Below are 56,212 nucleotides of genomic sequence, written 5' to 3'. Positions count from 1 at the left end.
GTGGTGAATTTTCTTTCGATCTTCATGTCTTCTGCCCCATCGCAATCGTTTTTCAGGCCTTTGGCCCCGTGTGATTTTCAGGCGTCTCGCCTGATGTGAGTCGGTCGTTTCAACCTTGAACGGTGGCGGTTTGGCGCCCTGAAACGCCCTCTGGCCATGCCGTGCGGAGTGGTCGCTATCTCGTCGTCCTGAGTGTTGGTGTCATGTCCCTGCCGGGGCGAGCCACTATATGTTGTGGCCTTGCTGCCCGTCCACACAAACTGACGTATATTGCCATAGGCGGTCAACGAAAACTTTTCGGATTTTGGCAGAAAAATCGTTTGACTATGTCTCAGGTCACGCCCCCCCGGACGCGGACATGATTCATCCACAGGCGGCCCCGCAAAGAAGCCGTTATTTCCGGCACATTTGCCGGGCATAGCTGCAAAAGAGGTTGAAGTTTGGCGCGCCGGGCGTTTGTCGAAAAATGCGGCGCGCGCACACCCAAAGGCACAGACCCCAGAGGGTCTTAGTTGTGCACTTGTGGGTAAAATGGTCGGGGCGATAGGATTCGAACCTACGACCCCCTGTTCCCAAAACAGGTGCGCTACCAAACTGCGCTACGCCCCGGACCGTGCGCCTGCATACTGAGGATTACTGGGCTTGAAAAGCCAAAAACAGGCCTCGCGCTGCTTTATTGGCTTTCAGAGCAGGGCCAAGCGGCCTTGCTCTGATCAATCGCGGCGTGCCGCATGGTCCAGCCCTCGGAAATACCGATTTTTCGCGCCAGACCACCGTTGATTTCCAACACTGCCAGGATGTCTTGGCCCCCAAAAATCGGCGACTCGTCCAAGGGCTGTGCTTCGTGATGCACTTTTTTCACGGTGCCAGTCTCGTCCATGAAAATCATGTCGAGCGGAATCAAGGTGTTTTTCATCCAAAATCCGACCGCTTGCGGCTCGGGATAGACAAAGAGCATGCCCGCGCTCATCGCCATACTCTCGCGGTTCATCAGGCCTTGGGCACGCTCCGCCTTGTCATCGGCGACCTCCACACTGAAGCGGGCGCTGCCGGCATCACTGCGCAACATCACCACATCCTCACGGCAGGTTTCAGCCGCTGCTGTGCTCGCCAAACCGGCAAGCACAACCGCCGCTATCATTCGGACAATTTTACCGCCGTTTCCCATCCACATACCTCGGTTGCCATCCGCCCCCTTTTACCATCAATCACACGGATTGCCAGCGCCTCACCGGGCTGAACATCCGCAAGACCAGAGCGGCGCAAAACCTCGATATGCACGAAAACATCTTCGTCGCGACCAAAGGTATTGGCAAAGCCAAATCCTTTGCCTTTGTCGAACCATTTCACGCGCGCGGGCTGCAACGGAGCATTTCGAATGATCTCGGGATCAATCTCATCGAGATCAGCAAGCCCTGTGTGTTCAAGATCATCGGGCGGTGAAATCGTATGCACCGCCACTGCTTGCCGACCGCGCTCGGTCTGCTGAACATCCAATTCCACCCCGGCGCGATCCGCAACCGAACTTTGCCCAAAGTTCCTAAGAACATTGGCATGAAGCAAAATATCCGGGCCGCCTTCATCGGCAATTACAAACCCAAACCCTTTAACAGGGTCAAACCACTTAACACGCCCCTTTATTCTGCGAATATCATCATCCTGTGTCGTCACTTTTTCCTACCTAACAGCCTTCATCCCCAAGACTGCATTACACTTGCGTTATATTCACCCCCGCTTGCAAGTGGTTAATAATCAATAACTTCAATGCATTGCATTTCACGCAACGTGAAATTCATGGGTTCAGTCGTTGAATTTTCCAGCTTTCCCCTATGTCCGAGCGCCGCCAGACAAACCGATCATGCAGGCGAAACGCCCCATCCGCCCAGAATTCGATTTCGACCGGCGTGATCTTGAAACCGCCCCAAAACGGCGGTCGCGGCGGATTCGGTCCTTTCTGCGCGGTGATCTTCGCGACTTTCGCCATCAAGGTCGTCCGGCTGTCGAGCGGCTGCGATTGTTCCGACGCCCAAGCACCAAGCCGGCTCTTGAGCGAGCGCGACGCATAATACGCATCCGCACCCTCACCCTCCTCGCGACTCACCATACCACGAATGCGGACCTGACGGCGCAAGGATTTCCAATGCAGCACCATCGCCGCCTTGGGGTTGGCCGCGAGCTCCCGCCCCTTGGCGCTGTTGTAATTGGTGTAAAACACAAATCCGTCGTCGGAGATTTCCTTGAGCAACACCATCCGCACATTCGGCAACCCGTCGGCATCCACCGTGGACAGCGCCACAGCATTGGGGTCGTTCGGTTCTGATTTCTCTGCCTCGGCCAACCAGCCTCTGGCAATCTCAAAGGGGTCGTCGCCTGCAAAGTGTCCGTCGCGTTCCATGAGATCTCTTATTCCTGTCTGCGAATTCTCGCGCATATGTTTCCATATGTGTCAAACTAGTGTTCCCAACGGCATTTGACACCGCGCCAGCAAAAATGACCAGCCCTTGATGCAATCCCCCCAATCGCCTAAAGGTCAGAAAAATCTGATGGTCGGGGGCTGGGAATGTCGAACAATCTGATGGCGGGAAAACGCGGGCTCATCATGGGGCTCGCCAATGACAAATCAATCGCCTGGGGCATTGCCCGCGCCTGCGCCAATGCGGGGGCGGAACTGGCGTTCAGCTATCAGGGCGATGCTCTGAAAAAGCGGGTTGATCCGCTGGCGGCTGAGCTGGGTTCGACCATCGTATTGCCCTGCGATGTCGGCAATATGGCCTCTGTCGATCAGCTCTTTGTCGATCTGGGCACCCATTGGGACAGCCTCGACTTTGTTGTTCACGCCATCGGCTTTTCCGACAAGAACGAATTGCGCGGGCGCTATGTTGATACGAGCCGCGACAATTTCCTGATGACGATGGATATCTCGGTCTATTCCTTCACCGCCGTAATGCAACGCGCCGAAAAGATGATGGGCGAGGGCGGATCGGCCCTTACCCTCACCTATTATGGCGCCGAACAGGTCATGCCGCATTACAACGTGATGGGTGTCGCCAAAGCGGCGCTTGAGGCCTCTGTCAAATATATGGCCGAGGATTTGGGCAAAGACGGCATTCGCGTCAACGCCATCAGCGCGGGGCCGATCAAGACGCTGGCCGCCTCGGGCATCGGCGATTTCCGCTATATCCTGAAATGGAACGAATTGAACTCACCGCTGCGCCGCAACGTGACCATCGACGACGTCGGCCGCTCCGCGCTTTACCTGCTCAGCGATCTGGGCTCTGGCGTGACCGGCGAGACGCTGCATGTCGATGCGGGCTATCACATTGTTGGCATGAAGGCCGTAGACGCCCCCGACATCGACGCCACCTGAGAGGTTCGTACATGACCGCGCTCGATCTTTTGGCTTTCAACGCGGTTCTGGCCGCCGCCATTCTCAGCCCCGGTCCCGCCCTGCTCTTTGCCCTGCGCACCGCCCTTGCCGATGGGCGCGCGGCGGGTATTGCGGCGGGCCTGGGCCTGGGCCTTGTCGCGGCACTCTGGACACTGGCGGCGCTCTTGGGGCTAGAGGCGCTTTTTACTCTCTTCCCTTGGGCCTATATCATCCTCAAAATCGCGGGCGCGGCCTATCTGCTCTATATCGCGTGGACCACGTGGCGTGCCGCGCGCCAGCCCGTGAATGAGGGCCCACGCAAACCGCGCGGGCGGGCCTTTCTTGACGGGGTGCTGATCAATCTCGGCAATCCCAAATCGGTGCTGTTCGCGGCCTCTGTGCTTGTGGTGATCTTTCCCAAGGGCCTTACAGCCTCGGAAATTGCCCTCATCACTGTTAATCACATGCTGGTCGAATGGCTATTTTACGCAGGCTTTGCCACGCTTCTCAGCGGCGCTGCGGCGCGTCGCGCCTATCTGGGCGCGAAACCGATCATCGACCGCGCGGCGGCCCTATTGCTGGGCGCGCTCGGGCTGAAACTTCTCTTGAGCAGGTAACACCATGATGGACCGCCTCCCCCATGAAAAAGGCTTTCACGTAAGCTGGGACCAGTTGCACCGCGATGCCCGCGCGCTTGCATGGCGGCTCCAGAGCGAGGCCCCCGAAGGTGGGTGGCGCGCAGTGGTGGCCATCACGCGGGGCGGCATGGCCCCCGCGATGATCGTCGCACGCGAATTGGACATTCGCACCGTCGATACGATCAGCGTCAAATCCTACAACCATCAGGCCCAGACCGCCCCTGTCGTGATCAAATCGCCCGACATGTCGATCATCGGCGACGGCGCGGGCGTGCTCATCGTCGATGACCTTGTGGATACCGGCCGCACGCTTGAGGTGGTGCGCCAGCATATGCCGCGCGCCCATGTTGCCACCGTCTACGCCAAGCCGATGGGCCGCGCGCAGGTCAACACCTTCGTGACCGAGGTCAGCCAGGATACGTGGATTTTCTTTCCGTGGGATATGGCCCTGCAATATGTCGAACCCTACCGGGGCGCCTGACATGATCAATCCGCCCCGCACCGCCTGCACCTTTTCGCCCCCTGTCATGGAGGCGCGGCGCTGGCTGGACGGGGTGACATTCCCGCCCCATCGCCCGCTCATCAATGTAAGCCAAGCCGCCCCCGTGGCCCCGCCCCCCGAGGCACTGCGCCGCGCGGTGGCCGAAGCGGCACTGAATGAGCCGCAGGCGCATCTTTATGGCCCCGTGCTGGGCCTACCTGACCTGCGTGCCGAAGTGGCGGCGCAGTGGTCCGCCACCTATGGCGGCAGCATCGCACCCGCCGAGGTCGCCATCACCTCTGGCTGCAATCAGGCCTTTTGCGCGGCGATCACGACCCTTTGCGCAGAAGGGGATGAGGTTATCCTTCCAACCCCTTGGTATTTCAATCATAAAATGTGGCTCGATATGGCGGGCGTGCGCGCTGTCCCGCTGGCTGCGGGCGCGGAACTCTTGCCCGATCCGGATCACGCGGCGGCGCTCATCACGCCCCGCACCCGCGCCATCGTGCTCGTTACCCCCAACAATCCGGGCGGCGTGGAATATCCCGCCGACCTCACACATGCGTTCTACACTTTGGCCAAAGAGCGCGGTCTTGCCCTTATCGTCGATGAAACCTACCGCGATTTCGATGCCCGCCCCGGCGCGGGGCACGACCTCTTTCACGATCCCGACTGGGCCGATACGCTCATCCAACTCTATTCCTTTTCCAAGGCGTACCGCCTGACCGGCCACCGCGTGGGCGCAATGGTCGCCTCTCCGACCCGTCTGGCCGAAGTCGAGAAATTCCTCGACACCGTCACGATCTGCCCCAACCAACTGGGTCAGATCGCGGCGCTTTGGGGCATGCGCAATTTGGGGCAATGGCTGGCAGGCGAGCGCGCCGAAATCCTCGACCGGCGTGCAGCGATCCATGACAACATGCCGAAACTCACCGGCCAAGGCTGGCGGCTTTTGGGATGCGGTGCGTATTTCGCCTATATGGCGCATCCTTTCGCGATGGACTCGCATCACTTGGCGCAGGCGCTCGTGCCCGAGGCGGGCGTTCTCTTGCTGCCCGGCACCATGTTCCGCCCGTCTGATGACCCGCAGGGCACGCGTGAGTTGCGTGTGGCCTTCGCCAATCTTGATCGTGCCGGGATCGACACGCTCTTTGACCGGCTGGCTGCCCTCCGCTGGCCTCTTGTCCAGACCGGCCACAGCGCGTAGACAGTCGCCCAAGCAGGGCACAAGCCACAAACGGACAGGGGGCCACCATGGCAGGCAACAGCATATCCAAAGGCGCGATGTGGGTTCTGATGGGCCTTCTGATTGTGGGCCTTGCCGGATTTGGCGCAACCAACCTTTCTGGCAATGTCCGCAGCATCGGCCATGTTGGCACCGCCGAAATTGACGTGACCACCTACGCCCGCGCCCTGCAAAACGAAATCCGCGCGCTTGAGGCTGAGCGCGGCAGCGCCATGAGCTTTGCCGAGGCGCGCGCCGCCGGGGTTGATACCGACGTGCTGGGCCGTCTGGTGGCCCGCGCAGCCCTAGAGCATGAGGCAGACCGCCTTGGCCTGTCCATCGGCGATGAGAACCTGCGCGAGCAAATCCTCGACATTCCCTCCTTTCAGGGGCTCGATGGCAGCTTTGATCGCGAGGCGTATCGTTTTGCCCTCGATCAGGCCGGCCTGAATGAAAGCCAGTTCGAAGAGAACATCCGCGCCGAAACCGCGAGCACGCTGGTGCAGGCCGCAGCCCTCGCCGGTCTGCAAACGCCAAGCACCTATATGGACACGATGATGACCTATCTGGCCGAGCGGCGCAGCTTGGCCTTTGCCGTGCTTGACCGCGCCGCGCTGCAATCTGGCCTGCCCGTCCCGTCCGAGGACGACCTCAAGACCTATCATCAAGGCCATCTGCCCGATTTCACGACACCCGAAACCAAAACCATCACCTTTGCATGGGTCACGCCCGCGATGATCCTTGATAGTGTCGAGGTCGACGAAGCCGCCCTGCGCGAGGCCTATGCCGAACGCGAGACCGAATTCAACATGCCCGAGCGGCGGTTGGTCGAACGTCTGGTCTTTGCCGATTCCGCGGCTGCGACCCGCGCGCGTACCCGGATAGACGACGGGATCGCGCTTGAAATGCTGGTCTCTGAGCGCGGGCTGGATATGGCCGATATCGACATGGGCGATGTCAGCCGCGAGGATCTGGGCGCTGCCGCGGATCCCGTCTTCTCCGCTCAGGCGGGCGAGGTGGTCGGACCGATCGACACAAATCTTGGCCCGGCCCTCTTTCGCGTCAACGCCGTTCTCGCGGCGCAGATCACAACCTTTGAAGAGGCGGAACCGCGCCTGCGCGAGGAACTGGCCGCCGACCGCGCGCGCCGCGTCATCGAGGCCAAAATCGACACGGTCGATGATCTCCTTGCTGGAGGCGCCACGCTCGAAGATGTGGCCAAGGAAACCGATCTCGAACTTGGCAGCATCGACTGGCACCCCGGCCTGACCGAAGGCATGGCAGGCTATGACAGCTTTCGCGCCGCAGCGCAGGCCGTGGCAACGGGCGACTATCCCGAGGTTGAACAACTGGCGGATGGCGGCATCTTTGCCCTCCGTCTCGACGGGATCGTAGAGCCCCGCATCCAACCGCTTGAGGATGTGCGCGACGCCGTCCTGCGTGGCTGGCGCGCTGAGGCGACGGTGACAGCCCTGCGCGCGCAGCTCGAACCACAGCTCGCAGAACTGCGCGCCGGTGCCAGTTTTGCCGATCTGGGACTAACGGCAACGGAAGTGACCGACATGACCCGCCGCGATTACCGCCCCGAGGCCCCCGCAGAATTCATCGACACGGTGTTTGACATGGTCCAAGGCGAGGTGCGCGTGATCGAGGGCAATGGTCGCCTCTTTGTTCTGCGGCTTGACAGCATCGCGCCGCCCCTGCCCGCAGAAGAGGACGAGGATCTCGCCCGCCTGCGCGCCGCCCTGCAAGATCAGGCCGCCGCCGATCTGGGACAGGATCTGTTTCAAGTGCTGGCCAATGACATCCGCAGCCGCGCGGGCGTCGAACTTGATCAGGCGGCCCTCAATGCCGTGCACGCCAATTTCAACTGAGGACCGCCAAAATTGGAACTGACCCCGTCCTTTGAGGAATTTGCGCGCGCCTATGAAGCGGGCGAAAATCAGGTGGTGCATGCGCGGCTTGCGGCCGATCTCGACACGCCCGTCTCGCTCATGCTCAAGCTGACCGGGGCCGCGCGCGATGCCTTCCTGCTCGAATCGGTGACGGGCGGCGAATTGCGCGGGCGCTATTCCATCATCGGCATGAAACCCGATGTCATCTGGCACTGTCACGGCACCACCAGCCGCATCAACCGTCAGGCGCGGTTTGATCATGACGCCTTCGAGGATCAGCACGGCGATCCTCTGGCCAATCTGCGCGCCCTCATCGCCGAAAGCCGCATCGCCCTGCCCGAGGGCATGCCCGCTGCCAGTGCCGGTCTCTTTGGCTATCTGGGCTATGATATGATCCGGCTGGTTGAACACCTGCCCAATGTGAACCCCGATCCGCTTGGCCTGCCGGATGCGGTGATGCTGCGCCCTTCGGTGATTGCCGTTCTGGATGGCGTCAAGGGCGAGGTCATGGTTGTGGCCCCCGCATGGGTCAGCAGCGGCCAATCGGCGCGCGCCGCCTATGCGCAGGCCGCCGAGCGGGTGATGGATGCAGTCCGCGATCTGGAACGCGCCCTGCCCCAATCCATCCGCCGCTTGGGTGAGGCCCATGAGGATGCCGCCCCGGTCTCGAATTTCACCCGCGACGGCTATAAGCAAGCCGTTGAAAAGGCCAAGGATTACATCCGCGCAGGCGATATCTTTCAGGTGGTTCCCAGCCAGCGCTGGACCCAGACCTTTCGCCAACCGCCCTTTTCCCTTTACCGCAGCTTGCGGCGCACCAATCCGTCGCCTTTCATGTTCTATTTCAACTTTGGTGGCTTTCAGGTGATCGGGGCCAGCCCCGAAATCCTCGTGCGTGTGTTTGGCCAAGAGGTGACGATCCGCCCCATCGCAGGCACACGCCCCCGTGGCGCCACCCCCGAAGAGGATCGCGCCCTTGAGGCCGATCTTTTGGCCGACAAAAAGGAACTGGCCGAGCATCTCATGCTGCTGGATCTGGGGCGCAACGACGCCGGTCGCGTCTGCAAGATCGGCACCGTGCATCCGACCGAAAAATTCATCATCGAGCGCTATAGTCACGTGATGCACATCGTCTCGAATGTGGTGGGCGAGTTGGCCGAGGATCAGGATGCGCTCAGCGCCCTTCTCGCCGGTCTGCCCGCAGGCACCGTGTCGGGCGCGCCCAAGGTCCGCGCGATGGAGATCATCGACGAGTTGGAGCCCGAGAAACGCGGCGTCTATGGCGGCGGTGTCGGCTATTTCAGCTCGGGCGGCGATATGGATGTCTGCATCGCCCTGCGTACCGCCGTGGTCAAGGATCAGAACCTTTATATTCAGGCAGGCGGCGGCGTTGTCTATGACAGCGACCCAGAGGCGGAGTATATGGAAACCGTCCATAAATCGAACGCCATCCGTCGCGCTGCTGCCGATGCCGCGCGTTTTGGTGGCGATAGCAACGGCTAATCCCGTTTGACACAGGTCAAGGCGCACGGGTGCAGGCGGGCGTAGGTCTTTCCAATCATATTCCACTTTAGGAATGTAATGGAGGGAAGCCTAATGAACCGCATCACACGATTCGCCGCTCCGGCCCTCGTGGCCTTGGCCTTGGCACTCGCGCCGCTCGCAAGCGCGGCTGGCGGTGCCCTGACCCTACAAGAGCCCGTGGCTGTCGACACACTCAGCAAGAACAAACAGACCGCCCCCGGCCTCTATATGATTGCCGCCGACGCTGCCCGCGTGCTGGCCGATCATCCCAACGTCGCCCTCATCGATGTGCGCACCCCGTCCGAGGTGACCCTGATTGGCTATGCCACGGCCGCTGCTGCGAATATCCCGTCAAAACTGATGGACCCTGCCCTGACCTTCGACGCCAAGAAAGGCGCTTACAAGATGGTGGACAACCCCGCCTTTGTTGACGAGGTCAAGGCATGGCTTGCCAGTGATGCCGCTGCAGGTGTGGATACGCTTTTGGTGATGTGCCGCTCTGGCTCGCGCAGCGCCGAGGCCATAGGCAAACTCGTCGACGGCGGCATTGACGTGACGCTCTACAACGTCGTGGATGGGTTCGAGGGCGACACCAACGAGGCCGGCGCGCGCGCCGTCAACGGCTGGCGCAACGCCGGTCTGCCCTGGACCTACAAGATCCGCCAAGGCCTGCGCCCCGGCTATAACTGAGACTTGCGGCGGGCCTTGCCCTCGGGCAAGACAGGGGCATGGCCCGCCTCATCCTCTTCAACAAACCCTATGACGTGCTGTCGCAATTCACCGATCGCGGCAGCGAGGGCAGCCCGCGTGCCACGCTCTCGGATTTCATCGACATCCCCCGCGTCTATCCCGCCGGTCGGCTGGATCGCGACAGCGAAGGCCTCTTGTTGCTGACCGATGATGGCCAACTTCAAGCGCGCATCGCAAATCCCCGTTTTAAAACAGAAAAAACATATTACGCGCAGGTCGAAGGCCTGCCGGATGACACAGCCCTCGCAGCCCTGCGTGCCGGTGTCACGCTGAGCGACGGCCCGACGCGGCCCGCGCGGGTCGAGCGGACAGAGCCTCCGACCCTCTGGCCGCGCACCCCGCCCGTCCGCTTTCGCAAATCCGTGCCCGATTGCTGGCTGAAACTCACGATCTCCGAAGGGCGCAACCGGCAGGTGCGCCGCATGACCGCCCATATCGGTCACCCCACCCTGCGCCTCATCCGGTGGCGCATCGGGGACTGGACACTCGACGGCCTCGGCCCCGGAGAGTGGCGGGGCTAAGGCCGCGCGCTCAGATGAACTCTGCCTTCGCTTCCGGGGCGGCCCGCGCAATCGCCAGAGCCTCGCCCAGATCGACATCCTTGGACAAAAGCGCGCGCCCGATGATCGTGCCGTCGATATTGGGAATGTAGCGCAGCCGCGCCACGTCATCGACCGTCCGCACCGTGCCCCGCGCAATCACCGCATGCCGCGTCTTGGCTGCCAGCCCGGAAATCACCCCGAGACTGCCATCGCTATCCTCGATATCGGCATCAATATCTGTAATCAAAATCCCCGCCAGCGGCACACCGTCAAAGGCTGCGATCAACTCACCCGGACCAAAGGCAGAGGCCGTGCGCCAACCATCGGTCATCAACTGCCCCTGATAGATATCCACCGCCACGACGATCTGATCCGGGTGATACTTGGCCAGCGCCTTGACCGCTTCGGGGTTCTGAACCGCCATTGTGCCCAGAACAATCCGCCCCGCCCCCTTGTCGATCCAGCGCTCCACCGCTTCGCGTCCCCGAAACCCGCCGCCAAGCTGCACCGGAATACCCACGGCCCGGATGATCTGCTCGATAAGCGCATCATTGTCACCCGCGCCGCGCAGCCCGTTCATATCGGTGAGGTGCATCCAATCGGCCCCGGCGGCCACAAAACGGCGCGCGGTTTCGATCGGGTCCACATGCCAGAAGACCGGCTCATCCAGCCGCCCGCGCGTCAGAGTGACACATTTTCCGTCCAGTATTTCCAAGGTCGGATAGAGGATCATCGCCAGCACCTTTCGCTATGGTTGTGGTCCCAACCTGCGGTCACAGCGTACCCCCGGCTGTCCCCGGTGCGGCATGATGCGGGCCTTTCGCGGCCCAATGGGCCAGATCGGCGCAGCGCTCAGTATTTTCCGATGTCGACGTTCTTCAGTTCAGACAACACCTTGCCCGCGGCATCGACCGCCCGAATATCCACCGTATACCGATTGCCGCGACCGCCAGAGCATGGCGGCAGATATCCCGGGCTTGCGTAATCCCCGGTCGAGCGCGCAGGCTTGATGACCCGCACGCCACCGGGCAGCTTTGCGGTCATTCCGGGCACCGCAGGCAGATCGGCCGTGGCTCCTTTGACAGGATAGCCGATCGTGCCATGGCCCCCATTCTGCGACAGCGGGCCGTAAGACTTGTCGTTGTAATAGGCAATCAGCCAGACCGTGCCCGCAGGAATACCCGAGACCGTCATCGGGGGCGTGCTGCCTTTGCCACCGGACAAATGGCAATGCTGACCGGCGGGCACCTTGCGACCATCCCAGCCACCGCCCAATTGCACGGTCATATCCGCAAAGGCCGCCGATCCCATCAATGAAAGACCAAGTGCCAAAATCAATCTTTTGGACATCATAAAAACTCCATTTCGCATGACTATGGCCCAAGCGTAGCCGCGAACGGCAGCCTCGGTCAACGACCGCACAAGGCAGGCGCCGGGATCACTCCGCCCGAAGCACCGCCGACACCGGCGCCAAGGCCACGCTTGCGGCCCGGTCTGCCAAGCCCCAGAGGAGCAGGGCGCTGATCGTATCCGCCCGCAACCGACCCAGCATGATCACGCCATCCTCCTGCTGATCCGCCCGCATCGCGGCCTGATCCAGAAACCGCCGGATGGCGGCAGCATTCTGTCCCTGCCCGTCAAAATCCCGAAACAGGCTGGCCGAGGGCACGCCCTCGCGTGCGATCAGCTTTTGCGCCGTGTTCAGCCCGTTGGGATGCATCACCAGCCCATGCCCGCTCTCTTTCAGAATCGGGGCCAATTGCGCCGTGGCTTCGCGGCTCGATTGCAGGCCCGCGCCTGCCCCTTCCAAAACCGCCACCGCCTGCGGCACCTGCGTAAACCACGCCTGCATCGCCACTTCGGCATCCTCGGGCCGCGCCCCTTCGGGCAAATCGGCCATGGCCAAAACCTCGAATCCGGCGGCGCGGTAGCGTTCTGCCGCATCCGCCGCCCCGGACCAGGTGACATCCACCGCGAAATTCAGCGGATAGGGAAAACTCTGAAGCGCCTCGATCCCAATCGGGCTCTGCCCGTCATCCATCAGAATGATCGCCATCAGCGGCTTGCCCTCGGGATTGTCGAACGCCACCCGATTGCGCACCAAGGCACCCTCCGCCGCCTCGGGCTCTGCGATGGCCTCGGCAACCTCGGGCGCAGGATCGCCAAGGCTGGGCAGGCGATTGGTTGTCACCCCTTCGGCCCGGTTGCCGATCGTGCCCAGCGCAGGCAGGGTCTTGGCCACAGTCTCTGCGTCCGCTTCCGGCACAGGGGCCACTTCTGCCTGTGCCTCGGCTTCCGGCGACAGATCCGCCACGCCCTCGCCATCCGTGGCGTCAGGGATCAGCACCGGCGCAGGCTCCTCGGATGGAAAAATAGACTCGCTCTGCCCCGCCTCTGGCGTGCTCAACCTAGCACTCTCCTCGCTTGGAGGGGGTGCGGGCGGCTGCGCGGGATCGGTCGAAACCGCCACCGCGCCCTCGCTGTTCGGCACCACAGGCGCTGGCACTAGCGGGCTTGGCAGAACCGGCTCATCGCTCTCGACCGCCACACCGCCACTATCGGCCACCACTTCGGGAGCCTCAGCCAAGGCGGCCGCCTCCCCCGTTTCCGGCACCGCTGCCGGCGCGGTCTCGACTGCACCGATGCCAGCGCTGTCATCGGGCGCAGGCGGTGCGGCCTGCGACACTCCCGCCGTCTCGGGCGCGGCCTGCGTCTCGGGCAAGGCCGCCTCTGCATCCTCGCGCCGCAGATCGAACCCCGACCCCGCAGGCACCTCCAAACTCACCGCTTCAGGCGGCACCGTACCCGGTGCCCCGCTCAGCACAGACAGTGTGCCCAACGCCAGCCCCGACACCAGCGTTCCCGTCATCATGCCTGCCAATACTCCGCGTGCCACTGCCTTTGCCCCCACATCTGCCTGTTTTGCCTGTTATCCGGCCTAGCGCCCCTTGACGGTGCCGCGCAAGACTGAACAAGTATACCGCGACCGGCCCCTTGGCCTCCAGCCCCCTTTGCATGAGGACAGGCGCGAATGCTGCTCTTGATCGATAACTACGACAGTTTCACCTATAATCTCGTCCATTACGTAGGCGAATTGGGTGCAGAAACCCGCGTTGTGCGGAATGATGCGCTCAATGTGCAAGAAGCGATGGCGATGCGCCCCGATGGCATCCTGCTTTCGCCCGGCCCCTGCGATCCGGATCAGGCGGGCATTTGCCTGCCGCTCACCCTTGCAGCCGCCGAGGCGGGTATTCCGCTTTTGGGCGTCTGCCTTGGGCATCAGACCATCGGTCAGGCCTTTGGCGGCAAGGTTATCCGCCATTCCGAAATCGTACACGGCAAGATGGGCCAGATCCTTCATGAGGGCAAAGGCGTCTTTGCTGGCCTGCCCTCTCCCTTTGAGGCGACGCGCTATCACTCGCTCGTGGTCGAACGCTCCAGCCTGCCCGACTGCCTTGAAATCACCGCAGAACTGGCAGATGGCACCATCATGGGCCTGCAACACCGCGACTTGCCCATTCAGGGCGTGCAATTTCACCCCGAATCCATCGCATCGCAACACGGTCACGCGCTGCTCAAGAATTTCATCGACATGATGCAGGTTCCGGCATGAGCGAGCAGCTCAAACCGCTGATCGCTGCCGCTGTCGACCGCCCCCTCAGTCGCACAGAGGCCGAAACCGCCTTTGAGATCCTGTTCGAAGGCGAAGCGACACCCGCCCAGATCGGGGGCTTTCTCATGGCTTTGCGCACGCGCGGCGAGACGGTCAATGAATACGCCGCCGCCGCCGCCGTGATGCGCGCCAAATGCAACGCCGTGCGCGCGCCAGAGGGGGCGATGGACATCGTCGGCACCGGTGGTGATGGCAAGGGCACGCTCAATATCTCGACCGCGACGGCCTTTGTTGTGGCGGGCGCGGGCGTGCCCGTGGCCAAACATGGCAACCGCAACCTCTCCTCCAAATCCGGGGCGGCGGATGCGCTCACGGAAATGGGGATCAAGGTGATGGTCGGCGTGCCAGTGGTCGAACGCGCGCTGACGGAAGTGGGCATAGCGTTTATGATGGCCCCCATGCACCACCCGGCCATGGCCCATGTCGGCCCGGTGCGCACCGAATTGGGCACCCGGACCATTTTCAACATCCTTGGCCCCCTTACCAACCCCGCAGGCGTCAAGCGCCAACTCACCGGCGCGTTTTCCCGCGATCTTATCCGCCCCATGGCCGAAACCTTGGGCCAATTGGGTTCAACCCGCGCTTGGCTTGTGCATGGCTCGGACGGCACCGATGAGATGACAATCACCGGCGTGTCATGGGTCGCGGCCCTCGAAGACGACGGCAGCATCCACGAGACCGAATTGCATCCCGAGGATTTTGGCTTGCCCGTGCATCCATTCGAGGCCATTTTGGGGGGCACCCCTGCGGAAAACGCCGCCGCCCTGCGCGCGCTTCTTGATGGTGCGCCGGGCGCCTACCGCGATGCTGTGCTGCTCAACGCCGCCGCCGCCCTGACGGTTGCCGGACATGCCAGCGACCTGCGCGCCGGCGTGGCCCAAGCCGCAGAAAGCATCGACAGCGGCGCAGCCCGCGCAAAAATCGCTGCCCTTGCGAAACTGACATCGGAGACTGCATGACAACGCCGACCATTCTGGACAAGATCAAAGCCTATAAACTCGAAGAAATTGCCGCAGCCAAAGCCGCGCACCCCTTGGCCGAGATCGAGACGCTGGCCCATGAGGCTCCGCACGTCCGCCCCTTCGCGGATGCGTTGCTCAAGGCCACCAAAACCGGCTATGGCCTCATTGCCGAAATCAAAAAGGCCAGCCCCTCCAAGGGCTTGATCCGTGCCGATTTCGACCCCGCCGCGCTGGCGCAGGCCTATGCGACCGGCGGGGCCACCTGTCTTTCGGTGCTGACAGATACGCCCAGCTTTCAGGGCGCGCCGGACTACCTTGAACAGGCGCGCAATGCCTGCGACCTGCCGGTGCTGCGCAAGGATTTCATGTATGATCCCTATCAGGTGGCCGAAGCGCGCGCTTGGGGGGCCGATTGCATCCTGATCATCATGGCCAGTGTCTCGGACGCGCAAGCGCTCGAATTGGAAGAGGCCGCAACCCATTGGGGCATGGATGCGCTGATCGAGGTCCATAACCGCGCCGAACTCGACCGCGCCAACCATCTCAAATCCCGGATGATCGGCATCAACAACCGTGATCTCAACACTTTCGAGACCACGCTCGACACCACGCGGCAACTGTCCAAATTCGTGCCGCCCGAACGCATGATCGTCTGCGAAAGCGGCCTCGCCACGCCCGAGGATCTGGCCGACATGGCCCGTTACGGCGCGCGCACCTTCCTGATCGGCGAAACCCTGATGCGCGCCGAGGATGTGGCACAGGCCACGCGCAACTTGCTGGCCAATCCGCTGACACCGGGCGGATTCTGATGTCCGGGCTCAGCCATTTCGACGGCCAAGGTCATGCCCATATGGTCGATGTTTCGGACAAGGACGTGACTGCGCGCGTGGCCGTGGCCGAAGGCCACATCAAGATGGCCCGCGAAACCTTTGATATCATTGCCGAAGGCCGCGCCAAGAAAGGCGATGTTCTGGCCGTCGCCCGCCTTGCCGGGATCATGGCCGCCAAGCGAACGCCCGACCTTATCCCGCTCTGCCACCCGCTTGCCATCACCAAGGTCACGGTGGACCTCACCCTTGACCCCGATCTTCCTGGCGTGCGCATCGCCGCAACGGTCAAGACCACAGGCCAGACCGGCGTCGAGATGGAGGCGCTGACCGCCGCCTCCGTCACGGCCCTCACGGTCTATGACATGACCAAGGCGGTGGATAAGGCGATGGAAATCGGCGGCCTTCGCGTGATCCTAAAAGATGGTGGAAAATCAGGACGGTATGAGGCGACATGATCACTGTTGACGCGGCCCTCGCGCATCTCTTCAGCCTTGTTCAACCGCTCGACATCGAAGAGGTGCCGCTCGCGCAGGCCGCAGGCCGCATCCTTGCCCGCGATGTGGCCGCGCGGCGCGATCAGCCGCCCTTCGCCGCCTCTGCCATGGACGGCTATGCGGTCTGCGGCGCTGATGCGGCCCCCGGCACCACCCTCAGGGTGATCGGCGAGGCCGCGGCAGGCCATGCCTACGCCGGGTCCGTGTCGTCCGGCCAAGCGGTGCGCATCTTTACCGGCGCGCCCATTCCAACAGGGGCCACCCGCGTGATCATCCAAGAGGATGTGACCCGCGACGCCGACCAGATCACCCTTGGCCAAAATCTTGACCGCAAGGATCATATTCGCCCCTTGGGCTGCGATTTCCGCGAAGGTCAGACCATCACCGCCCCCCGACGTCTGCGCCCCGCTGACATTGCACTTCTCGCCTCGATGAACATCGCCGCCGTGCCGGTGCGCCGCAAACCACAGGTGGCGCTGATGTCCACCGGCGACGAATTGGTCATGCCCGGAGAGGCCCCCGGCCCCGATCAGATCATCGCGTCCAACACCTTTGGCCTTAAGGCAATGCTCGACGCGATGGGGGCAGAGGCGCGCATCCTGCCCATCGCCCGCGATACCGTGGCTTCGCTCACCGCATGTTTTGCCCTGACGCGGGGCGCTGATCTGATCATCACCATCGGCGGGGCCTCAGTGGGCGACCATGATCTCGTCGGTCGGGTGGCGGGCGATCTGGGCATGGACCGCGCCTTTTACAAGGTCGCTATGCGCCCCGGCAAACCATTGATGGCCGGGCGTCTGAACGGCGCAGCCATGGTCGGCCTGCCCGGAAATCCGGTGTCGGCCATGGTCTGCGGTCATGTGTTCATCGCGCCCATGATCAATGCCATGCTGGGTTTGGGCACCGCCCCCGCGCCGCGCCTGCGCGCGCCCTTGGCGATTGCCCTGCCCGCCAACGGCCCGCGCGAGCATTACATGCGTGCGGCCCTAACACCTGAGGGTATTCATCCCGAGGATAAACAGGACAGCTCACTCTTGACCATCCTCGCCAATGCCCGGGCGCTGATGGTGCGCCCGGTCAGCGATCCTGCGCGTGCAGCCGGGGAAATGATGGATTATCTCCCACTCTGACCGCGCGTGCCAAAGCTGATCACCTCCACCTCGGTCACGACCATATCAAGCGGCTGATCGGTCGGTTCAAGCGGCAGTTCCGCCGCCTCCTGCGCACCATAGGCAAAGCCGATGGCCAATGTCCCGCGCCGGGCACGCAGCATCTCGAGCGTGCGGTCATAAAATCCGCCGCCATAGCCCAGCCGCCCGCGCCGGCGATCAAAGGCCACCAAAGGCACAATCAATATTTCTGGCTCGAAGAAATCGTCCACCTCGGGCACCATCGCGCCAAACGGCCCCTCGCGCAGCGCGCATCCCGGCCCCCAGCGCGAAAAATCAAGCGGCAGACCAGCGCCGCGAATGACAGGCACGCCAACCGGCCCATGCGCTGCCGCCTCTTCCATCGCGGTCAGCGGATCAATCTCGGACCGGATTGGCATATAGCCTGCCAGCGGCACGCCCCGATACCCCGCCAATACCCCCGACAAAAGCGCCGCCGTCCCCGGCATCCGGGCGCGATGCGCCTCGGCGCGCCGCTCAAACGCGGTCTTGCGCGCTGCGGCCTTTACCTCTGTCAAATCGGTCATATCAGAAACACCGTCGCCAGCCCCAGAAACGCGAAAAAACCCACCACATCCGTCACCGTGGTGACAAAGGTGCCCGAACCCAGCGCCGGATCAACGCCCATGCGGTCCATGATCACCGGTATGGCCGCCCCTGCCAACCCGGCAACGACAAGATTGATCACCATCGCGGCACCGATCACATAGCCCAGTTCCGGCCCGCCAAACCAGACCACCCCAACCGCGCCCATCACCAGCGCGAAAATCAACCCGTTGATCAGCCCAACCAGCGTTTCGCGCCTGAGCACTCGCCAGACATTCGCGCCGGTCAGGTCCTTGGTCGCAAGCGCCCGCACTGCCACCGTCAGGCTCTGCGTTCCGGCATTGCCCCCCATCGAGGCGACAATCGGCATCAAGACGGCCAGCGCCACCAGTTGCGCAATCGCCAATTCGAACTGTGCAATCACCAACGAGGCCAGAATCGCCGTGCCCAGATTGACGGCAAGCCACGGCACCCGCTGCTTGGAGGTCTCGATCACGGAATCGTTGATCCCGCCCTCGCCCACACCGGCCAGACGCATGATGTCTTCTTCATGCTCTTCATCCAGCACCGCCATCGCGTCGTCGATGGTGATCACGCCCACCAACCGGCCATCCTCATCCACGACGGGGGCCGAAATCAGGTGATACTGGTTAAACATATAGGCCACATCGCCGTCATAGCGCGTGACCGGAATAGTGTGGAATGTCTCCTCCACAATGTCTTTCAGCGGCACATCCCGACGCGAGGCCATGATCCGCCCCAGCGTGACATTGCCCACCGGATGCAGCCGCGGATCGACCAGCACGATGTGATAGAACTGCTCTGGCAATTCCTTGGCATGGCGCATGAAATCAATCGCGTCGCCGACGGTCCAATGCTCGGGGGCCATCACCACTTCGCGCTGCATCAGACGGCCAGCGGAATATTCCGGATAGGTCAGCGATTGTTCGACCGCCGCACGGTCGCTGTCTTCCAGAACGCTCAGGATCGCTTCTTGCTGCTGATCCTCCAGATCCTCGACCAGATCGACAACATCATCGGAATCAAGCTCGCGCACCGCGTCGGCCAGAACCTGCGGCGTGAGAAGGTTGATCACCTCTTCGCGGATCGATTCGTCGAGTTCCGACAGAATATCGCCGTCGAACTCCTGCCCGTAAAGCGCGATCAAGCGCCGTCGGTCGTAGGCGTTGCTCTGTTCCAGAAGGTCGGCGATGTCGGCCGCATGAAGCGGCTCCATCTCGGCCCAGAGCATTTCACGGTCCTGCGTCTCGACCGCATACATGATCCGCGCAATCAAGGACCGCGTGAGCGGCGTATCATCCTCGTCCTGTTCCACCTCGGGGGCCAGATCGTCTTCGTGTTCTGCCATGTTGCCCCCCTGCGTTTCTGTTGCGCGCAGGATTAAAGAACCGTCTTGCGGAAAACAATCACATTGGGCCGATTTACCCCGGCCTTGTGCCCCCTTATCCTGCCCCCTGCGCAATCCTTAGCCCACGGGGGGCAAATGTCGTCACTCACCCTGATCACCGGCCAAGTTCTCGCCTTCGATCGTTCACCGTTCGACGGCGACCCCGCCGGGGCCTCGACCCTGCATGAGGCGCTCTTGATCGAAAATGGCCGGATCGCTGCCCTAGGCACCGCGCAGGACCTGCGCGCACAGGCCCCACAGGCCACCGTGACCAATATGGGCAGCCGCCTCATCAGCGCCGGGTTTGTCGATGCGCATGTGCATTACCCCCAGACCGCGATCATCGCCAGTTGGGGCAAACGCCTGATCGACTGGCTCAACACCTATACCTTTCCCGAAGAAATGCGCTTTGCCGATCCCGCATATGCGGCGGACATCGCGGGCCGCTATTTCGACCTCATGCTCGCCCATGGCACCACCACCTGCGCGAGCTACGCCACCATCCATCCCGCCAGCGTGACCGCGTTTTTTCAGGCCGCAAAGGCGCGTGGCCTGCGCGCCGTGGCGGGCAAAACCTGTATGGATCGCAACGCGCCCGAGGGGCTGCGCGACACCGCGCAATCCGCCTATGACGACAGCAAAGCACTGCTGGAACGCTGGCACGGCGTGGACCGGCTCTCTTACGCCATCACGCCCCGGTTCTCGCCCACTTCAACGCCGGATCAGCTTGCGGCCTTGGGTACGCTCTGGTCGGAATACCCCGAATGCCTGATGCAAACCCACCTGTCCGAGCAGGTGGACGAGGTCGCCTGGGTCAAATCCCTCTACCCTGAGGCGCGCGATTATCTCGACACCTACGAATCGCACGGCCTTTTGGGGGCGCGCGGGCTTTATGGCCACGCCATCCACCTTGAGACGCGCGAGCGCGACCGCCTGCGCGAGATGGGCGCAGCCCTCATCCATTGCCCCACCTCCAACACCTTTATCGGATCGGGCCTATTCAACCTCGCCGCGCGTGTGGCCGAAGGGCAGCGTGTGGGCCTTGCCACCGACACCGGCGGGGGCTCGTCCTTTTCCATGCTGCGCACCATGGCCGCCGCCTATGAAATCGGGCAATTGACCGGCACAGCACTGCACCCGGCACAGCTTCTCTGGCTCGCCACCGCAGGTTCGGCAGAGGCGCTGCACATGGGCGCGCAAATCGGCACTATCGCACCGGGGAGGGAGGCCGATCTGGTTGCCCTCGATCTCGCCTCAACCCCCGCCATTGCGCAACGCAGCGCGCAAGCAAACGACATCTGGGAGGCGCTCTTTCCCACAATCATGATGGGCGACGACCGCGCCATTGCCGGCGTTTGGGTGGCGGGCAAGGCCGTGCGTATCTGACCTTTTGTCAACGCTTGCACAAAGCGCCCCGCGCGGAATCAAGCCCGAAGGGCGCCGCGCGATCGCCGGGCCGTCCCCGGCCCAGCGACTGCCCGCCTCACACCACCTTCGACAATATCTCCAGCGCCGCCTCATGCTGCGCGCGCCCGGCGGCGGCAATCGCCCGCCCACCCTGATGCGCAGGGCCGCCCTGCCAGTCGGTGACAATACCGCCCGCCGCCTCGATCACGGCAATCGGTGCCTGAATATCATAGGCCGCCAAACCAGCCTCTATCACCAGATCGACATGCCCCGCTGCAACAAGAGAATAGGCATAACAATCAAGCCCATAGCGCGTTAACTTCGCGCAGGCCGCGACCTCGGCAAAGCCTGCCGCCTCTGCCGGGCTGCCCAACTCTGGAAATGTGGTAAAGACGATCGCATCCGACAAGGCCCGCGCGCCCAGCACCCGCAGATCCCGCGCGCCCATCGGCCCGGTCATCCGTGCCGTGCCCCAGCCGCCTTCAAACCGCTCGCCAATATAGGGCTGGTCAATGATCCCATAGATCGGGCCAGTCTCGTCAGAAACCGCGATCAGCACGCCCCATGTCGGGGCCCCAGACATAAATGCCCGCGTGCCGTCGATTGGGTCCAGCACCCATGTCAGGCCGCTGGTGCCCGAAACCGCGCCATATTCCTCGCCAAGGATTCCATCCTGCGGACGCAACCGCCGCAGAACCTCGCGCATGGCACGTTCGGTGGCACGGTCGCCCTCTGTCACCGGATCAAACCGCCCCTCAGGCAGCTTGTTATCCGCCGTCAGCCCGGCACTGCGAAAAAACGGCAAAACAGCCTCACGCGCGGCATCTGCCACAGCGTGGGCTGTCCTGACGATATCTGTCTTGTCCATTCCGGCCCGCCTTTCCTACCGCTTGCGCAGAGGGATAGACCCAAGGCCGGCTCGGCTCAAGCCACCTCGCTCAAAACCCGGGCAAGGTCGAACAAACGCCGACGCTGGTTTTCGGGAATGGCGTAATACGAACGCACCAGATCCAGCGCCTCTTTGTCGCCCATCAGGTCGGCCCGTGCTGGATCGCTCTTTTCGCGCTCCACACCGCCCTCTTGATCCAGGCCTTCAAAGAAAAAGCTGATCTCGACATCCAGCGATTCGGCAATGTCCCAGAGCCGCGACGCGCTTACGCGGTTCGCACCTGTCTCATATTTTTGAATCTGTTGAAATTTGATTCCGACGCTCTCTGCCAGCTGCTGCTGGGTCATTCCCACCAGCCAGCGGCGGTGCCGAATACGTTTGCCGACGTGCACATCAACGGGGTGCGGCATATAGTGTTCCTTCTTACCTACTCTGAGAATTACCGTAATTCGATCACCCGAAACAAATGCCCCGAGCAAGACGCCACGCATCCCAGCAGCGCGTGCCAGACCCTACCAAGATGGTGTTAAAATTCAAGAAATATCGCTATCCATTTGCGTGACCTATCCCAATGAAACACAATCTAAGCGGGCACCTATCCTTTTGGATAGGGTGTTTTCCACTTTTTGTGCTTGGCTTGCACAGGTTTGACAGGGCGAATCGAATTCGTCTAACCACGATCATAGTTTTATCTCGCCTCGTCAGAATCACAAGGGTTCAACATGCGCGCCTACCACCTGCCCGCGAAGGGCGCAGAGCCCCTCTTGACCGATCTGCCCCGGCCAACCCCGGGTCCGGGCGAAATCAGAGTGCGGATCGCGGCCTGCGGGCTCAACTTTGCGGATCTGCTGATGATCAAGGGGGCCTATCAGGACACGCCAGAACCGCCCTTTACCCTAGGAATGGAGGTGGCAGGCACGGTTGACGCCCTTGGCCCCGGCACCGATGGCCCCGCCCCCGGCACCCGCATCGCGGTCTTTGGCGGTCAGGGCGGGCTTGCAGACTATGGCTGTTTTCCCGCCGCCCGCGCGGTGCCCCTGCCCGATGCCATGAGCTTTGCCGATGCAGCGGCCTTTCAAGTGGCCTATGGCACCAGCCACGTTGCGCTGGATCACAAGGCGCGGCTGCAACCGGGGGAAACCCTGTTGGTTCTGGGGGCCGCCGGGGGTGTGGGCCTCACGGCTGTTGAAATCGGCAAGCAGATGGGCGCGCGTGTGATCGCCTGTGCTCGCGGCGCCGACAAACTCGCCGTGGCCCAAGAGGCCGGGGCCGATCACCTGATCGACGCGGCAACCCAAGATATCCGCGATGTCTGCCGCGCGCTTGGCGGCGTCGATGTGGTTTATGATCCGGTGGGGGGCGATCAATTTACCGCCGCACTGCGCGCCTGCAACCCCGAAGCGCGCATCCTGACGATCGGCTTTGCCTCTGGCGATGTGCCACAAATCCCCGCCAATCACCTTCTGGTCAAGAATATCACTGTGATGGGCCTCTATTGGGGCGGCTATCTCAAATTCCGCCCCGAGGTGGTAACCCAGAGCATGGCCACCCTCTTTGACTGGTATGCAGCCGGGCGCTTGCGCCCGCATGTCTCGCATCTTTTGCCGCTTGAACAGGCCGCAGAGGCGCTTGATCTACTGCGCTTGCGCAAATCCACCGGCAAGGTCGTGGTCACGCTGACATAAGCACCGGCGATGTCAGCGCGCCAAATCCCTGCCGCAACATCCGCATCAATTCGGCGCGCACCGCATCGCGGCCCGCATTGCCGTACAGGTTGATCTTCTGAATCCCCAGATCCGGCAGCGCCCCGCCGGGATGGATCGCCTCGAGATGTGGCGGGATGCTGCTCTCGAGCAGCGCCCCAACCGCCAGATCGGCACTCACCAATGCCTCAACCGCGCGATCATCCTCGGAATCAACCGCCAACTCCCAATCCACGCCCGCCGCATCCAGCTTGCGCAGCACGATGGGCCGGAAAATGCACTGGCGGCAAAACGCCAACCGCAGCGGGCGTCGCTTCCACGACACGCCGCCTTGCGCACCGGTCCAGCGCAGATTCATCTGCGTCAAGGTCTCGCCCCCCTCGCCCACGCCTTCCTCGGTGGTCAGGATCACATCCACCTCCCCCCGCGCAAGCGCCTCGCGCAGCCGCAGCGTGCTGGATGAGCGCAGGTTGACCTTGACCCGTGGAAAGGCCGCGTTGAACTGCTTGAGCACACGTGGAACCACCGGATAAACGATGTCATGCGGCACACCGAGCGCCAATTCCCCCTCGAATGTCTCTTCGGTCAGCCGCCCCATCACCTCGTCATTCAGATCGAGCATACGCCGCGCATAGCCCACCAATTGCTCACCCGGCGCGGTCAATGACACCCGACGATTGGCGCGCTCTAAAAGCGTAAGATCCAGCATTTCCTCTAACCGCTTGATCTGCATCGAGACCGCTGATTGCGTCAGATTCAACGCCGTCGCCGCGCGCGTCACACCGCCATGGTCGGCCACCGCCACCAACGAGCGCAACGTAGTGATGTCGAGGTTTCGCATATATCACATTCCTTGATGATGAGTCGGCCAAACATTCATTTTCAAAATTGAACGAATCCGGGCAAAAGATCAACATCCGAAATGAAAACCCCAAGCCACATCACCAAAGGGAAAGGAAAGACCATGACCGTCCATGCCCAAACCTCCGTCCTCCGGTCCGCCCTGCGCGCTCCGCGCCTTGCCGAGATGCTGGCTGTCTGGACACAGCGCCGCGCCCTCTATCGGCTCGACGATGCCGCGCTCGAAGACCTTGGTCTAACCCGCGAAGCCGCGCTGCGCGAGGCAAGCCGCCCCTTCTGGGATTTGCCCCGTCGGCTGCATTGCTGACCCGCTCAAGGACAGTGTCAGGGCCCGCCCTGACACGGCCACCCCACGGATATCTGAGGTGCCGCGCCGCGATACCGCCTCTCGCGTCAAGCGCGCGTCAAAAATCCCCGCATAAAACCTGTCTAAAACAAGCATGAACGCTTGAAATATCGGACAGGCCTACCGATATTACTGGCAATGTCCCACAACGGGATCGCCATTCACATATCGGAGGGTTACATGGCAGAGTTAAACACGATCCGGACGGCGACGGGCACACGCACCGCCCAGATTGACGCGGGCCTACGCGCGCATATGAACAAGGTCTACGGCACGATGTCCGTGGGCATGCTCATCACGGCGCTTGCGGCATGGGCCATCGCGGGGCTTGCCGTGACAACCGATCCTTCCGCCGCCGCCGCACAACTTCCCAATGGCAAGATGCTGACGGGCCTTGGCGCAGCGCTTTACCTTTCGCCGCTCAAGTGGGTGGTGATGCTGGCCCCGCTGGCGTTCATCTTCCTTGGTTGGGGCGCGCTCGTGCGTCGGGCTTCGGCTGCCGCCGTGCAGCTTGGCTTCTTCGCCTTCGCCGCGCTCATCGGTATTTCGATGAGCTCGATCTTCCTGATGTTCACCAGCTTCTCGATCGTCCAGACCTTTATCGTGACCGCCATCGCCTTTGCGGGTCTCTCGCTCTTTGGCTACACCACGAAAAAGGACATCTCGGGTTGGGGGTCGTTCCTCATCATGGGCGTGATCGGTCTTGTTGTCGCCATGGTGATCAACATTTTCCTGCAAAGCCCGGCCATGATGTTCGCCATCTCGGCCATCGGCCTCTTGATCTTCGCCGGTCTTACCGCGTTCCACACGCAAGAGATCAAGAACACCTATGTCGCCCACGCGGCACATGGGGATCAGGAATGGTTGGACAAATCCGCCTACGACGGCGCGCTGAGCCTCTACATCAGCTTCCTGAACATGTTCCAGTTCCTGCTGATGTTCATGGGGCAACAGGAATAGAAGCGGCCTGAACCGCAAACGCTAAAATGGAACCCGCCGGATCACTCTCCGGCGGGTTTTTTCATGTTCAGAAGCAATCCCTGACCCAGATCAAGGCCCGCTCTATCGAGGTGCGGTACCATAAACAAACGCACCAAAAGGGAAAGTCTCCGCCATGTTACGCCTCGGCCTCATCCTGCATCTTTTCATCGGCTCCACGCTCTCTGGCTCTGCGGTGATCGCCGCCCTCGTCATGGGACAGGACACGCTGAAACCGATCCTGATCGCCGCCCTTCTGGGATTTATCGCTGCCTTCCCGGTGTCCTACATCGTGGCCAAAAAGCTTTACGAACTGCGCTGAACCAAGGTGCCGCTCACCCCAACCAGGTGCGCACCGCCGCCTCAAACTCGCGCGGCTTTTCGGCATGCAGCCAATGGCCCGCACCGGGAATTTTGGCAAACTGTGCCGCAGGGAACAGCGCCTTGATCCGGTCGCGGTGCTCGCGGGTCACATAGGCCGAGTCTGCCCCAGTGAGAAACATCACCTTCCCCTCGTAAATCCCTGAAATATCCGGAAAGCTCAGGATTTTCGGCATCTCGCGCGCCAGCGTTTCTAGGTTCAACAACCACCGCTTTTCCGCCACATCCAACGCCTGAAGGAAAAACGGCACCAGCGCCGGATTGTCCACCGTGGCCTGCAATTGCGCGGCCGCGTCCGACCTTCGCTCAACCGTTGCCAGATCGACCGCCTGCATCGCCTTGATATACTGCACCTGACTGTGGCCATAGGACACCGGCGCAATATCCGCAACGATCAGCCGATTGACCAAGGCCGGTTGCGTCAGCGCCAGCACCATCGCCGCCTTGCCGCCCATCGAATGGCCCAGCACATCATATGGGCCGTCCAACCCCTCGATCACCTCGGCCAGATCGCCAGCCATATCCTCATAGGAATGCGTTTCAAACCAAGGGCTTGCGCCGTGATTGCGCATATCCACCGCGATCACATGGCGCGTGTCCGACAGCCGCTTGGCAATGACCCCCCAATTGCGCGCAGACCCGTAGAGCCCATGCACAATCACCAATCCCGGCCGCTCAGTCGGCGCGCCATGTTCGATCCGGTTCAACATATCCCCTCATACCGCCGGAATCACAGCGTTTCCAGCCCTATTGCCGCGTAGCCCAGCAACCGGTAAACTACCTCAAGAGGGATTTCCAAGTGATTGATACAGAAGAATTTAATACCAAGACTACGCGGCTACAACAGGCCATAACAGACCGGATGCGCCTGCGCGGTCCCACGCTTGAACGGCAATTGCGCCGTGCCGGGCGGCGCTTGCCCCGCCGTCAGCGCCGCGCCGGGGCCATTGTTCTGGGCGCACAGGATTGGATGGCCCATGCCAAACTCGCCCGCGTGCTCGACATGGGCCAAGTTGATCGCGCCTTTTCGGATCTGCACGCCTATCTGGATACGCTCGACCCGCAAGAGGCGCGCAAGACCGCCGTTCTGCGCCTCGTCGGGGGTATCGTACTTAACCTGATGCTTCTCGCAGGTTTGATCTATGCGCTGATCCGCTGGCAGTCCCCGCTTTAAAAGCGCCCACCAATATCCTGAAATAAAATGGAAACCCCGCGCAAGCCTTGGCTCACGCGGGGCCTGTATATGCGCAGAAATCAGAGGTTCGGATAGAGCGGGAACCGCTTGCACAGCGCCTCGACCTCGGCTTTTACCTTGGCTTCGACCGCGCCATTGCCATCGGCCCCATTGGCCGCCAGCCCATCAACCACCTCAATAATCCAATCCGCGATCTGCCGGAATTCCGCCTCACCAAAACCGCGCGTCGTCCCTGCAGGCGAGCCTAAGCGAATGCCACTGGTTACGGTCGGTTTCTCGGGATCGAACGGCACACCATTCTTGTTGCAGGTGATATGTGCGCGGCCCAACGCCTTTTCGGTGTCATTGCCTTTCACGCCTTTGGGGCGCAGGTCGACCAGCAACACATGCGTATCCGTGCCATGCGTCACCGTGTCCAACCCGCCCTTGATCAGCTGATCCGACAGCGCCTGCGCATTGCGGATCACCTGCTGGATATAGCTCTTGAACTCCGGGCGCAGCGCCTCGCCAAAGGCCACAGCCTTGGCCGCAATCACATGCATCAGCGGACCACCCTGAATACCGGGGAAAATCGCCGAGTTGAATTTCTTGGCCAGCGTCTCGTCATTGGTCAGGATCATGCCACCGCGCGGACCGCGCAATGTCTTATGCGTCGTGGTGGTGGCCACATGCGCATGGGGGAACGGGCTCGGATGCTCTTTGGCGGCCACCAGACCGGCAAAATGCGCCATATCAACAAGCAGATAGGCCCCAACGCTATCGGCAATCTCGCGCATCCGGGCAAAATTGATCTGGCGCGGAATGGCCGATCCGCCCGCGATGATCAGCTTGGGCTGATGCTCGGTCGCCAGCGCTTGCACCTGATCGTAGTCAATCAGATTGTCCTCGCGCCGCACGCCGTATTGAATGGCGTTGAACCATTTGCCCGATTGGTTCGGCGCTGCCCCATGGGTCAGGTGACCGCCCGCATCAAGGCTCATGCCAAGGATCGTATCGCCCGGCTGCAACAGCGCCGTGAACACGCCCTGATTGGCCTGCGAGCCGGAATTGGGCTGAACGTTGGCAAAGCTACAGCCAAACAATGCGCAAGCCCGCTCGATCGCCAGATTTTCCGCGATATCAACATATTGGCAGCCGCCATAATAGCGCTTGCCGGGATAGCCTTCGGCATATTTGTTGGTCATCACGCTGCCCTGCGCTTCCATCACGGCGGCAGAGACGATGTTTTCAGACGCGATCAGCTCGATCTCGTCGCGCTGCCGCCCCAGTTCAGAGCGGATCGCGCCAAAGAGGTCGGGATCGCGTGAGGCCAGAGATTCGGTGAAAAAGCCTTGATCTGCAACAGGCTGGTGTCCGTCATGGGGCATAGGGGCAACTCCGGAAAGGGGTGAATTGGTCATTTTCCTAAAGGAAACTCGTCCGGTTTGAAAGAATGTAAAGCGACGATTTCACCTGTATCACCGGCATGGCTGGTCTTGGCGGGGGAATTATGGTTCGATCCGCCGCATGCCATCGCCTTTTGGAAACAGGACACCCCATGCCCCGCAAGATCGCCTTCGTCGCCAGCGATGCGCCCATCGCCCAGACCGCGCGCGCCACCCTTGCCAGCCGCTTTGGCCATGCGCCCGAGGATGAGGCCGATGTGATCGTGGCGCTTGGCGGTGATGGCTTCATGCTGCACACGCTCCATCGCACGCAGGCGCTCGATATTCCCGTTTACGGCATGAATCGCGGCACCGTTGGCTTTTTGATGAACGAATACAGCGAAACAGACCTGATCGAGCGCCTCGTCGCCGCCGCGGAAGAGGTGATCAACCCGCTGGCCATGCGCGCCGAATCCCTCGACGGCACCCTGCACGAGGCATTGGCAATCAACGAAGTCTCGCTCCTGCGCGCCGGTCCGCAAGCAGCCAAGTTGCGCATCACCATCGACGGGCGCCTGCGCCTCGAGGAACTCGTGTGCGACGGCGCACTTGTCGCCACTCCGGCAGGCTCGACCGCGTATAACTACAGCGCCCATGGCCCGATCCTGCCTATTGGCTCTGATGTGCTGGCGCTGACGGCGGTGGCGGCATTCCGCCCCCGCCGCTGGCGCGGCGCGCTCTTGCCCAAGACCGCCGTGGTGCGGTTCGATGTGGTCGATCCCGAGAAACGCCCGGTCATGGCCGACGCCGACAGCCGCTGGGTAGAAAACGTGCTCTGGGTCGAAATCCGCTCGGAAAACCGCATCAAGCATCGCATCCTGTTCGATCCGGGCCATGGCCTGGAAGAGCGGTTGCTGCGTGAGCAGTTTACCTAATCGAACATAAAAACAGAACTATCCCCTGAAATAAGCCACTTTATTTACAAAATGCATTAATACACCCCAAGCCACTGAAACGATAGATCGGCCTGATGATCCCGCCCATAGGCCACCGCTGCCAGGCTCTTGATATCGCCCGCACGCGGCACATCCCGCAGCATCGCCCCCGAGGCGCGAAAGGCGGTAAAGGGCACGCGCAGCTCTTGCCACTCCGCTCCGCTTGGGATCGGGGCCTGATAATATTGCCAGGGTAGCATCGTGCCGCGCGTGCGCAGATGGATGAAATAGCCCTCGCCATTGCCCTTGACGCGCACCACAACGCCCTGCGCACCTTCGGGCAGAGGCGTCACCAAATCGCCGCGTATTTGAATGAAACCGCCCCGATTGGCCGTGCTCACCGTGCCGCTCAGGTGCAGATACCGTGCCCCCTCTGGGCCCGAGATCTGAGCCTGCCCCTCGGACACGCCCCCCATCACCTGATCGCTGACATAGCGCCAGTTCTCAGCCGGGGGTGGGATATACTCCAGCATGCCGCCCTCCTGCGCCACAGCGGGCGCTGCCAACAGTCCGATCAGCAGGGCCAGAATATGCCTCATTCCGCCCGCTCCGCCGTGCGCGCCAATGCCGCCGGATCACAGAGCACGATGCCCATGCCCTGTCGTTCGATCAAACCGGCCTGCTCCCAATCGCGAATTTGCCGGTTCACACTCTCGCGGCTCAGCCCGACCAGATCACCCAGATCCGATTGCGAAAACCGCTCTGCCAACCGCAACTTGCCCCCCGGCAAGGTCTCGCCCCATTTTTCCGACAGATGCAGCAATAGCCGCGCCAGACGCGCCTGACCATCCGCCAACACATGCGCAGTATACATCCCCGAGGTCTGGCGCAGACGCTGGCACAGCATGCCGATCACGTCGAGCGCCGCGTCGGGTTCCTCGCGCAGGCGTTGCAACACCAGCGCCCCCTCCAGAATACGGCCCCGCACTGCGGTGGCCGCCACCGCGTCAGCACTGCGCGCGCCCCCATCCAGCGCCGCCAACTCGCCCAGCATGTCCCCCGGCCCCAGATGCGTCAGAATAGACCGCCGCCCATCAACCGAACTGCGGCTGATTTCGACCCGCCCCTTGAGGATCAGCATCATTGTGCTGTCATGGGCACCCGCTGCATAGATCATCTGGCCCTTGGGATAGTCAACCGCACGGCCATGCCGCTCCAGAATGCCGACCAGCCCCGGTGCGTCGCATTGCGGCGTGGCCCGAATTGACATCTGCCAGACTCCTTTTTTAACCATTCCTGTGAGATGCCTCACAGAACCTTCGCGCACAAGCTGCCATACAGTAAGGGTATCTCGCGTGTAGGGGTGTCCCAAGCCCTTTTCTTATCGCAAACCCTTACCCTTTTGTGCGGGATACACCGGTCAAGTGCCACCCGGACTTCATGACGGGAACTTATCGGCCGGTCTCGCTGTCTGGCCTGACGTTTGTGAGTGCGTCGCGCCAGACAGCATTTCTTCCAGATGTCCCTTCTGGGGGACGAGGGTTCCGGCTTCCTCCGGAACCCTCTTTTTTTGATTATTTCGCCAAACCAAGGCTTTGCAGGGCGCTCTTGATCTCGTCCAGAATGGCGGGATCGTCGATGGTTGCAGGCATTTTATACGACTGACTGTCCGCGATCTTGACCATGATCGCCCGCAGGATCTTGCCCGAACGTGTCTTGGGAAGCCGGTCCACCACCACTGCCAGCTTGAACGCGGCGACCGGGCCAATCTGGTCACGCACCAGCTTGACACATTCTTTCACGATCTCCTCATGCGCGCGGTTAACGCCCTTGGTCAGACACAGAAAGCCGACTGGCGTTTGCCCCTTCAACTCATCTGCCGCGCCGATCACTGCACATTCGGCCACATCGGGATGGCTGGCCAGCACCTCTTCCATCGCGCCAGTGCTCAGACGGTGGCCCGCCACGTTGATCACATCATCCGTGCGCGCCATGATCCACAGATAGCCGTCCTCGTCCTTCATCCCGGCATCGCCGGTCTCGTAATAGCCGGGAAAGGTGTTGAGATAGGATTTGCGAAAGCGCTCTTCAGCATTCCACAGCGTTGGCAGGGTGCCCGGCGGCAGCGGCAGTTTGACCGCAATCGCGCCCAAGGTGCCCGGCGCCACCTCATGCCCGCCCTCGTCGAGAATCCGCACGTCATAGCCCGGCATCGCCACCGTCGGCGACCCGATCTTGACCGGCAGCGCCTCACAGCCGGCCGGATTGCCCGCAATCGCCCAGCCGGTTTCGGTCTGCCACCAATGGTCATAGACCGGCACCTGCATCACCCGCTGCGCCCATTCGATCGTATCCGGATCGGCCCGCTCTCCTGCCAGGTAAAGCGCGCGCAGATGCGACATGTCGTAATTCTTGATCAGCTCGCCTTTGGGATCATCCCGCTTGATCGCCCGCAGCGCCGTGGGCGCGGTAAAGAAACTGCGCACTTTGTGTTCGGACATCACCCGCCAGAACGTGCCCGCATCGGGTGTGCCCACCGGCTTGCCCTCGAACACAATCGTTGTGTTGCCATGGATCAGAGGCCCATAGCAGATATAGCTGTGCCCCACGACCCAGCCCACATCGGACGCGGCCCAGAACGCCTCGCCGGGGTTCACGTTATAAATGTTCTTCATCGACCAGTTGAGCGCCACCAAATGCCCTGCCGTGGCACGGATCACGCCCTTGGGTGCGCCGGTGGTTCCCGATGTATAAAGGATATAGGCCGGATGATCGCCCGACACTGGCACACAGTCTGCAGGCTCCACCCCATATTGAAACGCATGCCAATCGTAATCGCGCCCCTCGATCAGCTTGGCGACCTCTTCTTCGCGCTGAAAGATCACGCAAAACTCGGGCTTGTGACTGGATTGCTCAATCGCACCATCCAAAAGCGGCTTGTAATGCACCACCCGCCCCGGCTCGATCCCGCAAGAGGCGGCGATAATCGCCTTGGGCTGGCAATCGTCGATCCGCACCGCCAATTCATGCGCGGCAAACCCGCCAAACACCACCGAATGCACGGCACCCAGCCGCGCGCAGGCCAGCATCGCCTCCAATGCCTCGGGCACCATCGGCATGTAGATGATGACGCGGTCGCCTTTTTCCACGCCTCGGGCCCGCAACGCCCCCGCCAGCCGCGCCACGCGGCTGCGCAATTGCGAATAGTTGATCTTTTGCTTGATGCCTGTCACAGGGCTGTCATGGATGATCGCGGTCTGCGCGCCCCGCCCCGCCGCCACATGCCGGTCAACCGCATTCCAGCAGGTGTTGACCTCTGCATCCTTGTACCATTCATAGAGCGGCGCGTTGGCCTCAAACAGCGCCTTGCTGGGCTTCTTCACCCAATCAATCGCCTCTGCCGCCTCCATCCAAAAGCCTTCGGGATCTGCAAGCGACCGCTCGTAAACCTCAGTGTATCCCATGGTATCCTCCTCCGGTCCGTTGAATATGTGTTACGGATCACCCTGCCTTGGGGCAAGCATCATGCAGGGGCACGGGACAGATGGCCGCAGAAATTTTGCAGAAATGATCAAAGCCGCCCTGCAAATTTTTGCAAAGCGGCTTTTTTTGTTCATCTCACCGGAAATTGCCAGCGACTTTGCAAACCTGCAAAGAATTCGCCTGCAAACCCTGATTCTACCCGTAATGCGCCACCGGCGTTCCTGCGATCGCCGCCATGTTGAGCAGCCCCCGCGCGGTGATCGACGGCGTGACGATATGAGCCCGGTTGCCCATCCCCATGAGGATCGGCCCCACTTCAAGACCGCCCGCTTTCATCTTGAGGATATTACGCACCCCCGACGCCGCATCAGCATAGGCAAAGACCAGCACATTCGCCGCGCCCTGCATCCGGTTGCCTGGCAACAGCCGCTCGCGCAATTCGGGGTCAAGGGCGGCATCAATCGTCATCTCACCCTCATAGGTGAAATCCCGCGGCGCCTGATCCAAGAGCGCAATCGCCTGCCGCAACCTTTCCGCACCTTCATCCGGCTGGTTGCCGAATTGCGACTGCGAACAAAACGCCACCTTGGGCGCAATGCCGAACCGCCGCACATGCCGCGCCGCGCCAATCGCGGTCTCAGCCAATTGCGCCGCATTCGGCGTCACGCGCACATGGGTGTCTGCAATAAAGAGCGGCCCGTCTTCGAGGATCATCATGCTCAATGCGCCATGCGGACGGCGGCTGACGTCTTCCAGAACATTGGTCACATATTTCATATGCCAGCGGAACTCGCCAAAGGTGCCGCAGATCAGGCTATCGGCCTCATTGCGATAGACCATCACCGCGCCAATCGCGGTGGTATTGGTGCGCATAATTGCCCGCGCCAGATCAGGCGTGACCCCTTTGCGCGCCATGACCCCGTGATAGGTCTCCCAATAGTCGCGATAGCGCGGGTCATCCTGCGGGTTCACGATATTGAAATCCCGCTCTGGCCGGATCGACAGCCCGGCCCGCTCACACCGCCGCGCGATCACTTCGGGACGTCCGATCAGGATCGGCTGCTCTGTCGTTTCCTCCAGAATGGCCTGCGCCGCGCGCAAAACCCGCTCATCCTCACCCTCGGCAAAGACGATGCGCCGCGAAGCGGTAGAGGCCGCCTGAAACACCGGCCGCATCAGCAGCGCCGATTTGAACTTGCTGGCATCCAGACCCGCCTTATAGGCCTCCAGATCCGCCATCGGCCGCGTCGCCACGCCGCTCTCCATCGCCGCCCGCGCCACAGCGGTCGACACAACCCCGGACAGGCGAGGATCAAACGGCTTGGGGATCAGGTAATCCGCGCCGAATGTCATCTGCTCGCCATGATAGGCCGCCGCCGCCTCCGCACTGGTCGAGGCGCGTGCCAATTCTGCAATGCCTTGAACACACGCCACCTGCATCGCATCATTGATCTCGGTTGCGCCCACGTCCAGCGCGCCCCGGAAAATGAACGGGAAACACAGCACGTTATTGACCTGATTTGGGAAATCCGAGCGCCCGGTCGCAATAATCGCATCCGGCACCGCCTCACGCGCCAAATCTGGCATGATTTCGGGGTTTGGGTTGGCCAGAGCAAAGACAATAGGCCGCTTGCCCATCTTCTTTACCATCTCCGGCGTCATGATATTCGCGCCCGATAGCCCAAGGAACAGGTCCGCGCCCGCGATCACATCGTCAAGGCTGCGCAAATCCGTCGCCTGCGCAAAGGCCGCCTTTTCCGGGTTCATGTCTGCCTCACGGCCCACATGCACCAGCCCGTGAATATCGCACAGCCAGATATTCTCGCGCTTCACGCCCAGCTTGACCAGCATGTTGAGACAGGCAATGCCCGCCGCCCCACCACCGGTCGAGACCACTTTGATTTCCTCAAAAGTCTTGCCCGCAACGTGCAGCGCATTGGTGGCCGCCGCGCCCACCACGATTGCCGTGCCATGCTGATCGTCATGGAATACCGGAATATTCATCCGCTCACGGCAAATTCGTTCAACGATGAAACAATCCGGTGCCTTGATATCTTCAAGGTTGATCGCCCCAAAGGTCGGCTCCAACGCACAGACAATCGCCGCCAGCTTTTCCGGGTCGCTCTCGTTCACTTCGATGTCGAAACAGTCGATATTGGCGAACTTCTTGAAAAGGACCGCCTTGCCCTCCATCACGGGCTTAGAGGCCAGCGCGCCGATATTGCCAAGGCCCAGAACCGCCGAGCCATTGGTAACGACCGCCACCAGATTGCCCCGCGTGGTGTATTTCGAGGCATTGGCCGGATCGGCCTTGATCTCCAGACAGGCCTCTGCCACGCCAGGGCTATAGGCGCGCGACAGATCGCGTCCATTGGCCATGGGCTTGGTCGCGCGGATCTCCAGCTTCCCGGGCCGGGGCTGCGCGTGATAATCGAGCGCCGCCTGACGGGTGGCTTCCTTTTGGCTGTCGGTCATGGTCCTCATCTCCCTGCGGGCAATATAGTTTAATATTAAACTACCGCTACGGCATGCTCATACCATGCCCCCGCGATTTTTCAAGCCCGAGCTTGCACCGCCGCGCCGCGCCGCGCAATGCCGATTGCATGCCTGCATCGCAGCGTTGCCCTTGGCGGCGTTTTCTGGAATGACGGATTACACCGCAGCGCAAGAGGCCCGTCATGTTTCCGAATCTCACCATCGTCGATCACCCGCTCGTTCAGCACAAACTGACCCTGATGCGGCAAAAGGAAACCTCCACAGCCGTCTTCCGCCAGCTCCTGCGCGAAATCAGCCAGTTGCTCGCCTATGAGGTCACGCGCGAATTGCCAATGACCACCCGCGCCATCGACACGCCGCTTATGGAAATGGACGCGCCAGTCTTGGCCGGGCGCAAATTGGCGCTCATCTCGATTCTGCGCGCGGGCAACGGCCTGCTCGACGGCATGTTGGAACTGATCCCCTCGGCGCGCGTGGGTTTTGTCGGGCTCTACCGGGACGAGGCAACGCTGCAACCCGTGAAATACTACTTCAAGGTGCCTGAACAACTTGGCGAGCGCCTCTCGATTGTGGTCGATCCGATGCTGGCCACCGGCAATTCCTCTGCGGCGGCTGTCTCTATGCTCAAGGATGCAGGGGCCCGTGACATCCGTTTTCTCTGTCTGCTCGCCGCCCCCGAAGGCGTCGCGCGCATGCAAGAGGCGCATCCTGATGTGCCCGTCGTCACAGCCGCGCTCGACAAGCGCTTGAATGACAAGGGTTATATCCTTCCGGGACTAGGGGATGCGGGTGACCGCATGTTCGGCACTAAATAAGCCAATCACTGTTTACTAAACGGCAAAAATAAGGCAACCTGCACCCAATTGATGTTGGGGGCGTATTGATGTTGGGGGCGTAATGAGATTTTCATCACTTGCCATTCTGGCCTCGACAGTGCTGCTGCTTGGCACGGTCGACCTTTCCGCGCAGTCTCTTCGCGGCTCTTCGGAGCCGGCGGAGTTTCCACCCTCCAGCTTTCAGGGTCGGCAATATGTCGACAGTGCCGGCTGTGTGTTCGTGCGCGCGGGCGTTGCGGGAAATGTAACTTGGGTGCCACGCATGACACGTGGCCGCGACCATCTCTGTGGCTTCCAGCCCAGTCTTGCGCCCAGCGTTCAGGCCGCCGCCCCTGCCCCGGCGCAACCCGTGGCCCAGGCCGCCCCACGCACGCAGCCAGCCGCCCCAGCGCCACGCGTCGCCACGGCACCAGCCCCAGCGCCACGCGTCGCCACCGCACCAGCGCCAGCGCCGCGCACGGCCACGGCACCGGCCCCCGCACCTCGCGTCGCCACGGCACCCACCCCCGCACCGCGCGTCGTCCGGCAACCGGCCCCCGTCGCTGCGGTCCAACCTCAACGCCGCACCGCCTCTGCCCAAGCGCCGCTCAGTGCACTTCGGCCCGAGGCTGATCCGCGCCCCTTGGCCCTTCGCCCAGTGACAGCCCGCGCCGCGGCACCGGCAACCGCGCCCAAAACCACACCAATTGCCAAAACCTCTGGCAAGGCCGTGCGCCTGACCCAGCCTGACCCGGCACAAAGCGCTTGCGCGAACCTAACTGCGGTCTCGGCGGCCTATACTGTGCAGCATAATGGCTCGCCGGTGCGCTGCGGCCCGCAAAGATCACCGCATGTGACTTATGCCAGCGGCAGCAACACGGGCCGCACACTTGCCCCACGCCCCGGCACCCCGGCCACCCCTGAAACCGTGCCCGCCTATACCCGCGTCGCCCCGGCGCGTGTCTATGCCAGCCAAAAGACCAGCCTCACCGGTATCTCGGTTCCCCCCGGCATGCAGCCGGTGTGGGAGGATGACCGCCTCAACCCCTACCGCGCGCACCAAACCTTTGAAGGGCGCGAACAGATGTTGGTGATGTGGACCAACACCGTGCCGCAGCGCCTTATCGACCGGCGCACGGGTGCTGATGTGATTCACCAATTCCCCGGCCTGCAACCGCCCTACACCAGCTTCGAGGCGCAGCGCGCCGCCGGTGTCACCGTCGCAACCCAAGGGCGGCACGTGCCCGCCCCGATGACGACCCGGCAACTGGCGCAACTGCGCACCGAGTCTGCGCAAGCAGCCCCGCGCACCACAGTCTCGACCCGCTCAGCGCCTGCGACGACCGCCCAGACTGCGCCCAGCCATCGCTACGCTCAGGCCGGTCTCTTTGCCGATGCGGCGCAGGCTCAGGCCGCCGCACAGCGCATCGCGTCCGCAGGGCTTCCAGCACGGCGTGGCACTGTGACACGCGACGGACGCGCCCTGACCCTCGTGCTGGCTGGTCCTTTTGCCACACAATCGCAGCTCGACGCCGGGGCTGATCGCCTGCGTGCGATGGGCTTTGCCAATGTAAGCTTGCGCAAATAAAATCCGGGCGGCGGCCTATCCCCGCCGCCCGATCAACCTCGCCATATCCAGCATACGGCAGGAAAATCCCCATTCGTTGTCATACCAGCCAAAGACGCGCAGCAATCCGCCCACCGATACAGAGGTTTGCGGCCCTGCTACGATCAGGCTCTCGGGACGCGCGCGCAGATCCGACGACACCAGCGGTGCCTCGGTCCAGCCCAGCCATATATGACGCTCCGCCGCCTCTTGCAAAAGCGTGTTGACCCCCGCGACCGTCACATCGGCCTGCAATTGCACCACCAGATCAATACAGGACACGCTCGCGACCGGCACCCGGATCGCCCGAGCCTCGATCCGCCCCTTTAGCCCCGGCAGAACCAGCCCGGTCTGATGCTGGGCGCTTGTCGTCGTGGGCACCATCGACAGGGCGGCGGCACGGCTGCGCTCGGGCGCATCGCGGGGCTTGTCCACCGTAGGCTGGCTGCCGGTATAACAATGCACCGTCGTCATTTGCCCGCTGACAATGCCATAGGCCTCATCCAAGAGCCGCGCCAAAGGTGCCAGGGCATTCGTGGTGCACGAAGCGTTGGAGATGATCCGATGCGACCCAAGATCGCCCTCATTGGCCCCGATCACAAGCGTCGCATCCACCTCTGCCGATGGGCCCGAAACCAGCACGGCCCGCGCCCCGGCTACCAGCCCCCGCTCGGCCACGGCGCGCGTGCCGCCCATGCCGGTACACTCCAGCACCAGATCAACCCCACTCAAATCGAGCGTGCTCAGATCACGTGCCGCATGAAACGGGATTTCCTGCCCATCCACGATCAGCACACCGGGACGGGTGGTTACGACACCGGGCCAGGGGCCAAAGACGCTGTCATATTGAAACAGATAGGCACAGGTCTCTAGCGGCTCGATATCGTTGATGCACACCAGTTCAAACGCAGCCCCCTCGCGCATCAAGATCCGCAGGATTGTGCGACCGATCCGGCCAAACCCGTTGATGGCAATGCGAATGGGGTCCTCTGACATGGCATCCTCCGAGCAGACAGGTCAATACGTCTGACATTGCTGCGCGCCGTCTGGAAACACCAGCCCCGAAACACAATTTGATCAAATTCAGCGTATCGGCCTGCCGGTCAGACAGAAACCCTAGGGCCGGGCGGCGTCACCCCATCCTGCAGGGTCGTAGACGTCTCCAGCCGCGCCATTGCCAGAACCAAACCCCGCGCCTCGGCCAGCGGCAGCACGTGATACCGTGGCCCTGCACGCTCTTGCGCGTAATCCAGCAGGTTGCACGACGCCGGGCAAAGCGCCATCAACCCGTTTTCGGCAAAGATCACCTGTTCGTTCTCAAAATGCAGCACGACCACCTCTGCGCCCTGAGCGGGCGGCACCCGCGTGACCCCCGGCACCGCCTCAAGCGCCACACCGGGCAAGAGTGCAAAGGGATCCCCCCAGAGCGTTTCAGCAAGATCGCTTTCAAGCATCAGCACCTGATGTGGCATAACCCGCACCGGCGCGCGGTTTCCCAGCACCCCGCGCCCCACATCCAGCGGCCAAAACCGCGAAGGGCAAGCGCCTTCACCCGTCCAGACCGGAATCCGCGTAACGCCACAGAGCGGTTGCACGCCCGCATCAAAGGTCACAACCCGGTCACCCGCACAGAGCGCCTGAACCGGACGCCAGCCATGGCCCGTGGCCACCCGCGTCCCGCTCAAAAGCCCGCTTTGCACGCCCGCAGGCTCTTCGACCTGCGTCCGCGCCGCCCCGCGTTCACTGATGCCAAACCAACCCAGCATACCCGCGTCGATCCCTTTCCCGATACAACCCATCCTGTTTCGTCAACAGGCCAACACTCCGATAAGCTGACTAAGTCATGGTTAACATGACCCGTTTTTGCTCGGATTCCGGCAGGAATAAGGCACCGTTGCGGCCAAGTGGACAACACCGCCAAAGCCGTGCGATTGGCACAAACACCCCATGCAATCTTAACAAACGATCAAGGACGGTCAGAACTGATACCCGAATCGCGCGATGTCTTCGGCGGCACAATCCGCTACGATCTGCGCTGTGCGGCTATCGTAATAGTCCTTATACGGCCCCCGCTCCGACGTATTGAACGGTGCCACCGTCACCGCGAATCCCAGATGCGCCCAGAGCGGGGCGGCATCGGTCTCCAAATGCTCTAGCCGGATGAAAAGACGGCAATATTCGCGCCCATCCGCCGCCGTCACATAATGCCGCGCCGGGGTCGCGCGCAGCGCGGCCTGTGTCTCTGGCGCGGCCAGAAACGCAGGAAACGGCAGGTCCTTGGCCAGATGCACCGCCGAGTGATCAAACTCTTGGCCCCGCAGCCAGTGATAATAGCTTACCATCCGGTCCCAAGGGTTGCGCACCAACGTAAAGACAAAGGCCGCGCTCAGCGTCTCTTGGCTTACCAGCCCGTCGATATCGGCCAAGGTCGAATGTTTCCAAAGCCGCCCGCGCGCCTCAACCCCCTTCAACCGCGCCCGCCTGCGCCGGGCCTTGGGCGTGTCACCGATCAGGATGTCCTCGGCCTGCGCCCGCCCCTCCAGCGCCAACGCCATCGCGGTGCCGCCAGTCTTGGGGATATGCACAAAGATAAACTTGCGTCCGGGCGAAATAATCATGCCGCTACCCTAGCTGCTGCGCCGCGACGTGAAAGCCCTTTTCGCGCGCGCCTCAACGCATTGCGTCAACCAACACCTGCGCCTCATGCGCCCGCAACCCAGAGCGCGCGCTTGGTCCATAGCCTGCCCCACCCTCGGCAAATATCACCGGAAAAAGACGCCGCAATTCGGCCTCGGTCGCGGCATCGAAACTGCCATGCGTCACCGGCCCGGGATGATAGCTCTCACTCCAGAGCCCGTTTCCCCGCACGATTTCGTGCTGGTCAAACAGCAGATGCACATACACCACCGGCGCGCCATCAACCCGCCGCGTGATAGAACACTCATTGATCAGCGCCGCCGCCTTGACCAAAACCTGATGCGTGCCAAACAGCAATTCCGCATGTGGCGACGCCAACAGGATGCGGTGATTGGGCGACAACTCCAACGCATCATGCCGCCCCAGCGCATTGGCCGCAAGCGCCACCGGCGCATCCGCGCCCTCTGCCCGTCGCAGGCTTCGCCCGATCCAGCGCACAGCTTGGGGGCCGTGATCCAACGTCAGCACCAGATCGCCCGGCTTTAATGTCTCGATCGCGACTGCGCCCTCGGGCGTGTCAATCTGCGTGCCTTCGGTAAAACAGGGGGCCACCGTATTGATCGTAATGAACCCGACATCGGTGTTGCCGAACGTGTCTGCCACTGTATAGGACAGCATGTTCGACGCGCCCACCTCCTCTCCCGACGACACAAGAACAAAGCCCGTCGCCGTGATCTGAAGCGTCTCCCCGGTGCTGAGGATGACCGTATCGCCGGCAACCACCGGCTGACCATTGACCTCGGTGATCGTCAGCGTGCCGCCCGCCGCATTCGAATCATTCGCCAAAAGATCCGTTTCAACTTGCGAAAACCGCGTCACGTCGATGATATCGTCGCCCGCAATAAGCGATGTCTGGATCGAGTTCCCGGCAATCAACAGGTTGCTGTCCAGCGCCCCATCGCCACCATCGGCAATACCGATCTTGATCGTGTTCACCTCGCCCGGCACCACCGGTGCCTTGAGGGTCAGCGTTACCGTGAACCCGTCCATCTCGGTGTTGTAGGTATCTGCGGACGAGGAATTGTCCATGTAGAGGTTAGAGTTACTTATATTGTTGATGTTGTTGATGGTGATGTCGCCTGTGCCCACCGTCAACTCGGCCTGCACCCCGTTGACCCAGACCCCGACCGAGTCGTTGAATCCGGTGTTGACCCATTCAAGATATTCCTCGGACGAGAACACGATCTGCATGGTCAGCGTGCTGCCTTCGGGGATGAACTCCGCCTCGAAAATCGCCGCGTCAAAGGTCTCCTGCCCCGAGATCGTCGATAGATCGGCATCCCCCGCCAAGCCATGATCGGTCGAGCTGTCCAGCAAAAGGTTCGGATCCCCCAGCAAATTAAGCAGGCTGACCTCGTTGGTCACCGACGTGGCCGTGCCCGTGGATAGGATCACGCCCGTATCCGACGGTGTCAGTTCCGGCGAAACCGCGTCGCCATTGCTGTAAATCCCCGAGGCGCTGGCGGCCCCTGTATAGCTGGCCGAGACAATCGTGATGCCGTGACCGAACACGGCTTCGGCCATGTCCATCGCACTGGCAGAGGTATCAATCGGCAGTTCTGCGGCTGTGGCCATCTCATATCTCCGTCGGACTCAACGGAAAGCCTGCCGCGTAAACCCCAAGGACCGTTTAATGCCAGAGCACCCTCATGCCCCGATTACCTTGGATTTTAACGAACCCAGCCTCCCGCGAGAGGCTTGCAAGCGCCGTGCCAACCGCCATATTTGGCGCAGAAACAAAAGGGGGAACCCGATGGGCTATCTGGGCACAGGCATTTTGATGGCGGCGATGACCGCGCTCTTTCTGGGCATCGGCGCGCTTTTGGGCGGCATGGGCGGCGCGCTCTTTGCGCTGATCGTGGCCCTCGCCATGAACGCCTTCAGCTGGTGGAATTCAGACCGGATGGTGCTGCGCATGCACAATGCCCGCCCCGCCTCTGGCCCCGAAGGCGCGGCGCTCACCCAAATGGTGCATGACATGGCCGATGCCGCCGGCATGCCGCGCCCGGCGGTCTATATCCTCGACAACGATCAGCCCAACGCCTTTGCCACCGGGCGCAACCCGGCCAATGCCGCTGTCGCCGCCACCACCGGCCTCTTGCGCCATCTCAGCCGCGAGGAAATCGCCGCCGTCATGGCGCATGAGCTGGCCCATATCCGCAACCACGACACTACGATCATGACCGTGACGGCCACCTTTGCCGGGGCCATTTCGATGTTGGCCAATTTCGCGATGTTCTTCGGCGGCAACCGCAACAACGGCATGGGCCTCATTGGCACGCTGGCGCTGATGATCCTCGCCCCCCTTGCGGCGGGCCTTGTGCAGATGGCGATCAGCCGTAGCCGCGAATACGAGGCCGACCGCATCGGGGCCGAAATCTGCGGCAACCCACTCTGGCTCGCATCGGCGCTCGAGAAAATCTCAGGCCTCGCCGCCCGCATCGACAATGACGCCGCCGAGCGCAACCCGGCCACAGCGCATATGTTCATCATCAACCCGCTGCACGCCCATGCCCATGACAAACTCTTCTCCACCCACCCCAACCCCGCCAACCGCATCCGCGCCCTGCGCGAGATGGCAGGAGAGCGCGCCCAAAGAGGACCTTGGGCGTGAGGGGGAACCCCGGAGTCTTAATCCCAAGACCGCAGTTACGATAGCGGCCACACGCCCCAAATCCCAATGCGCGGAATCAAGGTGCCGCAGGCACCGCCGCGCAGCGCCCGTCCGCCCCCTCGGGCGGGCGCTTTTGCGACCTCACGCCAAACTGATACTGCGGACAGATTTGGCAGGCATAAACTGCCAGCCGATGAGGTTGAAGCGCCCACCCGGCGGACAGGCCCCGCGCGACAGCACTTTGTGTCCGCTCATCGACGATACGAGTGCCAAGCGCGAGGCTGCCACGGCGCATCGGATCACGATAGCAATGCTGAACTACGCACCAAGGCCACCAATGCGCAGGAAGCGGAGTTTGCAAAATTTGGGCAGTTTCCTGACACCAAACCTTCAAGCTGAGGGCTGCAAATTCCGGGTGAGAGCCCATTGTGTCGCTTGTTTTAGAACTCAAACACGATAAAAAAATTCATTATGGATTTCCCCCCTTGGCTGCCTAAATCTGATTATTCAAAACGAGGCATGCTTCTTGAGCTAGCGCGATGCATTTTTGAGATGCATTACAGGGAAGAAATTCATGCCGTTAGAGGCCCCATCAGAACCTTCGACAACATGTGTAATGGTGATCTGGAAAGGGCAGCTTCGGTTTTGCAAATGTCAGGATTTATTCAATACATAGACGACATTGGTCGGCGAAGCGTATTTCTTTGTGAACCCTACGAATTTGAAGGGGTCGCAGACTCAAAGATGGCTAACGAAATTGATGCCGAAATAGTAAGAGAAGCTGTGATTAGGCTTGCTAATGGCAATGTTCGGTCGAGTTTGGGGATCCAGAAACTTGCTAAAGAAGCAACAAACGAACCTAGATCATGAAGGTCTGAAAACGCCCGCATTGCGTGAGTTCGCGATCTGCGCAGCGAAGGTCGACTGTCGCAAATTCGCATCAAAAGCCGTGTCCACTCCGGGCCGGAACCCGTCACACACGGATAAAACCCAAGGCTCCACTAACCCCCCTTCACCCCTCCCCCTTCAACACCTCCGGCCACCGTGCATCCCCCCGCGCGATGAACCCCGGCACATCCGCTTGCCATTTCGCGGCAATGTCATCGTTGTAATTGAGGTAGAGCTTGCCCTCCACAATCGCCCAATTCTCTGGCTGGGTGGAAAAGAGCTGGCCCTTCTCCGCCACCGCCCAGGCGCAGAACCCGCCATATTGCGGCGCGTAGCGGGCGGGGTCAGCGGCAAAGGCATCGCGGTTCTCGGCACTGGCGAAATGCCATGTCGCCCCGTTCCAGTCGAAACTATGCGCAGGCAATCCCGCCACCGGGCGGCCTTCGGTGAAATACCCCACCGGATCAGTGCCGCCCAGCGCCACGCCCTCTGTGGCAAATACCGGCACCGCGGCCAGTTCCTCTAACCCGGCCCGTCCCCAGACAAAATAGCCCAGCGCACCGGCCCCAACCAGAACCGCCCCCGCCAAAATCCTGCGCCGTGTGATCATCCTACCCATCCCGTGCTAAGCCATCCTGCGCCATAGCTAAGCACGCCGCCCTGAATTCCAAATCACGAAATCGCCAGTGCCCCCTTGCCATTGCCATTCCCGCCGCAAATCCCCTAAAAGACTGGCAAACCAACCGCCCGGAGGCCCGATGCCAGACGCCCTGCCCTTCCTCTCCGCGTTCCACCCGGTCGAAGAGGGCTGGATCGACTATAACGGCCATATGAACATGGGCTATTACACTGTGCTCTTTGACCGCTGCGCCGATGAGGCGTTCGAAGAGATGGGCTTTGGCCCCGACTACCGCGCCACCCGCAACCTCACCACCTTCAGCGCTGAATTCCACATCCGCTACCTGCGCGAGGTGAAATTGGGCGATCAGCTGCGCAGCAGCTTTTATCTGCTCGACCACGACGGCAAACGCTTTCACTTCTTTCAGCAACTCTATCACAGCGACGGCTGGATCGCCGCCACCGGCGAGGGGCTGACGCTGCATGTAGACCTGAACGGCCCGCGCGTCGTGCCCATGCCCGAGGATGTCGCCGCCCGCGTGGCCGCCATGGCAAAGGCGCATGCCGCCCTGCCCCGCCCCGATGGCATCGGCCGTCGTATCGGCCTCAAACCCAAAGGCTGACACAGGCAATGTCCGCCGTCCTGCTCATCGAACAGGCCCTCAACGGGCTGCAATTCGGGGTGATGTTGTTCCTCATGGCCGCCGGGCTTACGCTCATTTTCGGCGTGATGGGGCTGATCAATCTCGCCCATGGCTCGCTCTATATGATCGGGGCCTTTGCCGCCGCTTGGGTGGCGGGGCTGACCGGCTCGTTCCTCTTGGCCCTCGCCGCCAGCCTCGCCGCCGCCGCGGTGGCGGGCGTGCTCATTGAGCTGCTCGTCATCCGCCGCCTCTACGACCGCGACCACCTTGATCAGGTCTTGGCCACCTTTGCGCTAATCCTCATCCTGTCCGAAGGCACCCGCTGGGTCTTTGGCTCTTTTCCGCTCTATCTCGATACGCCCGACTGGCTGTCGGGCACGCTGCGCCTGCCGTTTGGCATCGACTATTCACGCTACCGCCTTGCGATGATCGGCGCAGGGCTGGTGATCGCCGCCGCCCTCTTTGCCATGATCTCGAAAACCCGCCTCGGCATCCGCATCCGCGCAGGCGAAAATGACCGCGAGATGATCGCGGCCTTGGGCGTCAATATCTCGGCGCTCTATACGCTGGTCTTTGCCCTCGGTGCAGCGCTTGCGGGCCTTGCCGGCGCACTCATCGGCGCCATTCAATCGGTGCAGGTGGGTATGGGCGAGCCGGTGCTGATCCTTGCTTTCGTGGTCATCGTGATCGGCGGCATCGGCTCGATCAAGGGGGCCTTTATCGGCGCGCTTTTGGTCGGCCTCACCGATACCTTGGGCCGCGCCCTCCTGCCTTCAGCTTTCGCCACCTTCCTGGAGCCAGCAGCGGCCAATTCGGTCGGCGCATCGCTGGCCTCTATGGCGATCTACATCCTCATGGCGGGCGTGCTGATCTTTCGGCCCCGTGGCCTTTTCGGGGCCGCGACATGAGCCGTGAAACCCTGCTCAACGCCGCCCTCATGGCCATACTTCTGCTCTTCCCCCTCTACGCTTGGGCCACGGACGAGCCGTTTCTCATCACCCTCACCACCCGCGCCGTGATCCTCGCCATCGCCGGTGTCGGCCTCAACATCGCGCTCGGCTTTGGTGGCCTGGTGAGCTTTGGCCACGCGCTCTTTTTCGGGCTTGGCGGCTATGCCATGGGCATTCTGGCCTATCACGCCCAGACCTACACCAGCGTCACCGACTGGCCCCTGACGATTCCCGGCACCAAATCCATGCCGGTGATCTGGATCATCGCCACACTCACCTCGGCCCTCGCCGCCCTCGCCGTCGGCGCGCTTTCGTTGCGCACCACGGGCGTCTATTTCATCATGATCACCCTCGCTTTTTCGCAGATGTTCTATTATTTCGCGATCTCCTGGCCCGCCTATGGCGGTGAAGACGGTCTCTCGATCTATGTCCGCAACGGCTTTCCGGGCCTCAACACCATGGACCCGATCCAGTTCTTTGCGCTCTGCTATGGCCTGCTGGCGTTGATCCTTTTCTTCACCGCCCGCCTTGCCCGCTCTCCTTTCGGCCTCATGCTGGGGGCCGCGCGGCAGAACGAGGCGCGCGTCGCCGCCATCGGCCAACGCCCCTACCGCCTCTATCTCATCGCCTTCACGCTCTCAGGCGCGATCACCGGGCTTGCAGGCGCGCTTTTTGCCGATCTCAATCGCTTCGTCAGCCCGGTGATGTTCTCCTGGCAGACCTCGGGCGAGATCATGGTGTTTGTGATCTTGGGCGGGGTGGGCCGCGTCTTTGGCCCGGTCGCAGGGGCGGCACTTTTTATCCTGCTCGAACACAGCTTGGGCGGGCTCAGCGACTATTGGCACATCTACTTGGGCGCGATCCTGCTTGGCACCGTGCTTTTCGCACGCGGCGGGCTCTTTGGGCTACTTGCCGGACGGGGGCAGCCGCATGACTGATCCCATTCTCGCTATATCTGGCCTCAGCAAAAGCTTTGGCGCGCTCACCGCCAGCCGCGACATCACACTCGATCTCAAACCGGGCGAAATACACGCCCTGATCGGCCCCAACGGTGCGGGCAAATCCACCTTGATTGCCCAAATCGCAGGCGCGCTGCGCCCCGACGCAGGCCGCATTCTCTTTGCCGGGCAGGATGTGACCGCCCTCGATACAGCAGCGCGCGCGCGGCTTGGCATGGCCCGCACGTTTCAGATTTCGGCCCTGCCGATGGAATATACCGTGCTGCAAAACGCCATTCTGGGCGCGCTTGGCCAACGTGGCGATGTCGTGCGCTTCCTGCGCCCCGTGTTGCGCGATGCCGATCTGCGCACCCGCGCCGAAGCGGCCCTGGATACCGTGGGCTTGTCAGACGCCCGCAACACCCGCTGCGCCGAGCTGTCGCACGGCCAACGCCGCCAGTTGGAGGTGGCCATTGCCCTTACGCTCCGCCCCCGCGCCTTTCTCATGGATGAACCCATGGCCGGTCTTGGTGCCGATGGCACCCGCGCCCTGACCACGCTTCTGGATGGCCTGCGCGCCGAGGCCCCGATCCTGCTGGTCGAGCATGATATGGACGCGGTCTTTGCTCTCGCAGACCGGATCAGCGTGCTGGTCTATGGCCAGATCATCGCCACCGGCACCGTCGACGAGATCCGGCGCGACCCCGAGGTGCGCAGCGCCTATTTGGGTGACGACATGGACGAGGCTACGGCATGACACTCCTCTCCCTCAGCCAGATCACCGCCTCATACGGCGCAAGTCAGGCGCTCTTTGATGTTAACCTCTCAGTCAGCGAAGGCGAGGTGGTGGCCCTTATGGGCCGCAACGGCATGGGCAAATCCACCACGGTCAAGGTGATCTGCCGCCTCCTGCGCCAGAGTGGCGGCACCGCCACCTTTGCCGGGCGAGACCTCAGCGGCATGCCCGCGCACCGCGCCGCCCGCGCGGGCATCGGCCTTGTCCCCGAGGGGCGGCGCTGCTTCGCCAGCCTTACGGTGCGCGAGAACCTGATCGCAGCCGCCCGCCCCGGCCCTTGGGACATGGCCGCCGTCACCCGGCTCTTTCCGCGTTTAGCTGAACGGCAGGATCAGATCGCCGCGTCCCTCTCGGGCGGCGAACAACAGATGCTGGCAATCGGACGCGCGCTGATGACCAACCCCCGTCTTTTGATCCTCGACGAGGCGACCGAAGGATTGGCCCCCGTTGTGCGTCAGGAAATCTGGGCAGCGCTCGCCCGCCTCAAATCCGAAACCGGCATGGCGCTTTTGGTGATCGACAAATCCATCCGCGAACTCGCCCGCGTCGCCGATAGCGCCGTGATCCTTGAAAAGGGGCGCTCCGTCTGGACCGGAACCTTTCGCGCGCTCACCCCAGAGATCACCGATACCTATCTTGGTGTCTAGAATATCGCCGGACCTTACAAAACTCGCCCCGATTTGTAAGCTCTGTAAGGTTTCCCCTCAAGAATTTCTCGACGGCTGCGTCACGACTGGTCTAGTCTGCCAGCAGGCGGGGGTTGGGGACCTTTGCCGCATTGGGGACAGAATAGATGTTTTCTCTGATTTTTAAGCGGTTGGCGCTTGGGCTGGTTACCATTTGGCTGGTCTCTGTGCTCATTTTCCTTGGGGTCGAGGCCCTGCCCGGGGATGCCTGCACCGCCGTTCTCGAACGCGATGCCCATGGCGAGGCCTTGGAAAAATGTCGTGAAGTCATGGGCTTAAACGCGCCTGCGCTCAGCCGCTATCTCTCGTGGGCGGCCTCTGCGGTACAGGGCGAATTTGGGGTTTCCGCCAATGGACAAGAACGCATTAGCGACCTGGTAGGCTACCGCCTTCGCAATTCCCTGATGCTCGCCGCTGGAGCGCTAAGTGTTGGAATTCCCTTGTCAATTTTTCTTGGTGCTGTGGCTGGACTGCGGCGCGACACATGGCTCGACATCCTCTTTTCAACTGGTGCGATCCTCGCGATGACGATCCCCGAATTCGTCGCCGCCACGATTTTGATCCTAGTCTTCGCGATCTGGCTTGGCTGGGTTCCGGCTATCGTCCTCACGCCGGCCGATGCCCAACCTCTTGAATTTTTTCCGGAATTCATCCTCGCAGCGGTGGTTTTGACCATGCTCATGGTGGCCCATATCATGCGCATGGTGCGCTCTTCGGTGATCGACGTGATGGCCAGCGACTATGTGCAAATGGCCACACTCAAAGGCGTTCCCTACTGGCAAATCGTTTTTCGCCATGCGCTGCCCAACGCCCTCTTGCCCGCGATCAACATCATCGCGCTCACTGTGGCATGGCTTTTGGGCGGGGTGGTTGTGGTCGAAGTTGTCTTTAATTATCCGGGGCTTGGTCGATTGCTGATTGATGCGATTTCGGGTCGTGACCTGCCTGTGGTGCAGGCCATCACCCTCATTGTCGCCGCGACCTATGTGGCGATCAACCTTATCGCCGACATCCTCAGCCTCGCGCTCAACCCGCGCCTGCGCAGCCACCATATGAGGCAAGGGTGATCCGGCTTTTGGAAATCCTGCGCGCCATGACGCACCGCCCATCCGGCGCCATCGGGCTTGGCATTGTTGTCTTTCATCTCTGTCTGGCAATCATCAGCCCTTGGATTGTTCCCTTTGATTACAAAGAGATGAACGCACTCCAAACGCTCGCCGGTCCCTCATCCGAACATTGGTTCGGCACCGATCATCTGGGCCGCGACGTATTCAGCCGAGTGCTCTTGGGCGGGCGCGAAGCACTGCTGGTCACCGGCATCGCCACCCCCATCGCCCTTCTCTGGGGCGGTCTCTTGGGCGTCTACCTCGGCCTGCGCGGTGGATGGGAGGACGAAATCACCCTGCGCCTCGTCGATGCCTTTCTCGCCCTGCCCGGCATCCTGCCTCTCTTGGTGCTCATCACCGTCTTTGGCAGCGGCGGCGAGGTCTTGTTGCCGACATTGGCATTTTTCTTTGGGATTCCAGTGATCCGCGTCGCCCGCGCCGCAGCCCATGAGGTGGTCGCCCGCGATTTCATCGCCGCCGCGCGCGCACGCGGACATCGCCCGATTGACATCGTGCGCCGCGAACTCTTGCCCAATGTGACCGATGTCCTGTTGGTCGAAGGCGCAATGCGCTGGTCTTGGATGCTCTTGGGCTTTTCAGCGCTGTCGTTTCTGGGCTTTGGCGTGGCTCCGCCCCGTCCCGATTGGGGGCTGATGGTCTCGGATGCGCGTGTATATATGTCATTGGCACCATGGGGGGTGATCGCCCCGGTTGTGGCCCTGTCCAGCCTGATCATCGGGATCAATCTAACGGCGGACGCGCTTGCCAAGACGCTTGGCCTTGATCAAAGCCGGGCAGCAGTGGTGTGACATGAGCCAGCCTCCCCTCCTCGATATCCGGCGGCTTTGCATTGGCTTTCGTGGGCGTTCAGGTCAGGTCTTGCCTGTGCTTCACGAGGTCGACCTGACCGTGTGTCGCGGAGAAACCCTTGGGATCGTTGGCGAAAGCGGCTCTGGCAAGAGTACGCTGGCGCTGGCCGCGATGGGCTATCTCAAGCACGGTCTGCAAAAGCTCTCGGGCGAGGTGATCTATGACGGGGCGGACATGTTCGCGCGTTCGGATCGGGAGCTCGCGAAAATCCGGGGGGGGCAATTGGGCCTCATTCCACAAAACTCGGGGCAATCGCTGACCCCGACATTGCGCATCGGTCGGCAAATTTTCGAGGCTCTGCGCCTGCATTGCAACCTGCCTAGGGCGGAACATCCCAAACGGGCCCGCGATCTTTTGGCCCAAGTACGCCTGCCCGATCCTGACGCCATCCTGCGGCGCTATCCGCATGAGCTTTCTGGCGGGCAACAACAGCGTGTGGCGATCGCCATGGCCCTCGCTGGCGAGCCAGACGCGCTTTTGCTGGACGAGCCAACCACCGGCCTCGATGTCACTACGCAGGCGCATATCCTTGACCTGTTGCGCGATCTGGCGCGCACGCGCAACATGGCGATGGTCTATGTCAGCCATGATCTGGGCGTCATCGCGCGGGTCTGCGACCGGGTGCAAGTGCTCTATGCCGGTGAAGCCGTGCTGACAGGACCAACCCGAGACCTGCTGCGCCGTCCCGCACATCCCTATGCACGCAGCCTTCTGGCTTCTATCCCCCGCCTCGGAGACCGCACCCTGCCGCGCGCGTTGGAGGGACGGCCGCCGGGGCCTGCAACGGCCCGCGTGGGCTGTGCTTTTGCCCCGCGCTGTGCCTTGGCAACCGAAACCTGTCAGACGGTGCGCCCCCCCTTGGTAGAAGGTGAAGCGGGGCAAATGACCCGGTGCCATTACCCCGATCAGGTTGCGGCGATGCCCCCGGCGCAGGCAGGGCAGGCACTGACATGTTGCACGGGGGACAGTCCCCTTGCCCTATCGCTCGACAGCGTCGCAATCCGCTATGGCCGTCCCGGTGTTTTCGCGCGGCTCACAGGGCAGCCATTACCGCCCGCGACCGTGGATGGGATCACGCTGAACCTTCGGCGCGGCGAGACTTTGGGATTGGTGGGTGAATCCGGCAGCGGCAAATCCACCATACTCAAATCCATCGCCGGTCTCTTGCCGCCTGCCAAGGGTCAGATCAGTCTTGGGGATGGCACGGCACTGCCCTCGATGGTCGAACACCGCCGCCCCGATCATTTGCGGCGCCTTCAGATGATTTTCCAGAACCCCGACGACAGCCTCAATCCGCGCCAGACGGTGCAGGACATTCTGGCACAGCCCCTCAGGCTTTATTTCGGGCTCAAGGATCGCGCCCTGCGCGACCGCGCCGCCGAATTGCTCGAAACGGTACGGCTTGGGGCACATTACCTTGACCGCCGACCGGGGCAGCTGTCGGGGGGCGAAAAACAGCGCGTGGCCGTAGCGCGCGCCTTTGCCGCCGAACCAGACGTCGTGCTCTGCGACGAGATCACCTCGGCGCTCGATGTCTCGGTGCAGGCGGCGGTTCTGGAATTGCTGAACGATCTCAAAGGCCTGCATGGCACGGCTTTTGTCTTTGTCAGCCATGACCTGACCGTGGTACGGGCCCTGTCTGACCGGGTTGCAGTGCTCTATCAGGGGCGGTTATGTGAAATCGGTCCGGTTGCAGCGGTCTATACCGCGCCTTCACACCCCTATACCGAGGCGTTGCTGGGTGCAGTGCTGGAACCGGACCCGGATCTTGCACCCCGGCTTCTGGCACAGGATACGGTGGAACTGTCGCCCCCCGCGCGCGGGTGTCCGTTCCAACGCCGCTGCCCGGTCAAGCGCGGTGAGATTTGCGAAACCGAAACGCCGCCCGCGCGCGACGCTGGCAATGAGCATCTCATCCACTGCCATATTCCGGTTGCCGAATTACGTGATTTTCAATCCCTGACCCAGAAATCTTGAACGGATTTCGACAGGTTTTCTTTATTTAAAAACCTCTCTTCCCAATGAAAAAGCCCGGTCAAAGGACCGGGCTTTTCCAAATTTCATCCGCAAATCTTACTGATCGCGGCTCTCCGGAGTTTCAACGAAATTGTCAAACTCGTCGCCACCAACCACATCATTGTCGATCACAGGTGCGGCCAGCGCCGCAGCCGCAGCCGCCTCTTCCTGACGCGCCTCGATCACGATGCTGTCGCGCGCTGTCGCAATGCGGCGCATCTCTTGGGTCGCACCCCCCGTGCCCGCCGGGATCAGGCGGCCCACGATGACGTTCTCCTTGAGACCGACCAGCTTGTCACGTTTGCCCTGAACAGAGGCTTCGGTGAGAACGCGGGTGGTTTCCTGGAAGGATGCCGCCGAGATGAACGACCGGGTTTGCAGCGATGCCTTGGTGATACCGAGAAGGATCGGTTCACCCATAGCCGGACGTCCGCCCTTGGCCTCAGCCTTGGCATTGGCCTCGTCAAACTCGACCTTGTCCACATGCTCGCCCTTGAGCAGCGTCGTGTCGCCCGAGTCCTGGATCTCCCATTTCTGGAGCATCTGACGCACGATGACCTCGATGTGCTTGTCGTTGATCTTCACGCCCTGCAGACGGTAAACCTCCTGCACCTCGTCGATCATGTAGTTGGCAAGCGCTTCGACGCCCATGATGGCAAGAATATCATGCGGCGCGGGATTGCCGTCCATGATGTAATCGCCCTTCTGGACATAGTCACCTTCCTGCACCGGGATGTGCTTACCCTTGGGCACCATGTATTCCACGGGCTCAAGGCTTTCGTCGGTGGGTTCGATCGTAACGCGACGCTTGTTCTTGTAGTCGCGGCCATAGCGAACATACCCGTCGATTTCCGCGATGATGGCGTGATCCTTGGGGCGACGTGCCTCAAAGAGTTCAGCCACACGCGGCAGACCACCGGTGATGTCCTTGGTCTTGCCACCTTCACGCGGAATACGCGCAATCACATCACCCGCTTGCACCTGCTGGCCTTCTTCGACCGACAGAATGGCATCCACGGACATCGGATAGGTCACAGGGTTGCCCGCGTCATTGCGCATGGGCTCACCATCTTCACCCACGATGAACACTTCGGGTTTCAGCTCGTTGCCGCGCGGTGCTGCCCGCCAATCGGTCACGATCTTTTGGGTCATGCCAGTGGCTTCGTCGGTCACGTCCCGCACAGAGACACCCGAGGTCAGGTCCACGAATTTCGCGGTGCCCGATTTCTCGGCGAGGATCGGCAGGGTGTAGGGATCCCACTCGAACAGTTTCTGACCGCGCGTAACCTTGGCCCCTTCTTTGACAAAGAGCTTGGTGCCGTAGCCGACCTTGTGGCTGGCAAGTTCAACACCCTTGTCGCCAATGATCCGGAGTTTCATGTTCCGGCCCATAACGAGGGTCTCGCCATTGGCGTTTTCCAGCGTCTGGGGTTGATCATAGGTGATCGTGCCCTCTTGGCTTGCCTCAAGGAAGGACTGTTGCCCCCCCTGCGCCACGCCGCCGATGTGGAAGGTCCGCATCGTGAGCTGTGTGCCGGGCTCGCCAATCGACTGCGCGGCGATGATGCCAACAGCCTCGCCGATGTTGACCATGGTGCCGCGCGCAAGGTCACGACCATAGCACATGGCACAGACGCCATCCTCGGCCTCACAGGTCAGCGGCGAACGCAGGCGCACAGTCTGGACAGCCGCTTCTTCCAGCGAATCCGCCATACGCTCGTCAATCAACTGGCCACGCGCGATCAAGACCGCATCGCTGATCGGATCAAAGATATCCTCAGCCGCAACCCGACCAAGGCAACGCTCTGCCAAGGAGGCCACAACTTCGCCGTCGTTTACCGCCGCTTCAACCGTAACCGCGCGCTCGGTCCCGCAGTCATGCTCGCGCACGATACAATCCTGCGCGACGTCCACCAGACGCCGGGTCAGATAGCCCGAGTTTGCGGTTTTCAGAGCCGTATCCGACAGACCCTTACGGGCACCGTGGGTTGAGTTGAAGTATTCAAGAACGGTCAGACCTTCCTTGAAGTTCGAGATGATCGGCGTCTCGATGATGTCGCCGTTCGGCTTGGCCATCAGGCCGCGCATACCGCCCAACTGCTTCATCTGAGTGACCGAGCCCCGCGCGCCCGAGTGCGCCATCATATAGACGCTGTTAGGTTCGCGGACAGCACCGTTCTCGTCCCGCAGTTCCGCCGAAATGGTGGACATCATGGCCTCGGTGACCTGATCGTTACACTTCGACCAGGCATCGACGACCTTGTTGTACTTCTCACCTTGGGTGATCAGGCCGTCCATATACTGCTGTTCAAAGCCTTTGACCTGGCTGCGGGTCTCTTCGACGATGCTCCATTTGTTGTCGGGAACGACCATGTCATCCTTGCCAAAGGAAATCCCCGCCTTGAACGCCTCGCGGAAGCCGAGGGTCATGATCTGATCGCAGAAAATGACGCTCTCTTTTTGGCCGCAATAGCGATAGACGGTGTCGATGACCTGCTGCACTTCTTTCTTGCGCAACAGACGGTTGACAAGGCTAAAGGGGGCCTTGGCATTTTGCGGCAGAAGTGCCCCAAGACGGGCCCGGCCCGGCGTGGTAACAACCCGAACCATGACCTCGTTGCCGTGCTCGTCAATCTGCGGCACGCGCACCGTCACCTTGGAATGCAGATGCACCTCGCCTGCGTCAAGCGCATGCTGCACCTCCCCCAAGGACGAGAAGACCATGCCTTCACCTTTCATCCCGTCGCGCTGCAGCGTGACGTAATAAAGGCCAAGGATCATATCCTGCGACGGAACGATGATCGGCGCGCCGTTGGCGGGCGAGAGCACGTTGTTCGTGGACATCATGAGCACCCGCGCCTCAAGCTGCGCCTCAAGGCTCAGCGGCACGTGCACGGCCATCTGGTCGCCGTCAAAGTCGGCGTTGAAGGCCGAACAGACCAGCGGGTGAAGCTGGATTGCCTTGCCTTCGATCAGCACCGGCTCAAACGCCTGAATGCCCAAACGGTGCAGGGTCGGTGCGCGGTTGAGCATGACGGGATGCTCGCGAATGACCTCATCCAGAATGTCCCAAACCTCGGGACGCTCTTTTTCGACCAGTTTCTTGGCCTGCTTGACAGTGCTGGACAGGCCCTTTGCCTCAAGCCGCGAGTAGATGAACGGCTTGAACAGCTCGAGTGCCATCTTCTTGGGCAGGCCGCACTGATGCAGTTTCAGCTCCGGACCGGTCACGATCACCGAACGACCCGAGAAGTCGACCCGCTTACCTAGAAGGTTCTGACGGAAGCGACCCTGCTTGCCCTTGAGCATGTCCGAGAGCGATTTCAGCGGGCGCTTGTTGGCCCCGGTGATGACGCGGCCGCGACGGCCATTGTCAAACAGCGCATCGACCGATTCCTGAAGCATCCGCTTTTCGTTGCGCACGAT

56 protein-coding genes and 1 tRNA gene (2 of these 57 only partly in view) are annotated in these 56,212 nt (G+C 61.8%); 32 read left to right on the top strand and 25 right to left on the bottom strand.

Annotated elements, in window-relative coordinates:
* From GC127_RS17580 to pdxH, 5 genes are all read right to left on the bottom strand, one after another.
* Positions 1-26, bottom strand: partial view of a vitamin B12-dependent ribonucleotide reductase gene (locus tag GC127_RS17580; protein WP_151979138.1) — the 5' portion only. Its footprint begins 3,655 nt before the window's first position; the window shows 26 of its 3,681 coding nt (coding positions 1-26); the start codon lies at positions 24-26; the stop codon falls past the left edge of the window.
* Positions 27-532: 506 nt separating this feature from the next.
* Positions 533-609 (bottom strand) — tRNA-Pro (locus GC127_RS17575).
* Between the two features lie 64 nt (positions 610-673).
* Positions 674-1,141: a DUF192 domain-containing protein gene (locus GC127_RS17570; RefSeq protein WP_081508377.1), complete on the bottom strand. Its 468-nt coding sequence runs from the start codon at positions 1,139-1,141 to the stop codon at positions 674-676.
* Entirely contained in the window at positions 1,138-1,671 is a 534-nt protein-coding gene (locus GC127_RS17565) for a cold-shock protein (RefSeq protein WP_081508376.1), read from the bottom strand. Before GC127_RS17565 ends, GC127_RS17570 begins: the two co-directional genes overlap by 4 nt.
* Before the next feature lie 121 nt (positions 1,672-1,792).
* On the bottom strand, positions 1,793-2,395 hold the full coding sequence (pdxH, locus tag GC127_RS17560; protein WP_151979137.1) for a pyridoxamine 5'-phosphate oxidase: 603 nt from the start codon (positions 2,393-2,395) through the stop codon (positions 1,793-1,795).
* Between the two features lie 165 nt (positions 2,396-2,560).
* On the opposite strand from pdxH, the gene fabI reads away from it, so the two are divergent.
* From fabI to GC127_RS17520, 8 genes are all read left to right on the top strand, one after another.
* Positions 2,561-3,367 (top strand): enoyl-ACP reductase FabI, encoded by an 807-nt coding sequence (gene fabI, locus GC127_RS17555; protein WP_081508374.1) that lies wholly within the window; start codon positions 2,561-2,563, stop codon positions 3,365-3,367.
* Positions 3,368-3,378: 11 nt separating this feature from the next.
* Positions 3,379-3,984, top strand: a complete 606-nt coding sequence (locus GC127_RS17550; RefSeq protein WP_151979136.1) for a LysE family translocator — start codon at positions 3,379-3,381, stop codon at positions 3,982-3,984.
* Between the two features lie 4 nt (positions 3,985-3,988).
* The gene (gene gpt, locus GC127_RS17545) at positions 3,989-4,486 is read left to right on the top strand and encodes a xanthine phosphoribosyltransferase (RefSeq protein ID WP_081508372.1); all 498 of its coding nucleotides are present in this window, start codon (positions 3,989-3,991) and stop codon (positions 4,484-4,486) included.
* 1 nt (position 4,487) lies between these two features.
* The gene (locus GC127_RS17540; protein WP_151979135.1) at positions 4,488-5,693 is read left to right on the top strand and encodes an aminotransferase; all 1,206 of its coding nucleotides are present in this window, start codon (positions 4,488-4,490) and stop codon (positions 5,691-5,693) included.
* A gap of 47 nt (positions 5,694-5,740) precedes the next feature.
* A complete protein-coding gene (locus GC127_RS17535; RefSeq protein ID WP_008282077.1) occupies positions 5,741-7,585 on the top strand; it encodes a peptidyl-prolyl cis-trans isomerase in 1,845 nt (614 codons plus the stop codon).
* Positions 7,586-7,597: 12 nt separating this feature from the next.
* Positions 7,598-9,109 carry an anthranilate synthase component I gene (gene trpE, locus GC127_RS17530; RefSeq protein ID WP_151979134.1) on the top strand — a complete coding sequence of 504 codons (1,512 nt, stop codon included), beginning with the start codon at positions 7,598-7,600 and terminating at the stop codon, positions 9,107-9,109.
* A 93-nt stretch (positions 9,110-9,202) separates the two neighbouring features.
* Positions 9,203-9,820 (top strand): sulfurtransferase, encoded by a 618-nt coding sequence (locus tag GC127_RS17525; RefSeq protein WP_151979133.1) that lies wholly within the window; start codon positions 9,203-9,205, stop codon positions 9,818-9,820.
* A 38-nt stretch (positions 9,821-9,858) separates the two neighbouring features.
* A complete protein-coding gene (locus tag GC127_RS17520; RefSeq protein ID WP_008282074.1) occupies positions 9,859-10,401 on the top strand; it encodes a pseudouridine synthase in 543 nt (180 codons plus the stop codon).
* A gap of 10 nt (positions 10,402-10,411) precedes the next feature.
* On the opposite strand, the gene GC127_RS17515 is transcribed toward GC127_RS17520, so the two are convergent.
* The 3 genes from GC127_RS17515 to GC127_RS17505 all read right to left on the bottom strand — a co-directional run bounded on the left by GC127_RS17515 (position 10,412) and on the right by GC127_RS17505 (position 13,294).
* Entirely contained in the window at positions 10,412-11,155 is a 744-nt protein-coding gene (locus tag GC127_RS17515) for a HisA/HisF-related TIM barrel protein (protein ID WP_151979132.1), read from the bottom strand.
* Positions 11,156-11,274: 119 nt separating this feature from the next.
* Positions 11,275-11,772: a hypothetical protein gene (locus tag GC127_RS17510; protein ID WP_008282072.1), complete on the bottom strand. Its 498-nt coding sequence runs from the start codon at positions 11,770-11,772 to the stop codon at positions 11,275-11,277.
* An 88-nt stretch (positions 11,773-11,860) separates the two neighbouring features.
* Positions 11,861-13,294, bottom strand: a complete 1,434-nt coding sequence (locus GC127_RS17505) for a divergent polysaccharide deacetylase family protein (protein WP_151979131.1) — start codon at positions 13,292-13,294, stop codon at positions 11,861-11,863.
* Positions 13,295-13,453: 159 nt separating this feature from the next.
* Here GC127_RS17505 and GC127_RS17500 point away from each other — a divergent pair, with 159 nt between their 5' ends.
* Genes GC127_RS17500 through glp form a run of 5 tightly spaced genes read left to right on the top strand, consistent with a single transcriptional unit; the run spans position 13,454 to position 17,511 of the window.
* Positions 13,454-14,035, top strand: coding sequence for an aminodeoxychorismate/anthranilate synthase component II (locus GC127_RS17500; RefSeq protein WP_008282069.1), 582 nt, complete (start codon positions 13,454-13,456; stop codon positions 14,033-14,035).
* Positions 14,032-15,054, top strand: coding sequence for an anthranilate phosphoribosyltransferase (gene trpD, locus GC127_RS17495; protein ID WP_008282068.1), 1,023 nt, complete (start codon positions 14,032-14,034; stop codon positions 15,052-15,054). The genes GC127_RS17500 and trpD overlap by 4 nt, the downstream gene beginning before the upstream one ends.
* Entirely contained in the window at positions 15,051-15,866 is an 816-nt protein-coding gene (gene trpC / locus GC127_RS17490) for an indole-3-glycerol phosphate synthase TrpC (protein ID WP_008282067.1), read from the top strand. Before trpD ends, trpC begins: the two co-directional genes overlap by 4 nt.
* Entirely contained in the window at positions 15,866-16,342 is a 477-nt protein-coding gene (moaC, locus tag GC127_RS17485) for a cyclic pyranopterin monophosphate synthase MoaC (RefSeq protein WP_151979130.1), read from the top strand. The genes trpC and moaC overlap by 1 nt, the downstream gene beginning before the upstream one ends.
* Positions 16,339-17,511: a gephyrin-like molybdotransferase Glp gene (glp, locus tag GC127_RS17480; protein WP_151979129.1), complete on the top strand. Its 1,173-nt coding sequence runs from the start codon at positions 16,339-16,341 to the stop codon at positions 17,509-17,511. Before moaC ends, glp begins: the two co-directional genes overlap by 4 nt.
* Here glp and GC127_RS17475 read toward each other — a convergent pair.
* Together GC127_RS17475 and mgtE are read right to left on the bottom strand one after the other, a co-directional pair.
* Entirely contained in the window at positions 17,496-18,077 is a 582-nt protein-coding gene (locus GC127_RS17475; RefSeq protein ID WP_151979128.1) for a 5-formyltetrahydrofolate cyclo-ligase, read from the bottom strand. The two genes, glp and GC127_RS17475, sit on opposite strands and share 16 nt — an antisense overlap.
* Entirely contained in the window at positions 18,074-19,465 is a 1,392-nt protein-coding gene (gene mgtE / locus GC127_RS17470; protein WP_081508360.1) for a magnesium transporter, read from the bottom strand. Before mgtE ends, GC127_RS17475 begins: the two co-directional genes overlap by 4 nt.
* Before the next feature lie 135 nt (positions 19,466-19,600).
* Here mgtE and guaD point away from each other — a divergent pair, with 135 nt between their 5' ends.
* Positions 19,601-20,890 (top strand): guanine deaminase, encoded by a 1,290-nt coding sequence (gene guaD / locus GC127_RS17465; RefSeq protein WP_151979127.1) that lies wholly within the window; start codon positions 19,601-19,603, stop codon positions 20,888-20,890.
* A gap of 97 nt (positions 20,891-20,987) precedes the next feature.
* Here guaD and GC127_RS17460 read toward each other — a convergent pair whose 3' ends face one another.
* Positions 20,988-21,779 (bottom strand): inositol monophosphatase family protein, encoded by a 792-nt coding sequence (locus GC127_RS17460; protein ID WP_081508358.1) that lies wholly within the window; start codon positions 21,777-21,779, stop codon positions 20,988-20,990.
* 56 nt (positions 21,780-21,835) lie between these two features.
* On the bottom strand, positions 21,836-22,210 hold the full coding sequence (locus GC127_RS17455) for a helix-turn-helix domain-containing protein (protein WP_008282060.1): 375 nt from the start codon (positions 22,208-22,210) through the stop codon (positions 21,836-21,838).
* 312 nt (positions 22,211-22,522) lie between these two features.
* Between GC127_RS17455 and GC127_RS17450 the strand changes: the two genes are divergently transcribed.
* Positions 22,523-23,485, top strand: coding sequence for an NADPH:quinone oxidoreductase family protein (locus GC127_RS17450; protein WP_008282058.1), 963 nt, complete (start codon positions 22,523-22,525; stop codon positions 23,483-23,485).
* Here the strand turns inward: GC127_RS17450 and GC127_RS17445 are convergent.
* Positions 23,472-24,344 (bottom strand): LysR family transcriptional regulator, encoded by an 873-nt coding sequence (locus GC127_RS17445; protein ID WP_008282057.1) that lies wholly within the window; start codon positions 24,342-24,344, stop codon positions 23,472-23,474. The two genes, GC127_RS17450 and GC127_RS17445, sit on opposite strands and share 14 nt — an antisense overlap.
* Before the next feature lie 123 nt (positions 24,345-24,467).
* Here GC127_RS17445 and GC127_RS17440 point away from each other — a divergent pair, with 123 nt between their 5' ends.
* The 3 genes from GC127_RS17440 to GC127_RS17430 all read left to right on the top strand — a co-directional run bounded on the left by GC127_RS17440 (position 24,468) and on the right by GC127_RS17430 (position 26,010).
* Positions 24,468-24,671, top strand: coding sequence for a DUF1127 domain-containing protein (locus tag GC127_RS17440; protein ID WP_037298278.1), 204 nt, complete (start codon positions 24,468-24,470; stop codon positions 24,669-24,671).
* Between the two features lie 219 nt (positions 24,672-24,890).
* The gene (locus tag GC127_RS17435; protein ID WP_008282055.1) at positions 24,891-25,670 is read left to right on the top strand and encodes a Bax inhibitor-1/YccA family protein; all 780 of its coding nucleotides are present in this window, start codon (positions 24,891-24,893) and stop codon (positions 25,668-25,670) included.
* A gap of 154 nt (positions 25,671-25,824) precedes the next feature.
* Positions 25,825-26,010, top strand: coding sequence for a hypothetical protein (locus tag GC127_RS17430; RefSeq protein ID WP_008282054.1), 186 nt, complete (start codon positions 25,825-25,827; stop codon positions 26,008-26,010).
* Positions 26,011-26,023: 13 nt separating this feature from the next.
* Here the strand turns inward: GC127_RS17430 and GC127_RS17425 are convergent, their stop codons facing one another.
* A complete protein-coding gene (locus tag GC127_RS17425) occupies positions 26,024-26,779 on the bottom strand; it encodes an alpha/beta fold hydrolase (protein ID WP_151979126.1) in 756 nt (251 codons plus the stop codon).
* An 89-nt stretch (positions 26,780-26,868) separates the two neighbouring features.
* Between GC127_RS17425 and GC127_RS17420 the strand changes: the two genes are divergently transcribed.
* Positions 26,869-27,243, top strand: a complete 375-nt coding sequence (locus GC127_RS17420) for a hypothetical protein (protein ID WP_151979125.1) — start codon at positions 26,869-26,871, stop codon at positions 27,241-27,243.
* An 80-nt stretch (positions 27,244-27,323) separates the two neighbouring features.
* On the opposite strand, the gene glyA is transcribed toward GC127_RS17420, so the two are convergent.
* A complete protein-coding gene (gene glyA, locus GC127_RS17415; RefSeq protein ID WP_008282051.1) occupies positions 27,324-28,631 on the bottom strand; it encodes a serine hydroxymethyltransferase in 1,308 nt (435 codons plus the stop codon).
* 170 nt (positions 28,632-28,801) lie between these two features.
* On the opposite strand from glyA, the gene GC127_RS17410 reads away from it, so the two are divergent.
* A complete protein-coding gene (locus GC127_RS17410) occupies positions 28,802-29,563 on the top strand; it encodes an NAD kinase (protein WP_008282050.1) in 762 nt (253 codons plus the stop codon).
* 56 nt (positions 29,564-29,619) lie between these two features.
* Here GC127_RS17410 and GC127_RS17405 read toward each other — a convergent pair whose 3' ends face one another.
* The 4 genes from GC127_RS17405 to GC127_RS17390 form a co-directional block, all read right to left on the bottom strand.
* Entirely contained in the window at positions 29,620-30,162 is a 543-nt protein-coding gene (locus GC127_RS17405) for a CIA30 family protein (protein ID WP_151979124.1), read from the bottom strand.
* Positions 30,159-30,833 (bottom strand): Crp/Fnr family transcriptional regulator, encoded by a 675-nt coding sequence (locus GC127_RS17400; RefSeq protein WP_081508353.1) that lies wholly within the window; start codon positions 30,831-30,833, stop codon positions 30,159-30,161. The genes GC127_RS17405 and GC127_RS17400 overlap by 4 nt, the downstream gene beginning before the upstream one ends.
* A gap of 304 nt (positions 30,834-31,137) precedes the next feature.
* A complete protein-coding gene (gene prpE, locus GC127_RS17395) occupies positions 31,138-33,027 on the bottom strand; it encodes a propionate-CoA ligase PrpE (RefSeq protein ID WP_151979123.1) in 1,890 nt (629 codons plus the stop codon).
* 214 nt (positions 33,028-33,241) lie between these two features.
* On the bottom strand, positions 33,242-35,521 hold the full coding sequence (locus GC127_RS17390) for an NADP-dependent malic enzyme (RefSeq protein ID WP_151979122.1): 2,280 nt from the start codon (positions 35,519-35,521) through the stop codon (positions 33,242-33,244).
* A gap of 203 nt (positions 35,522-35,724) precedes the next feature.
* On the opposite strand from GC127_RS17390, the gene upp reads away from it, so the two are divergent.
* Complete coding sequence (gene upp, locus GC127_RS17385; protein WP_008282044.1) at positions 35,725-36,357, top strand: uracil phosphoribosyltransferase; 633 nt, start codon at positions 35,725-35,727, stop codon at positions 36,355-36,357.
* An 82-nt stretch (positions 36,358-36,439) separates the two neighbouring features.
* Entirely contained in the window at positions 36,440-37,945 is a 1,506-nt protein-coding gene (locus GC127_RS17380; protein ID WP_151979121.1) for an SPOR domain-containing protein, read from the top strand.
* Between the two features lie 15 nt (positions 37,946-37,960).
* On the opposite strand, the gene GC127_RS17375 is transcribed toward GC127_RS17380, so the two are convergent.
* From GC127_RS17375 to GC127_RS17360, 4 genes are all read right to left on the bottom strand, one after another.
* Entirely contained in the window at positions 37,961-38,959 is a 999-nt protein-coding gene (locus GC127_RS17375) for a type I glyceraldehyde-3-phosphate dehydrogenase (protein ID WP_151979120.1), read from the bottom strand.
* 107 nt (positions 38,960-39,066) lie between these two features.
* On the bottom strand, positions 39,067-39,729 hold the full coding sequence (locus GC127_RS17370) for a Hint domain-containing protein (RefSeq protein WP_254700155.1): 663 nt from the start codon (positions 39,727-39,729) through the stop codon (positions 39,067-39,069).
* A gap of 210 nt (positions 39,730-39,939) precedes the next feature.
* Positions 39,940-40,581 carry a sulfotransferase family 2 domain-containing protein gene (locus GC127_RS17365; protein WP_151979118.1) on the bottom strand — a complete coding sequence of 214 codons (642 nt, stop codon included), beginning with the start codon at positions 40,579-40,581 and terminating at the stop codon, positions 39,940-39,942.
* Positions 40,582-40,633: 52 nt separating this feature from the next.
* Positions 40,634-42,235: a choice-of-anchor L domain-containing protein gene (locus GC127_RS17360; protein ID WP_151979117.1), complete on the bottom strand. Its 1,602-nt coding sequence runs from the start codon at positions 42,233-42,235 to the stop codon at positions 40,634-40,636.
* 178 nt (positions 42,236-42,413) lie between these two features.
* On the opposite strand from GC127_RS17360, the gene htpX reads away from it, so the two are divergent.
* Positions 42,414-43,274, top strand: coding sequence for a zinc metalloprotease HtpX (htpX, locus tag GC127_RS17355; RefSeq protein WP_151979116.1), 861 nt, complete (start codon positions 42,414-42,416; stop codon positions 43,272-43,274).
* A gap of 471 nt (positions 43,275-43,745) precedes the next feature.
* Positions 43,746-44,144, top strand: coding sequence for a hypothetical protein (locus GC127_RS17350; RefSeq protein WP_151979115.1), 399 nt, complete (start codon positions 43,746-43,748; stop codon positions 44,142-44,144).
* Between the two features lie 142 nt (positions 44,145-44,286).
* Here GC127_RS17350 and GC127_RS17345 read toward each other — a convergent pair whose 3' ends face one another.
* Positions 44,287-44,772 (bottom strand): YHS domain-containing (seleno)protein, encoded by a 486-nt coding sequence (locus tag GC127_RS17345; RefSeq protein WP_081508344.1) that lies wholly within the window; start codon positions 44,770-44,772, stop codon positions 44,287-44,289.
* A gap of 148 nt (positions 44,773-44,920) precedes the next feature.
* Between GC127_RS17345 and GC127_RS17340 the strand changes: the two genes are divergently transcribed.
* The 8 genes from GC127_RS17340 (at position 44,921) to GC127_RS17305 (ending at position 52,747) form a co-directional block, all read left to right on the top strand.
* Positions 44,921-45,403, top strand: coding sequence for a thioesterase family protein (locus tag GC127_RS17340; protein ID WP_008282034.1), 483 nt, complete (start codon positions 44,921-44,923; stop codon positions 45,401-45,403).
* Positions 45,404-45,411: 8 nt separating this feature from the next.
* Positions 45,412-46,332: a branched-chain amino acid ABC transporter permease gene (locus tag GC127_RS17335; protein ID WP_081508342.1), complete on the top strand. Its 921-nt coding sequence runs from the start codon at positions 45,412-45,414 to the stop codon at positions 46,330-46,332.
* Positions 46,329-47,312, top strand: a complete 984-nt coding sequence (locus tag GC127_RS17330; protein ID WP_008282032.1) for a branched-chain amino acid ABC transporter permease — start codon at positions 46,329-46,331, stop codon at positions 47,310-47,312. The genes GC127_RS17335 and GC127_RS17330 overlap by 4 nt, the downstream gene beginning before the upstream one ends.
* Complete coding sequence (locus GC127_RS17325) at positions 47,305-48,069, top strand: ABC transporter ATP-binding protein (RefSeq protein WP_008282031.1); 765 nt, start codon at positions 47,305-47,307, stop codon at positions 48,067-48,069. Before GC127_RS17330 ends, GC127_RS17325 begins: the two co-directional genes overlap by 8 nt.
* On the top strand, positions 48,066-48,755 hold the full coding sequence (locus GC127_RS17320; RefSeq protein WP_151979114.1) for an ABC transporter ATP-binding protein: 690 nt from the start codon (positions 48,066-48,068) through the stop codon (positions 48,753-48,755). Before GC127_RS17325 ends, GC127_RS17320 begins: the two co-directional genes overlap by 4 nt.
* A gap of 146 nt (positions 48,756-48,901) precedes the next feature.
* Entirely contained in the window at positions 48,902-49,861 is a 960-nt protein-coding gene (locus tag GC127_RS17315) for an ABC transporter permease (RefSeq protein ID WP_008282029.1), read from the top strand.
* Positions 49,858-50,709 carry an ABC transporter permease gene (locus GC127_RS17310; protein WP_081508338.1) on the top strand — a complete coding sequence of 284 codons (852 nt, stop codon included), beginning with the start codon at positions 49,858-49,860 and terminating at the stop codon, positions 50,707-50,709. The genes GC127_RS17315 and GC127_RS17310 overlap by 4 nt, the downstream gene beginning before the upstream one ends.
* A 1-nt stretch (position 50,710) precedes the next feature.
* Positions 50,711-52,747 carry an ABC transporter ATP-binding protein gene (locus tag GC127_RS17305; RefSeq protein WP_151979113.1) on the top strand — a complete coding sequence of 679 codons (2,037 nt, stop codon included), beginning with the start codon at positions 50,711-50,713 and terminating at the stop codon, positions 52,745-52,747.
* Positions 52,748-52,843: 96 nt separating this feature from the next.
* Here the strand turns inward: GC127_RS17305 and rpoC are convergent, their stop codons facing one another.
* Positions 52,844-56,212, bottom strand: the 3' portion of a protein-coding gene (rpoC, locus tag GC127_RS17300; RefSeq protein WP_008282026.1) for a DNA-directed RNA polymerase subunit beta'. The gene runs 879 nt beyond the window's last position; only the last 3,369 of its 4,248 coding nucleotides appear in the window; its start codon lies off the right edge, out of view; it ends in the stop codon at positions 52,844-52,846.

This window comes from Roseovarius sp. EC-HK134 (genome assembly GCF_902498815.1).
GTDB classification, from domain to species: Bacteria; Pseudomonadota; Alphaproteobacteria; order Rhodobacterales; family Rhodobacteraceae; genus Roseovarius; species Roseovarius mucosus_A.
This window is presented reverse-complemented; position numbering and strand designations above follow the sequence as displayed.

Excerpts from the sequence above, each read along its gene's own strand:
- GC127_RS17570 (WP_081508377.1), bottom strand. The coding sequence starts at position 1,141 with ATGATAGCGGCGGTTGTGCTTGCCGGTTTGGCGAGCACAGCAGCGGCT.
- pdxH (WP_151979137.1), bottom strand. The coding sequence starts at position 2,395 with ATGGAACGCGACGGACACTTTGCAGGCGACGACCCCTTTGAGATTGCC.
- fabI (WP_081508374.1), top strand. The coding sequence starts at position 2,561 with ATGTCGAACAATCTGATGGCGGGAAAACGCGGGCTCATCATGGGGCTC.
- GC127_RS17550 (WP_151979136.1), top strand. The coding sequence starts at position 3,379 with ATGACCGCGCTCGATCTTTTGGCTTTCAACGCGGTTCTGGCCGCCGCC.
- gpt (WP_081508372.1), top strand. The coding sequence starts at position 3,989 with ATGATGGACCGCCTCCCCCATGAAAAAGGCTTTCACGTAAGCTGGGAC.
- GC127_RS17540 (WP_151979135.1), top strand. The coding sequence starts at position 4,488 with ATGATCAATCCGCCCCGCACCGCCTGCACCTTTTCGCCCCCTGTCATG.
- GC127_RS17535 (WP_008282077.1), top strand. The coding sequence starts at position 5,741 with ATGGCAGGCAACAGCATATCCAAAGGCGCGATGTGGGTTCTGATGGGC.
- GC127_RS17525 (WP_151979133.1), top strand. The coding sequence starts at position 9,203 with ATGAACCGCATCACACGATTCGCCGCTCCGGCCCTCGTGGCCTTGGCC.
- GC127_RS17520 (WP_008282074.1), top strand. The coding sequence starts at position 9,859 with ATGGCCCGCCTCATCCTCTTCAACAAACCCTATGACGTGCTGTCGCAA.
- GC127_RS17515 (WP_151979132.1), bottom strand. The coding sequence starts at position 11,155 with ATGATCCTCTATCCGACCTTGGAAATACTGGACGGAAAATGTGTCACT.
- GC127_RS17510 (WP_008282072.1), bottom strand. The coding sequence starts at position 11,772 with ATGTCCAAAAGATTGATTTTGGCACTTGGTCTTTCATTGATGGGATCG.
- GC127_RS17505 (WP_151979131.1), bottom strand. The coding sequence starts at position 13,294 with ATGATGACGGGAACGCTGGTGTCGGGGCTGGCGTTGGGCACACTGTCT.
- GC127_RS17500 (WP_008282069.1), top strand. The coding sequence starts at position 13,454 with ATGCTGCTCTTGATCGATAACTACGACAGTTTCACCTATAATCTCGTC.
- trpD (WP_008282068.1), top strand. The coding sequence starts at position 14,032 with ATGAGCGAGCAGCTCAAACCGCTGATCGCTGCCGCTGTCGACCGCCCC.
- trpC (WP_008282067.1), top strand. The coding sequence starts at position 15,051 with ATGACAACGCCGACCATTCTGGACAAGATCAAAGCCTATAAACTCGAA.
- moaC (WP_151979130.1), top strand. The coding sequence starts at position 15,866 with ATGTCCGGGCTCAGCCATTTCGACGGCCAAGGTCATGCCCATATGGTC.
- glp (WP_151979129.1), top strand. The coding sequence starts at position 16,339 with ATGATCACTGTTGACGCGGCCCTCGCGCATCTCTTCAGCCTTGTTCAA.
- GC127_RS17475 (WP_151979128.1), bottom strand. The coding sequence starts at position 18,077 with ATGACCGATTTGACAGAGGTAAAGGCCGCAGCGCGCAAGACCGCGTTT.
- mgtE (WP_081508360.1), bottom strand. The coding sequence starts at position 19,465 with ATGGCAGAACACGAAGACGATCTGGCCCCCGAGGTGGAACAGGACGAG.
- guaD (WP_151979127.1), top strand. The coding sequence starts at position 19,601 with ATGTCGTCACTCACCCTGATCACCGGCCAAGTTCTCGCCTTCGATCGT.
- GC127_RS17460 (WP_081508358.1), bottom strand. The coding sequence starts at position 21,779 with ATGGACAAGACAGATATCGTCAGGACAGCCCACGCTGTGGCAGATGCC.
- GC127_RS17455 (WP_008282060.1), bottom strand. The coding sequence starts at position 22,210 with ATGCCGCACCCCGTTGATGTGCACGTCGGCAAACGTATTCGGCACCGC.
- GC127_RS17450 (WP_008282058.1), top strand. The coding sequence starts at position 22,523 with ATGCGCGCCTACCACCTGCCCGCGAAGGGCGCAGAGCCCCTCTTGACC.
- GC127_RS17445 (WP_008282057.1), bottom strand. The coding sequence starts at position 24,344 with ATGCGAAACCTCGACATCACTACGTTGCGCTCGTTGGTGGCGGTGGCC.
- GC127_RS17440 (WP_037298278.1), top strand. The coding sequence starts at position 24,468 with ATGACCGTCCATGCCCAAACCTCCGTCCTCCGGTCCGCCCTGCGCGCT.
- GC127_RS17435 (WP_008282055.1), top strand. The coding sequence starts at position 24,891 with ATGGCAGAGTTAAACACGATCCGGACGGCGACGGGCACACGCACCGCC.
- GC127_RS17430 (WP_008282054.1), top strand. The coding sequence starts at position 25,825 with ATGTTACGCCTCGGCCTCATCCTGCATCTTTTCATCGGCTCCACGCTC.
- GC127_RS17425 (WP_151979126.1), bottom strand. The coding sequence starts at position 26,779 with ATGTTGAACCGGATCGAACATGGCGCGCCGACTGAGCGGCCGGGATTG.
- glyA (WP_008282051.1), bottom strand. The coding sequence starts at position 28,631 with ATGCCCCATGACGGACACCAGCCTGTTGCAGATCAAGGCTTTTTCACC.
- GC127_RS17410 (WP_008282050.1), top strand. The coding sequence starts at position 28,802 with ATGCCCCGCAAGATCGCCTTCGTCGCCAGCGATGCGCCCATCGCCCAG.
- GC127_RS17405 (WP_151979124.1), bottom strand. The coding sequence starts at position 30,162 with ATGAGGCATATTCTGGCCCTGCTGATCGGACTGTTGGCAGCGCCCGCT.
- GC127_RS17400 (WP_081508353.1), bottom strand. The coding sequence starts at position 30,833 with ATGTCAATTCGGGCCACGCCGCAATGCGACGCACCGGGGCTGGTCGGC.
- prpE (WP_151979123.1), bottom strand. The coding sequence starts at position 33,027 with ATGGGATACACTGAGGTTTACGAGCGGTCGCTTGCAGATCCCGAAGGC.
- GC127_RS17390 (WP_151979122.1), bottom strand. The coding sequence starts at position 35,521 with ATGACCGACAGCCAAAAGGAAGCCACCCGTCAGGCGGCGCTCGATTAT.
- upp (WP_008282044.1), top strand. The coding sequence starts at position 35,725 with ATGTTTCCGAATCTCACCATCGTCGATCACCCGCTCGTTCAGCACAAA.
- GC127_RS17380 (WP_151979121.1), top strand. The coding sequence starts at position 36,440 with ATGAGATTTTCATCACTTGCCATTCTGGCCTCGACAGTGCTGCTGCTT.
- GC127_RS17375 (WP_151979120.1), bottom strand. The coding sequence starts at position 38,959 with ATGTCAGAGGACCCCATTCGCATTGCCATCAACGGGTTTGGCCGGATC.
- GC127_RS17370 (WP_254700155.1), bottom strand. The coding sequence starts at position 39,729 with ATGCTGGGTTGGTTTGGCATCAGTGAACGCGGGGCGGCGCGGACGCAG.
- GC127_RS17365 (WP_151979118.1), bottom strand. The coding sequence starts at position 40,581 with ATGATTATTTCGCCCGGACGCAAGTTTATCTTTGTGCATATCCCCAAG.
- GC127_RS17360 (WP_151979117.1), bottom strand. The coding sequence starts at position 42,235 with ATGGCCACAGCCGCAGAACTGCCGATTGATACCTCTGCCAGTGCGATG.
- htpX (WP_151979116.1), top strand. The coding sequence starts at position 42,414 with ATGGGCTATCTGGGCACAGGCATTTTGATGGCGGCGATGACCGCGCTC.
- GC127_RS17350 (WP_151979115.1), top strand. The coding sequence starts at position 43,746 with ATGGATTTCCCCCCTTGGCTGCCTAAATCTGATTATTCAAAACGAGGC.
- GC127_RS17345 (WP_081508344.1), bottom strand. The coding sequence starts at position 44,772 with ATGATCACACGGCGCAGGATTTTGGCGGGGGCGGTTCTGGTTGGGGCC.
- GC127_RS17340 (WP_008282034.1), top strand. The coding sequence starts at position 44,921 with ATGCCAGACGCCCTGCCCTTCCTCTCCGCGTTCCACCCGGTCGAAGAG.
- GC127_RS17335 (WP_081508342.1), top strand. The coding sequence starts at position 45,412 with ATGTCCGCCGTCCTGCTCATCGAACAGGCCCTCAACGGGCTGCAATTC.
- GC127_RS17330 (WP_008282032.1), top strand. The coding sequence starts at position 46,329 with ATGAGCCGTGAAACCCTGCTCAACGCCGCCCTCATGGCCATACTTCTG.
- GC127_RS17325 (WP_008282031.1), top strand. The coding sequence starts at position 47,305 with ATGACTGATCCCATTCTCGCTATATCTGGCCTCAGCAAAAGCTTTGGC.
- GC127_RS17320 (WP_151979114.1), top strand. The coding sequence starts at position 48,066 with ATGACACTCCTCTCCCTCAGCCAGATCACCGCCTCATACGGCGCAAGT.
- GC127_RS17315 (WP_008282029.1), top strand. The coding sequence starts at position 48,902 with ATGTTTTCTCTGATTTTTAAGCGGTTGGCGCTTGGGCTGGTTACCATT.
- GC127_RS17305 (WP_151979113.1), top strand. The coding sequence starts at position 50,711 with ATGAGCCAGCCTCCCCTCCTCGATATCCGGCGGCTTTGCATTGGCTTT.